Raw genomic sequence first — 57671 nt, forward strand, 5'->3', positions numbered from 1 at the left:
CTCGTAAGTGTATTGGAGTTCCTTCTTCTGAGATGTCTAACTTGTTCAGTTGTTTGTTATGGTTAACAATCCTGTTTTTCCTCAGCGTGGTTACCCAGACCCAACCATGAGAGCGAATTGATTTCAGATTATCCAGGCTAGAATACCAGGCATCCATCACTACCGCTTCTGCTATGATCCCTCTTTTTTTAGCAAGAGCGAGCATTTCGGAAAAGTGTGTGTTTTTTGTTTTTCCATCGGAATCTTTCACGAGTTTCGCACCAATAAAAAAACACTCTATTTTTAAGTTTAATTCAGCATAATATATAAATAGACAAAATCTTATAAATTAAAAGCAACTTATTGTAATTTAAACAAATTTATACGTTTTAGTAACTTGCAAATTAACCATTGCTTTTAAGCCATTTCTGGAATTTTATATGCCTGTGCGAAACTCGTGGAAATCATATTTTTCTCGCTATTTCTGCGTGGTTTCAAGATGGTCGCCTAGGGCGACGACTTGTCATTGCTTGTTAGTACTGGTATAACCCGATACCTATTGTCTCAATCTTTTGCTCCCTTTTATGTCACCGCGTTTTAGTCATGTTTTTCAATTTGGTCAACGCTGGCTCAATTGGCTTAATCGCCAACCCCCTGATAGTGTCCGCACTGTTGTGATGGAAACCATGGTAAAGATTATGGCTTGCGGCACTTCGCTTATGGGGTGGTCAATTTGGCGCTGTCCTGACCCTCAATGTAATTCTGAGAAACGGGTTAAATTTAGTCGAAGCTGCCCCCCACATTGTGGCGTCAAAGCTTGCCTACAATGGATTAACAATACGCTAGCTTGGTTACCCGAAGTTCCTTGGCAGCACATCACTTTTACCATGCCTTGTGAATATTGGCCTATTATTCGCGCCAACCGTTGGCTTCTCGGTGAAATGAATCGATTAGCCGCTGATGTGATATTAACCATCTGCCGTGACCTCAATATCACCCCGGGCGTTTTCACTGCCATCCATACCTGGGGACGAGACCAAAAATGGCATCCGCATATTCATTTTTCAACCACAGCCGGCGGGGTGACTAAAAAGAATACCTGGCGGGATATCAGCTTTTATCGCGAAAACATTATGACAATGTGGCGATATCGGATAACGGCATTATTGAGAAAACATTATTACACGCTCACCATTCCCGATGAGCTTAAAGCTGAAGGAAGAAGTAAAGCATGATGGAATCAATTACTTAACACTCACTACAAGCGCGGGTGGAATATTAATCTTTCTGATATTCTTTCCAATATTACCCATGTTACCCTTTATCTCGGATTTTATCTAAAGAAACACCCTGTCTCGCTCAGTCGCTTAAAACATTATTCCGGCGAAGATAACATCACGTTACGTTATATAGCTAGGCGACTTAATTTTGATTACAAGGTGTGTTATGAGTTATACAATTGATTTTCGACGTAAAGTAATATCTGTAAGGAAAGCCGAAGGTTTAACAATTCGAGAAACTGCGAAACAATTCCGTATTGGAAAAGCGTCTTTAGTACGTTGGCTTAAACGACCAGAGCCAAAAAATTCAACGCCACGTAAGAGGAAGCTCGATAAAAATGCTTTAGCAAAAGATGTGGAACAGTATCCAGATGCTTACCAAAAGGAACGGGCAGAGCGATTCGGTGTTTGTAAAAAGACTATTTGGCAATCCCTTAAAAAGCTGGGATTAACCTATAAAAAAAACTCTATTCCATCCAAAAACCAACGAAAGCGACAGGCTGGCACATCAGCAAAAAAGACAACAGTATGAAAAAAAAGATAAATCTGTTGTTTTTATTGATGAAAGTGGTTTTTCACATGACACTCCACGAACTCACGGCTATTCCCCAAAAGGTCACCGTTGTTTTGGCCTGAAAAACTGGGGTGCTAAGGGAAGAACAAATGTTATTGGCGCTTTATTGGGAACAACCCTTTTTGCTATCGGATTATTTGATTGCAATATTAATCGTGATGTTTTTTATGTTTGGATCACAAAAATATTGCTCCCAGAACTTCCTGAAAATTCTGTTATTTTTATGGACAACGCTAGCTTTCACAAAGGTAAGAATATTGAACAGGCAATTATAAACGCAGGACACCAGATAGAATATTTGCCTGTGTATTCACCAGATTTAAATCCTATAGAACATAAATGGTCTCAAGCTAAACGTAAAAAGATGGAAACAGGATGCACTATCGATGACCTGTTTTTAATACATATGCTGTAATCAAAATTAAGTCGCCTAGCTATAAGAGCCACCGCACGAAAAAACAGGAAGACTTGGTCATGACATCCGATGAATTTATTACCCAGTTTGCGTCTCATGCGCCAGAAAAATGGTTTCACATGATCCGCTATTACGGCTTTTTAAGTCCATCAGCACGGATGCGAAAAATGTTAACAGAGGTTGTTTATCCTTTAGCTCAGCAAGATAAAAAACCCGCTAAAAAAGTCACCTGGCGAAACATGTATCAACACGTCTTTAAAGTCGATCCACTTGCTTGTCTCTTATGTGGGAAAAAATTACTTTTCGTAGGAATGAATTTTGGATTGAATCGTAAAGAACTTATGGCACGTCACCATGATCTGGCTTGTTTGCGGTGGCGATAAAAACTCACGACAGGGTAGATCTATCCTTTTGTTCAAAATTGATTAATAATTAACCGTTTTTTAACCATCTATTCCGTTCCTTATCTCAACCTTCAACATAATTTTGGCAAAATTTAGAAGAAAATAAAAAGGATTTCATCATGGCGCAGGTTAATGAGTAACCATTTCGGGTATTAATTTCTTATACATCAAGCAGATTCCTCTTTAATTTTTAATTTCCAGCTAGGAACATTTTGCCAATATTTTTGTTCTTTTTCTAAATCTAGCAGCATTAACGCATTTTGCTGTAAATAGTGAGGAGGAAAATAGAGTGTCCAATGATTTTGATCGGTTTTCAAACGTAGTGAGTTTGGCGTGGTTGTCGATTGACGTTGATTATTAAGTAGTGTAGCTAACCGTAATAGTTGGATGATGGGTAAATATTGTTTTTTCTTAAATAGATTTAACTTAGGGAACTCATCAGCTTTGATACTTTTTTTATGATACCTGACCAATGTCGCTAGTAATAACTGTTGCTCTTGGTTAAATCCTGGCAGATTGGTGTTGTATAAAATATAGGCAGAATGACGATGTAAGCCATTATGATTGATATTTAATCCAACCTCATGCAGCATGGCGGCCCAGATAAGTAGCACTTTCAATTGTGTGTTAACCAACTTGGGATTTTGTTTTGCCCATTGTTGATAAAGGATCTCGATGGTTTTTGATACTCGCTGCGTTTGTTCTCGGTCAATATTATAGTGTTCAGCTAAACTTAATGCAGTGCGCTGACGAATGTCTTGATGACGAAAACGTCCTTCCATTTCATAGAGAACCCCTTCACGTAAAGCACCGTTAGAGAGCGTTAATTGTTTGATTTGCAGAGAATCAAATATGCCACATAAAATGGCTAATCCCGGAACAAAAATTTGAGCACGCTCTGCCGATAAGCAGGGTAGATCGAGTGACTTAAAATTTTTATACTTTAGTACTAATTTTTTTAGTTTAACTAAGCGCTCATGGGTGATGATGCCATCTGAATCACCCAACTGGCAAAGTACTTCATGAATTGCTTTTATGGTTCCTGAAGCACCAAAGGCATAGTCCCAACCTTGCATTTGATATTGGCAAGCAAGATTTTCCAGCTTTTGTCGGCTAGCAAAATAGGCGCGCGCAAAATTAGTTTCATTAATTAGATTATTAGCAAAAAATTGGCGGGCATAGCTGATGCAGCCCATTTTACGGCTTTCCATTAATAGAGGCTTAAAATCTTCACCAATAATAAGTTCCGTTGAGCCACCGCCAACATCAATTACCAACTTTCGGCCTTTTTCTGACTGGGTATGCTCAACCCCCATAAAAATCAGTCGCGCTTCTTCCTGGCCTGAAATAATTTCAATTGGGTAGGGTATAATGGCTTTAGCTCGTTGAAGAAACTCTTTGACGTTAACAGCTTCTCGTAAAGCATGAGTCCCAACTATGCAAACATTATCAGCGGTAAACCCTTGTAAACGTTCAGCAAAAAGCGCTAAGCAGGTCAAGGCACGCTGAATTGATTTTTCGCTTAATTTGTTATGCTCATCTAAACCGTCAGCCAGATGAACACGTTTTTTGATGCGGGTTAAAATCTGTAAGGCACTATTAACAATTCGCGCAACAATCATATGAAAGCTATTAGAGCCAAGATCTATGGCAGCAATTTCCATCGGCCTCGATGCTGAAGGTTTTATTAATGGCATAGTGTTAAACTCTTGTTTCTGGATGTTCTAGTGATTTTAGATAATCGTAGACAGCAAACTGTGCCTGGATCTTGCGTTTATTACCGCGTGGTACATAACGATTAGTTAACTCTTTATCGATATAACGAGCTTTAACGGTATCATTAAATTGTAATTCAAGAATGTCGAGCACGCGTTGTTTCAGTTGTTGATCAACCAATTTAACAGCCACTTCAATACGAAAATCGATATTGCGGGTCATCCAGTCAGCTGATGAGATGAAGACTTCTTCGTTGCCATTATTACTAAATACATAAACTCTATCATGCTCAAGAAAACGGTCGACAATGCTAGTAACTTGAATATTTTCACTAAAACTAGCTTGGCCGGGAACTAGCGAACACATGCCGCGGATCAGCAGACGAATTTTTACGCCAGCATTGGAGGCATCATAAAGACGATTAATTAACTCTTTGTCGTCTAAGTTATTAATCTTTAGCAAGATAGCGGCCGCTTTTCCCGCTTGAACGTTGGTAGTTTCCCGATCGATCAGTTGAGTCAGCCGAGTGCGTGAATTTTGCGGCGAAACCATTAGATTTTCAAAATTGACAGGTCGGTAAGGATTTTCAATAAAGTTAAATACCCGCCTTACTTCATTGGTAATTTCTTGATTTGCTGTTAATAAGGAATAATCGGTATAAAGGCGAGCGGTTTTTTCGTTAAAATTTCCGGTGCCAATATGAGCATAACGAATAATTTCACCTTGTTCGAGGCGAGAAATAATAAAAAGTTTAGCGTGGATCTTAAGGCCAGGTGCAGAGAAAATGACATGTACTCCGGCTTCGGTAAGATGCTTAGCCCAATGAATATTGGCTTCTTCATCAAATCTCGCTTGTAATTCAACCACCACGGTGACTTTTTTACCGTTATGCGCGGCATGGATCATCGATTCAATAATGCGCGAATCCTTGGCTACACGATAAATATTGATTTTGATTGTCAATACGTTGGGATCAAAAGAGGCTTGGCGTAATAATTCTATCGTATGCTCAAAAGTGTAATATGGATAATAGAGGAGAACATCTTTTTCTCGGATCGCATCAAAGCCATTACGGAAGTTATCAAAACGACGATGACGTAAACGCGGCAGTGGTTTATTCAGTAAATTTTTATTACCTTCGTTCGGAAATTTAATGAAATCTTTAAAGTTATGATAACGGCCGCCGGCAATGACTGAATCATCACTTGATAGTCCGAGTTTTTTTCTCAGCAGTTCTACCATTTCATCAGGCATATTGCGTTGATAAACAAAACGAACCGGTTCGGCATTAAGACGCTGTTTTAAACTGGATGACATCAACTCTAGCATGCTGGATTCCATCTCAGTAGTTAAATCATATTCCGCATCGCGCGTCATTTTCATCGCGTAGGCGTTTAATTGGTCATAGTCAAAAAAGCCTTTAAATATCTCGTCTAGACAATAACGCAAAATATTATCTAGTAGGATCATTGATTTCCTGCGTTTTGGCATTTCAGGCGGTAAATGAACAAATCGAGGTTGTTTGCCCGCTGGAATTTCTAGTAAGGCATATTGAATATTTTGTCCCTTGATAATTTCAACGGCTAAATAGGTATAATCATCTTTTAAAAATTCAACTAAATCAGTTTCCGGCGTGATCAGAATAGGCGTAATATGTTGACGAAGTTGTTGGCGAAAAAATTGTCGTAACCAAATTTGTTGGTTTGGCGAAATTTGCCGTTCGTTAATTAAGAAAATTTGGTTACGCGCCATTTCAAGTAATAACTCGTTATATAATGAGTCAAATTCTTGATCGAGTTTTGCAACTTTGTTTTCAATTCGCTTTAGTAGCTGGCGTGAACTAGATGCGGTTCCTCGTTCTTCATTAATTAATATACGTCGCTTAACATCAGCAAATCTAATTTTATAAAATTCTTCAAGGTTATTGGAATAAATACCTAAAAATCGCATGCGTTCAATCAGCGGATTACGTTTATCTGCTGCTTCTTGCAAAACTCGCTCATTGAATGATAACCAACTGATCTCTTTTTCAGTATAGAGCCGATCTTGAGACATCTTTACTCCATAACCAATATTGTTATTTAGTAATACAGGATATTGATACTTGCCAGCTTATCTGATTACTGATGATTTTTCAGGTGTTTTATTGGCCTCTAGTGGGATTTTTTTTCATTTCACTGTATTGATGTTGAAAAATACTCATCCGAATGACGGTACGATATTGACCATTAATAAAAAATTCATCAACAAAATCGCCTTCAATATGAAAGCCCAATTTTTTATAAATATGCAGCGCTTTGGTATTTTCTTTATCCACAATCAAGTAGACTTTATAGAGATTTAACACCGAAAATGCATAATCCATCGCTAGATTGGTGGCTTTAGCGGCATATCCTTTACCTTGAAAGGTCGGATCGATAATAATGCCAATTTCAGCTCGACGATGAATATAATTTATTTCTACAAATTCAATCAATCTAATTTTAGTGCCTTCATTTTCAATAATAAACCGACGCTCTAACTGATCATGAATGTGTTTGTTATACAGATCACTTAATTTCAACAAAAGCTTCATAAGGCTCTTCGAACCAATAACGCATAGCACTGGCGTTATTATCTAATTGATGGACGAATGGGAGATCTTCACGTTCTAAAGGTCGTAGTGTAATTGACTCATTTTTTTGCCAGTAGGCATAGGATACCTCGATTGGGAGTAAAACTTAGCATATTAAAATAGTTACTATGGATGTTCTATATTTTTAGTCGATTTTGTTAGTAAAGAATAGCAGAATCAAGCTGAGTGATAAATGAGAGCAATTATATTTTAGCAATAAACTCAGTTTTCGATAACTAATTAGTTAAGCATTGGTTGATTATTACTACAAAATTATCAATTAGAATTTGTATCAATATGGGTTACCATCATTATACAAAACTGTGATGCCATTGTCATCACATAGGGGAAGATACTGCTAATCTTCATTAGCATAACCGTATTCAGGTAGTTTACAGCCATCCAGGAAGGCTGAATTATTAACCATAGCTAAGCGGCCTTTAACAAACCAATTAATAACTAATGGATAAATACGATGCTCTTGTGTTTGAACGCGCGCAACAATATCTTGCGGTTGATCTTCGGCAAAAATAGGCACTTTAGCTTGTAAAATAATTGGACCTGCATCCAATTTCTCAGTGACAAAGTGAATCGAAGTACCGTGCTCTTTATCTCCGTTTGCCAGCGCTTTACGGTGGGTATCTAATCCGGGATACTTAGGCAATAAGGAAGGGTGAATATTAATTATTTTACCTAAATAATGGCTGACAAAGCGTGGCGTGAGAATGCGCATGTAACCTGCCAGCACGATCAGATCTGGCTGATATCGTGCTATTTCGGTCATGAGTGAAGCATCATAAGCATGGCTATCCGCGTAATCCGTTTTTTGCATCACGACAGTTGGGATAGCGGCTTGCTTAGCCCGTTCTAAACCATACGCAGTTGGATTATCACTGAAAACCGCACTAATTTTTGCGGCAATACTTTGTTTTTGGCAAGCATCAATAATGGCTTGTAAATTACTGCCATTGCCAGAAATTAATACTACAAAATTTTTCATTAGCTGATTGTTACCTGCGGTTCATCCGCGTTGATCTCGACAATTTTACCAATTTGCCAGGCTTTTTCACCCAGTTGATTGAGCAGTTGTAATGCATCAGAGACTTCTTCTGCGGGTAAAACAATTAACATGCCAACACCACAATTAAAGGTGCGGTACATTTCATGGGTCGATACATTACCGGTTTGTTGTAACCAACTAAATATGGCCGGCCATTGCCAGCTAGCGCTATCGATCTGCGCTTGGGTATTGGCGGGTAAAACCCGTGGAATATTTTCCCAAAAACCACCACCGGTTATATGAGCAATGGAATGAATATTCTGTTTTTCAATTAACGCTAGAATATTTTTAACATAGATGCGTGTTGGGGCTAATAAATGATCAGCCAGTGACTTATTTTCTAGTTGTATTGTGGCTGGATCTATTTGGTTTAACTGTAAAATTTCTCTAATTAATGAATAACCATTAGAATGGGGGCCACTAGCGACTAACGCAATTAGGGCATCGCCAGCTTTAACTTTGCTGCCATCAATAATTTTTGTTTTTTCGACCACACCAACACAAAAACCTGCTATATCATAATCTTCACCATGATACATACCAGGCATCTCTGCTGTTTCACCCCCGACTAGGGCACAACCTGACTGTTTGCAGCCTGCCGCAATGCTTTTGATTACGCTAGTCGCTGTATCGACTTCTAGCTTACCGGTGGCGTAATAATCGAGAAAAAAGAGTGGCTCGGCACCTTGAACAATCAAATCGTTAACGCACATAGCAACTAAATCAATGCCAATTGTATCATGGCGTTTTAAGTCCATTGCTAATCGCAGTTTTGTTCCGACACCATCTGTGCCTGAAACTAAGATTGGCTCACGATATTTTTGTGGTAAGGCACACAGTGCGCCAAATCCGCCTAATCCTCTCATTACTTCCGGGCGGCGGGTTTCTTTAACAGCACCTTTAATACGTTCGACCAGTGTATTACCTGCATCAATATTGACACCAGCATCTTTATAGCTGAGAGAAATTTTATCTGTCACAGCAAGCTCCCAAGGCGATTGCATTTAGTAAAATAGATGGAAACAGAAATAATTCTACCAGCATAAGCAAACGTTTGCGAGATACTTATTATTGGTTTTCATAATAACACGAGTTTCGCACAGGCATATAAAATTCCAGAAATGGCTTAAAAGCAATGGTTAATTTGCAAGTTACTAAAACGTATAAATTTGTTTAAATTACAATAAGTTGCTTTTAATTAATAAGATTTTGTCTATTTATATATTATGCTGAATTAAACTTAAAAATAGAGCGTTTTTTTGTTGGTTCGAAACCAGGAATAAAACTCAAAAGCCAGCAAAAGTGAATTCCCTGCAAGAAAAACCTTAATCTATCAGTGGAACAGGTCTGAAAAAGCGCTATAATCTGATAATTTTTTATTTGTAGATGGTTTGTACTGAAGGAGAGTAGCGTGAAAATCGTTGAGGTAAAACACCCGTTAGTTAAACATAAATTGGGCTTATTGCGGGATAAAGATATTAGCACTAAACGTTTTCGTGAATTGGCCTCAGAAGTGGGCAGTCTGTTAACTTATGAAGCAACAGCAAATTTAGAAACAGAAGCAATTGCAATAGAAGGATGGTGTGGTCAGGTAAACATCGAGCAAATAAAAGGAAAAAAAATTACCGTCGTGCCAATTTTACGTGCCGGATTGGGAATGATGGATGGGGTGTTGGAAAATATCCCCAGTGCCCGTATAAGTGTTGTGGGTGTTTATCGTGATGAAAAGACGCTGGAGCCTATCCCATATTTTCAAAAGCTGGCTTCAAATATTAATGAACGCATGGCATTGGTTGTTGATCCGATGTTGGCAACAGGCGGTTCAGTGATTACCACGATTGATTTACTTAAAAAAGAGGGTTGTCATGCTATCAAAATATTGGTACTAGTTGCCGCACCGGAAGGTATTAAGGCACTGGAAGCTGCTCATCCCGATGTTGAACTTTATACCGCATCTATTGATGATCATTTGGATGAACATGGTTATATTGTTCCTGGTTTGGGTGATGCGGGCGATAAGATATTTGGTACCAAGTGACATTTATTGTTTATGCTATTTTTTATTAATTATAGTTATTGAGAGCTAATAAAGATTGGATAGAGATACCAATCTTATTAAGTTTGAATATTATTTTAACCTGAGTTGGGGATAAGAAATAAAGTGAAAGTCTTGCTATTCAAATAGTTGAATGCGCATATTTCGTTAAAATACTCTAACAATCTGGTTAAAGAGTAGAGCATTGTTAAACAATTATGGAAAATCTTACTGAACTTTAATTTGTGTTAGTCTTAACTTAATCTGACAATTCTGATTTAAAAAAGAACGTTACCGGTTTTAATTAACATCATTAGATAATTAAATAAAAGGTAATTCTATGTATCAAACAAATAATCCTATCACAAACATAAAGTCGGGTTACTTAACCTCGCTGAAGAGCTTAATAACGTCTCAAAAGCCTGTAAGATTATGAGGGATCCCGAGATACGTTTTATCGCCACCAGGAACTTGTTAACGATGGTGGGATAGATGCTTTAATTAATCAAAATCGACGGGTGCCTAACGTAAAAAATAGAGTAGATGAACAGATTGAAAGCGCTGTAGTTGAGTATGCGATTGAATACCCTGCACACGGTCAACACCGCAGTAGTAATGAACTAAGAAAAAAAGGCATTTTTGTTTCGGGGAGTGGCGTTCGCTCTATTTGGCTGCGCCATAATCTCGAAAATTTTACAAAACGCCTAAAAGCGCTTGAAGATAAAATCGCAACAGAAGGAATTATCCTGTCAGAATCACAAATCAGTGCTCTAGAAAAGAAAGCGCAAGATGATGAAGCCTGTGGTGAGATTGAAACAGCGCATCCAGGTTATCTGGGTTCACAAGATACTTTTTATGTCGGTCATTTAAAAGGCGTTGGTCGTGTTTATCAACAAACTTACATTGATACTTACAGTAAAGTCGTTCATTGTAAGCTTTACACAACAAAAAGCGCGATAACGGCGGCAGATTTATTAAATGACAAGGTTCTCCCTTTTTATTCCCAGCATGGGTTACCGGTATTACGTATACTGACGGACAGAGGCAGTGAGTATTGTGGTAAAGTTGAACATCACGATTATCAACTTTATCTCACTATCAATGATATTGATCATACAAAAACTAAAGCTCGTTCACCTCAAACTAATGGGATTTGTGAACGCTTTCATAAAACTGTATTACAAGAGTTCTATCAGGTGGCTTTTCGTAAGAAAATCTATAGGGCTTTAGATGAATTACAAGCTGATTTAGATAAATGGTTAGCGGAATATAATAACCAACGCACTCATCAAGGAAAAATGTGTTGCAGTCGAACTCCTATGGCAACTTTACACGATGGAAAACAACTTTGGAGAGAGAAAGATTTAAATCAAATTTAACCTGACAGGTACTGTATAAATAACCGGTAACTGTCAGATCAAGTCTGAACTACTACAAATTTTATCTATTCAAAAATTCCCAGACACGAGTTTCGCACAGGCATATAAAATTCCAGAAATGGCTTAAAAGCAATGGTTAATTTGCAAGTTACTAAAACGTATAAATTTGTTTAAATTACAATAAGTTGCTTTTAATTTATAAGATTTTGTCTATTTATATATTATGCTGAATTAAACTTAAAAATAGAGCGTTTTTTTATTGGTGCGAAACTCGTGCCAGATACATATTTCCCTGTAAGGCTGAATGAGGCGGTAGGGGTAATGTCAAAGAAAGAAGTTTTTTACGCTATTTCTTTCTGTAGGGGTACAAGAGAAATTACTCCCGCTTGGTGGTTAAATAATCAAGAATACCCTATCTAACACCTTCCATCGGAAAAACACCCAGTAAAAAGCAAATCTCCTGTCATCAGAGTGATTTCTGAGGAATATGAAAAATGGAACTATAAAACACCCAAACAGTTGGTTTTGGGGTGTATAAAACAACCAAAATACAGTCACTAAGTTAAAACCAACATCAGGGTACTACCAATATGGCTGTCAATATAAACCGGATACCTCCGGCACACACCACCAAAACTCATTACATTAGTTTTACAGGAACAAATAAAGCCTGGATGAAAACATGATAATCGAACTCCCTTTCCCGCCAAGTGTTAATCATTACTGGAAACGAAATCATCTTCGCGTTTACCTCAGCAAGGAAGCGAAAATATTTAAACATTTGACCCATCTCGCTGTAGCAAAATCATGCCTGAAACAGGGTTGTCATAAATTTCACGGTGAAGTGTCTGTGTCAATCGATCTTTATCTGCCTGATAAAATCAAACGTGACGTGGATAATTATTCCAAACACGAGTTTCGCACCAATAAAAAACGCTCTATTTTTAAGTTTAATTCAGCATAATATATAAATAGACAAAATCTTATAAATTAAAAGCAACTTATTGTAATTTAAACAAATTTATACGTTTTAGTAACTTGCAAATTAACCATTGCTTTTAAGCCATTTCTGGAATTTTATATGCCTGTGCGAAACTCGTGCCAAAGTTATTCTTGATGCGCTTAGCAATGCTGGCATTTGGGATGATGATAGTCAGGTACGCGTGATGACTGTTAAAAAAATTGATAACAATAGCGGCATGAAAGGTGGAAAGTGTGTCGTCGTCATTGATGAATATTGTTAACCGTAGCTGACTAAAAAATCATCAACACCCAACAAGGTCAATCCCATTTTAAATCCAAGGTAAAACGATGACTTTTTCAAATCAGCCGATATTGGTTAACGGCGATGCTTTGCCATACGTCAAAACACTTTCTGATGATTCTATAGCTAGGCGACTTAATTTTGATTACAAGGTGTGTTATGAGTTATACAATTGATTTTCGACGTAAAGTAATATCTGTAAGGAAAGCCGAAGGTTTAACAATTCGAGAAACTGCGAAACAATTCCGTATTGGAAAAGCGTCTTTAGTACGTTGGCTTAAACGACCAGAGCCAAAAAATTCAACGCCACGTAAGAGGAAGCTCGATAAAAATGCTTTAGCAAAAGATGTGGAACAGTATCCAGATGCTTACCAAAAGGAACGGGCAGAGCGATTCGGTGTTTGTAAAAAGACTATTTGGCAATCCCTTAAAAAGCTGGGATTAACCTATAAAAAAAACTCTATTCCATCCAAAAACCAACGAAAGCGACAGGCTGGCACATCAGCAAAAAAGACAACAGTATGAAAAAAAAGATAAATCTGTTGTTTTTATTGATGAAAGTGGTTTTTCACATGACACTCCACGAACTCACGGCTATTCCCCAAAAGGTCACCGTTGTTTTGGCCTGAAAAACTGGGGTGCTAAGGGAAGAACAAATGTTATTGGCGCTTTATTGGGAACAACCCTTTTTGCTATCGGATTATTTGATTGCAATATTAATCATGATGTTTTTTATGTTTGGATCACAAAAATATTGCTCCCAGAACTTCCTGAAAATTCTGTTATTTTTATGGACAACGCTAGCTTTCACAAAGGTAAGAATATTGAACAGGCAATTATAAACGCAGGACACCAGATAGAATATTTGCCTGTGTATTCACCAGATTTAAATCCTATAGAACATAAATGGTCTCAAGCTAAACGTAAAAAGATGGAAACAGGATGCACTATCGATGACCTGTTTTTAATACATATGCTGTAATCAAAATTAAGTCGCCTAGCTATATCGACCTGATATTGACTGACACGCCATACTACCGTGTTAAATCCTGTGCATGGGACAGGCAATGGAAAACAACCAATCAGTATCTAACGTGGCTAGATGATTACCTTGTTGAATTCCAGCGGATATTAAAGCCAAACGGCAGTCGAGAGAGACTATTTATCGATATTTGCGAACGGGCTAGATTTGAGGATCAATAATATCAACTAGTTTCATTAATTCACTTTATTTCTAAGCTTTTGATAGCTAGAATTAACTTCATCATGAGCATACAATCTACTCACAATGGAACCTACCTGTGATGAAGAAAAACGTAGCTTTTAAAATTCGAGTAAATGAACAATTAAAAAAGAGTTTATTTATATCTGCTCTGAAATGGATATCCCTGCAGCTCAAGTTTTCAGAGAGTTAATGAAAAAGCACGTAGAGAAATATAAAAATTTAAGGCAACAAGATTTATTTGACACAACTCCGTCGTCAAATAGGGTGTAAAATGACAGACTCAATCCGAAGAATAAAAAAAAGTTTTCCTAATGCGTTTCTTAATAAAGTAGTGAAGGATGATTCACTGCATGCAATGAAAGATATGCCAGATCAATGTGTTGATTTGATCGTTACATCTCCTCCCTATAACTTAAAAAACTCTTCCGGTAATGGAATGAAGGATGGTAGAGGTGGCAAGTGGTCTAATGCCGCTTTGCTAAATGGGTATGCGGAACATCATGACTGTATGCCTCATGAAAAATATGTAGAATGGCAAAGAAATTGTTTAACAGAAATGTTGAGAGTTACAAAAAACTCAGGTGCAATTTTTTATAACCATAAATGGAGAGTACAAAAAGGACTTCTACAAAATAGGCATGATATTGTTCAGGGTTTTCCCGTACGACAAATTATCATTTGGCGTAGGAAGGGTGGGATAAATTTTAATGCCGGATATTTCTTACCGACCTTTGAGGTTATTTACTTAATAGCGAAGAAAGACTTTAAGCTAGCTCCCAAAGCTAATGCATTAGGTGATGTTTGGGAAATCCCTCAAGAGTTTAAAAATGAGCATCCAGCTCCCTTCCCTGTAGAGTTAACCGATAGAATTATTGGCTCTTGTCTTGGTGAAGTAGTACTTGATCCTTTCATGGGATCCGGCACTACAGCAATTTCAGCTATTAATCATGGTTGGAATTATATAGGTATTGAACTTTCAGAAAATTATTGTCGTATGGCAACAACACGAATAAAAAATCATAAACAAGAGTTAAAAAATCTTAATGGACAAACAAAACCAAAAGAGCTCAGAGCCGCCCTCTAGCCAAGAAGACTTTACCACACTAACAAAAGGCCTTATTAATAATCCTTGGAGTAAGGTTTATTGGTTTGCGCGAATGTTACTGAATAGTGACCAATATTCGGGTATTGGAAAAGATTCGGCACGTTTACTTAAAGTGGGAACGGAAATCACAACCCTTCTTGACTACAATCAAACAGAAAATGATTTTGCTTTGATTCCCATCATACATACCTGTATTAAAAAAAGTTTTTTAGATGGAAAAAAAGAAGGAACAAAACTAAGAGTTTGCATAGAGAACTTCGTTTCAGATATTGAAAAATATATTACAACAAAAATTGACGCATTTGTATTTGCTTATACTTGTACAAAAGTAGTTTCAATGTCGAATATCGCGCTCGACATGGTTCCGTCTGACGATAAGGAATTTACTGAGGAAATCGGTAAATCCATCTTAGAATCGCAAGGAGCCAATGGATTAAAAATATTAATTAATACCTGGGATGACTTGGGTGTTCGCGGATGTTTGGAGGTGGAAAGAACTCAAGTCGTAAATGTTTATAAGCTACTAAAAAAGGATCTTTCGGCGATAGAGTATATCGACGAAGATGGAGTTGCGCTAACCCTTACAGCTTGTGTCCAAGAAATGGAGAGAAGACTTGGACAAAAAAGGAAAGGAAGAGGTGGAAGAAGTCTTGAAGATGTAACTTCAATGATTCTCGATCATTTCCAATTTCATTCCTGCGCAGCACCATCTCATTTTCAGGCTGATATAGAAGTAGATAAATGGATAATGACTAAACGAAAATTCTATATTGGAATTTCGTGTAAACGAACTCTAAGGGAGCGATGGAAGCAAGTAAGTAGTGCGGACATGGCAAGTATGGGGCGCTATAAAATAGCAAGTTTCTTGCACGTCATAACTTATTCAAAAGATTTATCTGATGATAAGTTGGCATTGCTTGGTGGAAATGGCCATTTATTCTATTTGCCTGATGATGATCCTACCTTAGCACGGCATACCAATCATACTCAATTATCTAAATTCGTTCGTCCTATGTCAGGATTTGTTAACCACCTGCGAGCACTTATTGAGAATAACTAGATCGGGGGTTGGGGAGCAACGGAACAGCAAACGCTATTAATCGGTCAATTTAAATAGCCATTAATTGTATTAGTCTTAACTTAATCTAACAATTCTGATTTAAAAAAGAGCGTTACCGGTTTTAATTAACATCATTAGATAATTAAATAAAAGGTAATTCTATGTATCAAACAAATAATCCTATCATCAAACATAAAGTCGGGTTAACTGTAGTAGTTCAGACTTGATCTGACAGTTAACGGTTATTTATACAGTACCTGTCAGGTTAAATTTGATTTAAATCTTTCTCTCTCCAAAGTTGTTTTCCATCGTGTAAAGTTGCCATAGGAGTTCGACCGCAACACATTTTTCCTTGATGAGTGCGTTGATTATTATATTCCGCTAACCATTTATCTAAATCAGCTTGTAATTCATCTAAAGCCCTATAGATTTTTTACGAAAAGCCACCTGATAGAACTCTTGTAATACAGTTTTATGAAAGCGTTCACAAATCCCATTAGTTTGAGGTGAACGAGCTTTAGTTTTTGTGTGATCAATATCATTGATAGCGAGATAAAGTTGATAATCGTGATGTTCAACTTTACCACAATACTCACTGCCTCTGTCCGTCAGTATACGTAACACTGGTAACCCATGCTGGGAATAAAAAGGGAGAACCTTGTCATTTAATAAATCTGCCGCCGTTATCGCGCTTTTTGTTGTGTAAAGCTTACAATGAACGACTTTACTGTAAGTATCAATGTAAGTTTGTTGATAAACACGACCAACGCTTTTTAAATGACCGACATAAAAAGTATCTTGTGAACCCAGATAACCTGGATGCGCTGTTTCAATCTCACCACAGGCTTCATCATCTTGCGCTTTCTTTTCTAGAGCACTGATTTGTGATTCTGACAGGATAATTCCTTCTGTTGCGATTTTATCTTCAAGCGCTTTTAGGCGTTTTGTAAAATTATCGAGATTATGGCGCAGCCAAATAGAGCGAACGCCACTCCCCGAAACAAAAATGCCTTTTTTTCTTAGTTCATTACTACTGCGGTGTTGACCCTGTGCAGGGTATTCAATCGCATACTCGACTACAGCGCTTTCAATCTGTTCATTGTAGTGGCATACTAAATTTGGCCGCCTAAGTTGAGGTGATATGCTTACCTCATAATTTTTATAGGTGCCGAAATGAGTAAAATAATTACTGCTGAATTTAAATGTGAAACCGCCAATTAGTCCTTGACCAAAATTACACCTACCAGGAAGCCGCGAAAGGCATGAACGTCAGTCTTTCAGCGATTAGCCGGTGGGTAAGAGCCCTTCGTTTAGAACGTCAAGGGAAAACATCGCCTGGTCTGCCATTAACACCTGAACAAATTGAGTTCAGAGAAATGAAGAAAAAAATCCACCGGCTGAAAATGGAGAATGACATCTTAAAAAAGGCTACTGCGCTCTTAATGTCCGACTCACTGAAAAATTTTCGGTAGTTGAAAAGCTAAGAGTGCTTTATCCGGTGAAAACTTTGTGTCGTATTTTTAATGTTCACCGAAGCAGTTATCGCTATTAGTGTCGGCCTAAGGAGCCAGATATTGAGCGGACGATAAAACGTAGCCTAGTCAGCGAAGCGTGGAACGTTAGTGGCGGCTCTGCTGGCGCAAGGACTATCGCCACGATGGTTACCAATACACACAACGTGAAACTTGGGCGGTGGTTAGCGGGTAAGTTGATGAAAGAATTAATCATCGTCAGTTGCCAAGAGCGAAAACATAAATACAACCGCGGTGGAAATGAACGTATTGATATTCCAAATCTGCTCAATAGGCAGTTCGCTGTTACAAAGCCTGACCAGGTTTGGTGCGGCGATGTTACCTATATTTGGACAGGCTCACGATGGGCCTATCTGGCTGTGGTATTGGATTTGTTTGCCCGAAAACCGGTGGGCTGGGCAATGTCATTTGCACCAGACTCAGAATTAACCGCCAAAGCACTACAAATGGCTTGGGAACTACGTGGGCATCCCAAACAGGTGATGTTCCATAGTGATCAGGGAAGTCATTATACCAGTCGTCAGTATAGGCAGGCATTGTGGCGTTATCAGATGACCCAAAGTATCAGTCGCAGAGGGAATTGTTGGGATAATAGTCCGATGGAACGATTCTTCCGTAGTCTGAAGACCGAATGGGTGCCAACGACTGGCTACCAAAGCTTTAGTACTGCTCAGTCAGCCATTATTCGCTACATAACCCACTACTATAGCGATATAAGACCTCACTGGTATAACGGTGGATTAACGCCAAACGAATCAGAGCGACTGTTCCGTGAACAGTCAGGTAGGGTGGCCAATTTTAGTTGACCACTACACATCTACTCTATTTTTTTACGTTAGGCACCCGTCGATTTTGATTAATTAAAGCGTCTATCCCACCATCGTTAACAAGTTCCTGGTAGCGATAAAACGTATCTCGGGATACCCCCATAATCTTACAGGCTTTTGAGACGTTATTAAGCTCTTCAGCGAGGTTAAGTAACCCGACTTTATGTTTGAGATAGGATTATTTGTTTGATACATAGAATTACCTTTTATTTAATTATCTAATGATGTTAATTAAAACCGGTAACGCTCTTTTTTAAATCAGAATCGTCAGATTAAGTTAAGACTAATACAATATACCCTCCCGCTGAGGGTTCCATTGCTTTAAGTGATTAGTTGGATGACTTAAAAAGTTTAATTAATCCATGAGTTTTCCTGCCAATGCTCTACACTGTATTTCCGTTAGTGGAAACTCAATAATGTTATCGCCACTATGCGATATTCTTATTACTTTTCCTGACTGTTTATCGTCTATAATGCTCAGTCCATAGATTGAGGGTTTGCATATGGTTAAACCCTCTTCGATTAAAATTGTCTTATTAATGAGGTCATTCATGGGAATACTCTCCGAATTAGATAATCTGCTTGAAAAAATACCATTGTGGAAAAAGCTAAAATCCGTTCCCTCTGAGGTCGAAGATTTGAAAAGGCGAGTCATTGAACTCGAAAAAATAATTAACAGTAAACCAGGCGATAAATGTCCCAAATGTGGAGATATGACCTACCGACTTGATAGAACAGAACCTGATCCAACATTTAGTGATGTAGGGGTTAATCGGAATTTCTATAAATGTTCATCGTGTGGATATGCAACATTTAACCAGCAATAATGTTTAAGCGTTAAATCCTTTGGTATGGAATTAAATTTAACTTTTCCATATTTTTGATGAATTAACTTATATTTTTAGAATATACGCATATACCCTCATTGTGAGGGTTCCGTTGCTATAAGTTGAATACGGAGCCAGCCGCTTACTCGCTTTCATGATTGAGATTATGAGTACTGCCGTTGCTTAAAACGAAATGGTTGCAGTAATAAAATTCAAAACTTAATATCATCCGCTACTCAATTAATTTTAATAAAGGTGAAGCAAGGATGATAAAAATCTTATTGGCGATTTTTGGATTAATCGTATTATCTGGATGTTCAAGTTTAGAAGTTGGAATATTTGACCAGAAGACCTCTCACTGTAAAGGGTATGCGTGTAAACCTGAATCAAAGCATAATAAACCTATAACGCCAGAGACAGAAAGGACGACAACTTCTGCGACCATATTAAAGTGGTAAAATATTACATTTAGAAGAAAGCCCCACACTTTCACATGGGGCGATACACTACTGCCTTAATTACCTTATATGTACCATACGAGCTTATAAAAAGTAGTGCGTGAAATAAGATATAATTATTTGGTTAATAAAACAATAAAAACACCCATAAAAAGCTGGTTAGCAAAAATTTGATTAGTTAATAGCATCTTGAATAGTTGGTGACTCTTTCCCTTCTTTCATATTGTTTTATCGACAATATATTACAATTTAAAGAAGGTGGATAATATATATTAGTCTTAACTTAATCCGACAATTCTGATTTAAAAAAGAGCGTTACCGGTTTTAATTAACATCATTAGATAATTAAATAAAAGGTAATTCTATGTATCAAACAAATAATCCTATCATCAAACATAAAGTCGGGTTACTTAACCTCGCTGAAGAGCTTAATAACGTCTCAAAAGCCTGTAAGATTATGGGGGTATCCCGAGATACGTTTTATCGCTACCAGGAACTTGTTAACGATGGTGGGATAGACGCTTTAATTAATCAAAATCGACGGGTGCCTAACGTAAAAAATAGAGTAGATGAACAGATTGAAAGCGCTGTAGTCGAGTATGCGATTGAATACCCTGCACACGGTCAACACCGCAGTAGTAATGAACTAAGAAAAAAAGGCATTTTTGTTTCGGGGAGTGGCGTTCGCTCTATTTGGCTGCGCCATAATCTCGAAAATTTTACAAAACGCCTAAAAGCGCTTGAAGATAAAATCGCAACAGAAGGAATTATCCTGTCAGAATCACAAATCAGTGCTCTAGAAAAGAAAGCGCAAGATGATGAAGCCTGTGGTGAGATTGAAACAGCGCAGGTTATCTGGGTTCACAAGATACTTTTTATGTCGGTCATTTAAAAGGCGTTGGTCGTGTTTATCAACAAACTTACATTGATACTTACAGTAAAGTCGTTCATTGTAAGCTTTACACAACAAAAAGCGCGATAACGGCGGCAGATTTATTAAATGACAAGGTTCTCCCTTTTATTCCCAGCATGGGTTACCGGTGTTACGTATACTGACGGACAGAGGCAGTGAGTATTGTGGTAAAGTTGAACATCACGATTATCAACTTTATCTCGCTATCAATGATATTGATCATACAAAAACTAAAGCTCGTTCACCTCAAACTAATGGGATTTGTGAACGCTTTCATAAAACTGTATTACAAGAGTTCTATCAGGTGGCTTTTCGTAAGAAAATCTATAGGGCTTTAGATGAATTACAAGCTGATTTAGATAAATGGTTAGCGGAATATAATAACCAACGCACTCATCAAGGAAAAATGTGTTGCGGTCGAACTCCTATGGCAACTTTACACGATGGAAAACAACTTTGGAGAGAGAAAGATTTAAATCAAATTTAACCTGACAGGTACTGTATAAATAACCGGTAGCTGTCAGATTAAGTCTGAGCTACTACATGGCGTAAAATCTCAAGCACAACTGTCAGTAAAATCCAAACTGGGACAGTCAACCATCAACCGTATCGTTAAAAATGAAGCGAGTGCAACCATAGATAGCCTTGAAGCCATAGCAAAAGCTTTAGGGCGTAAACCGTATGAGTTAATGTTGCCCCTGATGATAATAACGTCCTGAAATATGACCATAAAAAATTTGCTGAATTACCCTGGTCAGCAAAAGAAGAAATTCAGGATTTTATCGAGTTTGTCATTCATAAATATCACGGGAAATAACACTAATACTGAATGGATTTGATAATATGTTTAGTCTCCCAGTCAATAAAATTAAGCGTATTACTAACTATAATAAGGTAAATAAAAATAAAAAAATTATTTATCAATTACTTATAAAAATATAGCTCATTTATTATACGCATTTACACGTAAAAACAAGCGATTTCACTCACTATAAATCAATTACTTACGGCTTATAGTGAGTGACAATTACTGGTTTTTTTGATATTTTTATGGATAATTTTTATACACCTTTTAACATCAAAAAATATTTAACCAATCTTGCTGGTTTTTTATTTTCATCTTATTAAACTGTAATTATTCACAGTAAATATCAACTTTGCTATATGATAAACTTCTTAATCAAATTTAATCATAGATAAATTTTGTGACACATTTCACTAAATACTTTTCAATCGGTATTATCAACACACTCATCCACTGGATTATATTTGCTATTATTATTTCTATAACAAATATTACACAGCCTTATGCTAATCTTACAGTGAGGTCTTATATCGCTATAGTAGTGGGTTATGTAGCGAATAATGGCTGACTGAGCAGTACTAAAGCTTTGGTAGCCAGTCGTTGGCACCCATTCGGTCTTCAGACTACGGAAGAATCGTTCCATCGGACTATTATCCCAACAATTCCCTCTGCGACTGATACTTTGGGTCATCTGATAACGCCACAATGCCTGCCTATACTGACGACTGGTATAATGACTTCCCTGATCACTATGGAACATCACCTGTTTGGGATGCCCACGTAGTTCCCAAGCCATTTGTAGTGCTTTGGCGGTTAATTCTGAGTCTGGTGCAAATGACATTGCCCAGCCCACCGGTTTTCGGGCAAACAAATCCAATACCACAGCCAGATAGGCCCATCGTGAGCCTGTCCAAATATAGGTTACATCGCCGCACCAAACCTGGTCAGGCTTTGTAACAGCGAACTGCCTATTGAGCAGATTTGGAATATCAATACGTTCATTTCCACCGCGGTTGTATTTATGTTTTCGCTCTTGGCAACTGACGATGATTAATTCTTTCATCAACTTACCCGCTAACCACCGCCCAAGTTTCACGTTGTGTGTATTGGTAACCATCGTGGCGATAGTCCTTGCGCCAGCAGAGCCGCCACTAACGTTCCACGCTTCGCTGACTAGGCTACGTTTTATCGTCCGCTCAATATCTGGCTCCTTAGGCCGACACCAATAGCGATAACTGCTTCGGTGAACATTAAAAATACGACACAAAGTTTTCACCGGATAAAGCACTCTTAGCTTTTCAACTACCGAAAATTTTTCAGTGAGTCGGACATTAAGAGCGCAGTAGCCTTTTTTAAGATGTTATTCTCCATTTCCAGCCGGTGGATTTTTTTCTTCATTTCTCTGAACTCAATTTGTTCAGGTGTTAATGGCAGACCAGGCGATGTTTTCCCTTGACGTTCTAAACGAAGGGCTCTTACCCACCGGCTAATCGCTGAAAGACTAACGTTCATGCCTTTCGCGGCTTCCTGGTAGGTGTAATTTTGGTCAAGGACTAATTTGGCGGTTTCACATTTAAATTCAGCAGTAATTATTTTACTCATTTCGGCACCTATAAAAATTATGAGGTAAGCATATCACCTCAACTTAGGTGGCCAAATTTAGTATGCCACTACAGATGGTCACTATATCAATAAGGCAATCTACACAGTACTTGGACTAACCACCGATGGGCATAAGGAATTGTTAGGACTCTATATGTCTGAAACAGAAGGAGCACATCATTGGTTGAGCGTTCTGACTGACTTACATAACCGTGGTATACAAGATATTTTAATCGCTTGTGTTGACGGATTAAAAGGGTTTCCAGAAGCGATAGCCAGTATTTTCCCGCAGACAGTCAGCTATGCGTAGTTCATCAAATTCGCAATAGCTTACGTTATATTGCCAGTAAAGACCAAAAAGCCTTTATGGCTGATTTTAAGCCGGTTTATCGTGCAGATACTAAAGCGGCTGCTGAGCTTGCCTTGACGAACTGGAAACGAAATGGTGTGAAAAATACCCGATAGTGCTAGAATCCTGGCGAAGTAAATGGGAGTTGCTCAGTGCTTATTTTCGATACCCTAAAGCCATTAGAAAACCCATTGATACGACCAATGCAGTAGAGGCGGTTCATCGGCAGTTTAGGACATTAACCAAAACCAAAGGTGCTTTTCCTAATGAAAACAGCTTATTAAAATTACTCTATATTGGCATCAATCAGGTATCCAACAAATGGACTATGCCGATTAGTAATTGGGCGTTAACCATTGCTCAATTGTCCATCTATTTTAAAGGGCGCCTAGATGGTATAATCAAAATATAAAATCCCCTGACACAGAATTATGAACACCCTCCTGAATAACGGTAGTAAGCGTCGTAGACGGCCTACTCAGCTTTCATTGGCTGAAATGATGACACTGGTTGTTTTGTTTCATCAACTCCGATTCAGCCAATTCAAGGTATTTTATCTCTATCATGTCCGTTTATATCTCAGGAAGGAATTTCCTAACTTGCCATCATATTCACGCTGCGTAGAGTTACTTCCGCTCAGTGCCTTAGCTTTAACGGCACTGTTTGAGTCAATTAAGGGAAAGTGCACGGGTCTGTCGGTTGCCGATTCTACTCCGATAGCTGTGTGTGATAACTTACGGATCCGCCGGCATAAAGTCTTCGATGGGATAGCTGAACGAGGAAAAACCTCAACAGGTTGGTTCTTTGGTTTCAAACTTCATGTAATTATCAATCATTTGGGGGAAATACTCAGTTTTCGACTTACATCAGGAAACACAGATGATCGGAAACCATTACCTGAGCTGATAAAAGATCTTTCTGGTTGTTTGTATGCGGATAAAGGGTATTTATCGGCTTCACTGAAACAGCAACTGAAAACAATGGGAATTAACCTTATAACGAATATCGAGCACGAGTTTCGCACCAATAAAAAAACGCTCTATTTTTAAGTTTAATTCAGCATAATATATAAATAGACAAAATCTTATAAATTAAAAGCAACTTATTGTAATTTAAACAAATTTATACGTTTTAGTAACTTGCAAATTAACCATTGCTTTTAAGCCATTTCTGGAATTTTATATGCCTGTGCGAAACTCGTGCCAAGAAGAAAATGAAGCCTGTTTGTTGAACAGACTTGTTTCGACAAAGCCATCTTGCGCCATCGTTCTGTCATTGAAACGGTATTTGATGAGTTAAAAAATCTTTGTCAGATAGCGCATATGCGGCACCGCTCTCCTGCTAACTTTGTAGTGAATTTGTTAGCAGGGCTGGTTGCATATTGTTTAATTCCATCTAAACCAAAGATACCTGTGGCAAGAACATATCTTCAAGCATAATTGATAATGCTTATCCCGAACTCAGGTTAAATTAATGCTCACGCGTTTTGCAAAACCGAATTTCAGGGTAGCGTTCGCGGGTTAGATTAAGATTTACCATCGTTGGTGCAATATAACTGAGGTTATCACCACCATCTAAAGCCAGGTTTTGTTCATTTTTACGTTTGAACTCTTCTAATTTTTTTACGTCATCACATTCGATCCAACGTGCGGTTGACACATTTACTGGCTCATAAATAGCTTCAACATTGTATTCACTCTTCAAGCGCGCTACCACCACATCAAACTGAAGCACACCAACAGCACCAACAATAAGATCATTATTGGCTAAAGGGCGAAATACCTGAACCGCACCCTCTTCGGATAACTGAACCAATCCTTTAAGTAACTGTTTCTGCTTTAACGGATCACGTAAACGGATGCGTTTGAATAGTTCAGGTGCAAAATTGGGAATACCGGTAAATTTTAACGCTTCTCCCTGGGTAAAAGTATCACCAATCTGAATAGTACCATGATTATGCAAGCCAATGATATCACCTGGAAACGCTTCTTCAACATGGGAACGATCACCCGCCATAAAAGTAAGCGCATCTGAAATAACCACCTCTTTTTTATTTCGTACCTGATAAAGTTTCATACCCTTTTGATAACAACCAGACACAATCCGCAAAAAAGCCACCCGATCACGATGTTTTGGATCCATATTGGCTTGTATTTTGAACACAAAACCATAAAATTTTTCTTCCTGGGCATTAACAATACGCCTATCAGCCTGCCGAGGCATGGGGCTTGGTGCCCAATTGACCAAACCATTTAACATATGATCAACCCCAAAATTACCCAAAGCGGTGCCAAAAAAGACGGGTGTTAACTTGCCTTGTAAAAATGAGTCTAAATTGAATTCATGAGAAGCACCCTTTACCAGTTCAAGCTCTTCTCGTAGCTGAGCAGCAAAATCGTCTCCAATAACTTTGTCCAATTCGGTATTATTTAATCCTTTAATAATAACAACGTCTTGAATAGCATGCCCTTGCCCACTCTGATATAAAATAGTTTCATCACGATAAAGATGATAAACCCCTTTAAATAACTTGCCACAACCAATTGGCCAGGTAATCGGGCTACAAGCGATACTCAATTCACTTTCAACCTCATCCATTAATTCCATTGGATCGCGAATATCGCGATCCAATTTATTCATAAAGGTTAAAATAGGTGTATCACGTAGCCGTGTTACTTCCATCAATTTACGCGTACGATCTTCAACACCTTTAGCTGCATCAATCACCATCAAACAACAATCGACCGCCGTTAAAGTCCGATAAGTATCTTCCGAAAAATCCTCATGCCCTGGGGTATCTAGCAAATTAATCAAGCAATTTAGGTAAGGAAATTGCATTACCGAAGTGGTAATCGAGATCCCGCGCTGTTTTTCCATTTCCATCCAGTCAGATTTTGCATGTTGATTCGAACCACGCCCCTTCACTGTGCCAGCTTTTTGAATAGCTTGGCCAAACAATAGTACTTTTTCTGTGATCGTGGTTTTCCCTGCATCAGGGTGAGAAATGATAGCAAAGGTTCTACGCCGTGCTATTTTCTGACAAAAATTATTCTCTTTCATTATAACAACCCAACATACACAACATGATGTATAAAAAATTGGCAAGAATTCTACACCGACAAAGCCATTTTGAAAACAATTACTAACTCATTAAAAAATATTTTTCAGTTAGCCGATAAAATTAAATAGAAAAAAAGTAAAGAAAATTGTTTTTAGCTAAATATAGATTATTTAATTAAATCAGAAAACCTATTACTGATTATATTAAAGTCACTAATTAAAATATTTATTAGAATAAAGTAAGACTATTAAATGAAAAATTTTTACATAATACGTCAGATATTAACATATTACTCTTATAATACATATCATTAATAGCTATTAAGAATAATTTTAATAAATAATCGATTAATATTATTACCTAATGGTGTTCTCTACTATTTTATAAGCCTTTCTTTGCTAATATCTGTGCATGATTGCCAAAAATTTCGGGGACATCATATTTATTTGAAACAAATCCAGCAATTTGATTAACGATATCAAAATGATCCATATTATAATCATCACGGATTAATTAACCTAACCGCATACTATAACGTCCTACAAGCCCATCATTCTCTTTTTCTTTTACAAAAAGTTTATTCAACTGTCGCAATGGAAGATGAGAAACATCAAACATATTTATTCCTATATCAAGGAATGAATTTTTAATAAAACTACCGTATGAATAACCTGAGTTCGGGATAAGCATTATCAATTATGCTTGAAGATATCACGAGTTTCGCACCGACAAATAAACAAGTTATTTTTAAGTTCAATTCAATATAATATATAATTCGCAAAAATTGCTAATTCAAATATAACTTATTGAAATAAATATATATTTTATATTATTTAGTATCTTGCGGATAAAACATTATTTTAGCTATTTTTAGAACTTTATATGTCTGTGCGAAACTCGTGGATATGTTCCTACCACCGGTATCTTTGGTTTAGATGGAATTAAACAATATGCAACCCGCCCTGCTAATAAATTCACTACAAAGTTAGCAGGAGAGCGGTGCCGCGTATGCGCTATCTGACAAAGATTTTTTAATCTCCACGAGTTTCGCACAGGCATATAAAATTCCAGAAATGGCTTAAAAGCAATGGTTAATTTGCAAGTTACTAAAACGTATAAATTTTTAAATTACAATAAGTTACCTTTAATTTATAAGATTTTGTCTATTTATATATTATGCTGAATTAAATTTAAAAATAGAGCGTTTTTTTATTGGTGCGAAACTCGTGAACTCATCAAATACCGTTTCAATGACAGAACGATGACGCAAGATGACTTTGTCGAAACAAGCCTGTTCAACAGGCTTCATTTTCTTCTTGATATTCGTTATAGCTAGGCGACTTAATTTTGATTACAGCATATGTATTAAAAACAGGTCATCGATAGTGCATCCTGTTTCCATCTTTTTACGTTTAGCTTGAGACCATTTATGTTCTATAGGATTTAAATCTGGTGAATACACAGGCAAATATTCTATCTGGTGTCCTGCGTTTATAATTGCCTGTTCAATATTCTTACCTTTGTGAAAGCTAGCGTTGTCCATAAAAATAACAGAATTTTCAGGAAGTTCTGGGAGCAATATTTTTGTGATCCAAACATAAAAAACATCACGGTTAATATTGCAATCAAATAATCCGATAGCAAAAAGGGTTGTTCCCAATAAAGCGCCAATAACATTTGTTCTTCCCTTAGCACCCCAGTTTTTCAGGCCAAAACAACGGTGACCTTTTGGGGAATAGCCGTGAGTTCGTGGAGTGTCATGTGAAAAACCACTTTCATCAATAAAAACAACAGATTTATCTTTTTTTTCATACTGTTGTCTTTTTTGCTGATGTGCCAGCCTGTCGCTTTCGTTGGTTTTTGGATGGAATAGAGTTTTTTTTATAGGTTAATCCCAGCTTTTTAAGGGATTGCCAAATAGTCTTTTTACAAACACCGAATCGCTCTGCCCGTTCCTTTTGGTAAGCATCTGGATACTGTTCCACATCTTTTGCTAAAGCATTTTTATCGAGCTTCCTCTTACGTGGCGTTGAATTTTTTGGCTCTGGTCGTTTAAGCCAACGTACTAAAGACGCTTTTCCAATACGGAATTGTTTCGCAGTTTCTCGAATTGTTAAACCTTCGGCTTTCCTTACAGATATTACTTTACGTCGAAAATCAATTGTATAACTCATAACACACCTTGTAATCAAAATTAAGTCGCCTAGCTATATAAGGTTAATTCCCATTGTTTTCAGTTGCTGTTTCAGTGAAGCCGATAAATACCCTTTATCCGCATACAAACAACCAGAAAGATCTTTTATCAGCTCAGGTAATGGTTTCCGATCATCTGTGTTTCCTGGTGTAAGTCGAAAACTGAGTATTTCCCCCAAGTGATTGATAATTACATGAAGTTTGAAACCAAAGAACCAACCTGTTGAGGTTTTTCCTCGTTCAGCTATCCCATCGAAGACTTTATGCCGGCGGATCCGTAAGTTATCACACAGCTATCGGAGTAGAATCGGCAACCGACAGATCCGTGCACTTTCCCTTAATTGACTCAAACAGTGCCGTTAAAGCTAAGGCACTGCGCGGAAGTAACTCTACGCAGCGTGAATATGATGGCAAGTTAGGAAATTCCTTCCGGAGATATAAACGGACATGATAGAGATAAAATACCTTGAATTGGCTGAATCGGAGTTGATGAAACAAAACAACCAGTGTCATCATTTCAGCCAATGAAAGCTGAGTAGACCGTCTACGACGTTTACTACCGTTATTCAGCAAAATTTCATGTATTTTTGGCTCGAAGTCTTTACAAAAATCATCCATCAGGCAATAAAGTTCAGTAAGATTTTCCATCATTGTTTAACAATGCTCTACTCTTTAACCATATTGTTACACGAGTTTCGCACAAAACTAATTTGGGTACGCTAATAAAACACGGATGTGCTCAGTAATAGCATTTTTGATTACGTCCCAATTTTGTTGATAAAGGGTTATTTTTTCAGATATACGACGTTTATGTTGTTCAAACCACGCAGAAATAGCGAGAAAAATATGATTTCTTTGCGCTCGGCTCGTGCGAGCCTGACAGCGTTCAATACCACAATTTTGTTTAACTTCTCGATGATAAACTTCAACAGACCAACGGGCATCCATGATAGATTTGACGTATTCACGGGTGGGATTGTCTTTGTTTGTTACTCTGTAATCAATACGGCCGTTTTCGGCTGTAAATTTGAAAACAATCACCCAACCGTAGCCTCGTAAGTGTATTGGAGTTTCTTCTTCTGAGATGTCTAACTTGTTCAGTTGTTTGTTATGGTTAACAATCCTGTTTTTCCTCCGCGTGGTTACCCGAACCCAACCATGAGAGCGAATTGATTTCAGATTATCCAGGCTAGAATACCAGGCATCCATCACTACCGCTTCTGGTATGATCCCTCTTTTTTTAGCAAGAGCGAGCATTTCGGAAAAGTGCGTGTTTTTTGTGGTTGAATTAATCGCCATAGGTTTTTAGGTCGAAAATAGCCACGACTAATAGTGTCATGAGATAAAGGCGATGGGCTTACTTCTGATAACGCCAAACCAGAGTATCTTACACTGCTTACTTGTAGGAATGTTTTATAGATATTTTTAATGCATGGATAACCGGACAAAATATGAACACCCTAATTTTTTCTTGTTTTGAGCTTTATACTTCTTTTTTGGAGATTGCGAAACTCGTGTAATTCTAACTTTTTCAATCACGGTGTTCTCTTTATATTTCATCGAATCTGGCTGAAATAACACTAAACGAACTACCTCTGGGCAAGAAAAACTCAACGAATGTTGCGTATAACCATCAAATTGAGTTTTTAATCTTGGGTAAGTCTGGCAAATGCAGCTTAATGCGCTGGGTCCTAACGTTTTGTAAATCCGACACAATTTGTTACGATAAAAAAATGGACATTTGTCATCTTTATCAAGTGCAATAAAAGAGTATTTGTTAGTACCACTACCTTTAGGATATTTAATCAGATGTTTATCAGTGATCTCTTTGATCTCAATTTGATGTGCAGTTTTATATTTTTTATAAGTCTTCTTATCAATGTTAATCGTCCAACCACGACAACAATGAGACAAACACTGATCGCCTATACATTTAAATTTTTTATAAAAAAGCGGGATAATTTCTCTATATTGTTTCATTACAAATAGGCCTATTAAGCGAATATTGATACACAAATTACCACTTAATAGCGCCTATCAATGGTACTACTATCGAATCTAAACTATTTTTTTATCTTAATTAAGGTATTTAAATTTATAAGGCAGGCATACTATCAGGCAAAATAGTTAACGCCATAACCACTGCATCTTCACGTTTTTTTGCCGCCGGATAATAATTTTTTCTTATTGTGACAATATGAAAACCCAGTTTTTCATATAGCTGAATTGCCGCATGATTTGATTGCCGGACTTCCAACCATAAAGTTTTGATATCTTTGGTTGCCAAATGTTCGATCAAATAGCGTAGTAAACACTCACCATAACTTTGTCCTTGATAATCAGGATGAATAGCAATATTAAACAGGGTTGCCTCACCAAGCAGATATTGTGTGATAACGAAACCAACCAATTGATTTTCAAGACTGATTTTTAAATTAATATATTGCTTTCCTTTATTACTGTAGAATACCTTTTCACTCCAGGGAAAAGCATGACTCATGTTTTCAATAGCAAAAGCAGAGACTAAATCAGTTTGTTCTAAATTCGAAATTATTTTCATGCTGGCATATTTGCGCCCACAAAGCGCGTTTTGACTGAGGATCAGAATAAATTTCTTGCAATGGTAAAGTATGGATAACCCATGTTTTTGAACTAACAGGTAATTGCTTACCTATGATCCAACAAGGCCAAAGAATTTCTTTTGGTAACAACAGCGATACCTCTTTAGTTAATAAACAGCATACCTGACGACTGTCTATCATCATCGCTCGTAAAATATCTTTGACAAAAAGGTTACCTAAATCAATGCGTTCATCAGCGATGATAATTAATTGGGTAGCGTCAGGAATACACACTGCATGTTCACCACGTAGTAGCGCAGGATCGCGTAATGCCCATTGCACAATTCCCATCTGCTTTAGTAATTGATCTCTAATCGTCATCAAACTACTCCATCACAATATATACCGTGCCACCTTATCAAACCAAGCTATATAAATCAAAATAATAACATTGCAAAACCTAGCAATATAAACACAATTACTCTTTCTCTCTAACTATATTTATTTGCTGAATCTAAACTGCAAATAAATAGGGTAAATATACAAATTATTAAGTTATCAAGAAACAATATGATCACTAAATAATAGATAACAAGTAACCATTGGATTGAAATCTAATAATAGTGATACAATTGCGATAATAAGTTCATATCTCACAAATTTATCAAAATTTACGATTCTATGAGCGATATTTTTTACGCTTACGGTGAATATTTTCCTTTTATAGTTGGTAAAAGGAAACCTAATCTAATACAGGAGCCAGCATTTATGTCTTCACTGACGCCCGCTAGTGAAGTGATTTTACGCCATGATGAATACTTTATCGGCCGTCGTGTTTTAATCGCTGGTAACTTACAAGATAATACTAGCACAGAAATGAGCGCTGAAATTTTACATATTTTAACTAATCAATATCACTACTGGCTATCATTTAACAAAGCGCTAGGCGAAAGAGCCCATTATGACTTAATGCTTGAAAAAGCAGTGGCAATACAATTTAATACACTGATCTATTTTTGGTCTAAAAACAAGCAAGAAGCCCATTTTCAACTACACAATATTTGCTCAGTTTTACCAGTAGGTAGTGATATTTTTATTGTTGGTGAAAATCGTAGTGGTGTAAACAGCGCCGATAAAATTCTAGAAGAAATAGGCAGTGTACGCAAAATTGATGCAGCTCGGCGCTGTAGCCTCTATTATTGCCAGCTAGAAAAACAACCACACTTTCATTTAAATGATTGGTGGAATATCTATAAGGTCGCTGATATAACTATCAAAACCCTACCTGGCGTATTTAGTCAACAAGCGCTGGATGCCGGTAGTCAACTACTTCTTTCTACATTTGATAAACCCATTAAGGGTAAATTATTAGATATCGCATCCGGCTCCGGTGTGCTTGCAACGGTTATTGGCAAGAGAAACCCTGGCATAAAATTGACTCTCTGCGATACTCATGCTGCAGCGGTCACATCCTCTATTGAAACTATAAAAATAAATGGCTTAACTGGCGATGTTATACCAAGTGATATCTACTCTGCGATTGAAGATAGTTACGACTGGATAATTTGCAACCCACCGTTTCATGATGGATTAAAAACGGATTATTCAGCCGCTGAAGCAATCATCAAACAAGCATCAAATCATCTAAAACCAGGTGGAAAATTTAAAATGGTTGCCAATGCCTTCTTACCTTATCCAGATTGGTTAGATAAAGCTTTTGGTCGCCATGAAATACTTGCCCAAACAGGTAAATTCAAGGTTTATCAAGCCAGCAAATTTCGTTAAATCTGATACGATAAGTTTTTAGCAAAATAATTAATTATTTGAACAACATTGTTACCACTTTCGTTTTAAGTAACCTGAGTTCGGGATAAGAAATAAAGTGAAAGTCTTGCTATCAAATAGTTGAATGCGCATATTTCGTTAAAATACTCTAACAATCTGGTTAAAGAGTAGAGCATTGTTAAACAATGATGGAAAATCTTACTGAACTTTATTGCCTGATGGATGATTTTTGTAAAGACTTCGAGCCAAAAATGCATGAAATTTTGCTGAATAACGGTAGTAAGCGTCGTAGACGGTCTACTCAGCTTCCATTGGCTGAAATGATGACACTGGTTGTTTTGTTTCATCAACTCCGATTCAGCCAATTCAAGGTATTTTATCTCTATTATGTCCGTTTATATCTCAGGAAGGAATTTCCTAACTTGCCATCATATTCACGCTGCGTAGAGTTACTTCCGCGCAGTGCCTTAGCTTTAACGGCACTGTTTGAGTCAAATAAGGGAAAGTGCACAGGTCTGTCGGTTGCCGATTCTACTCCGATAGCTGTGTGTGATAACTTACGGATCCGCCGGCATAAAGTCTCCGATGGGATAGCTGAACGAGGAAAAACCTCAACAGGTTGGTTCTTTGGTTTCAAACTTCATGTAATTATCAATCATTTGGGGGAAATACTCAGTTTTCGATTTACACCAGGAAACACAGATGATCGGAAACCATTACCTGAGCTGATAAAAGATCTTTCTGGTTGTTTGTATGCGGATAAAGGGTATTTATCGGCTTCACTGAAACAGCAACTGAAAACAATGGGAATTAACCTTATAACGAATATCAAGAAGAAAATGAAGCCTGTTGAACAGACTTGTTTCGACAAAGCCATCTTGCGTCATCGTTCTGTCATTGAAACGGTATTTGATTTTAATGGGTTAAAAACACGAGTTTCGCACAAAACTAATTTGGGTACGCTAATAAAACACGGATGTGCTCAGTAATAGCATTTTTGATTACGTCCCAATTTTGTTGATAAAGGGTTATTTTTTCAGATATACGACGTTTATGTTGTTCAAACCACGCAGAAATAGCGAGAAAAATATGATTTCTTTGCGCTCGGCTTGTGCAAGCCTGACAGCGTTCAATACCACAATTTTGTTTAACTTCCCGATGATAAACTTCAACAGACCAACGGGCATCCATGATAGATTTGACATATTGACGGGTGGGATTGTCTTTGTTTGTTACTCTGTAATCAATACGGCCGTTTTTGGCTGTAAATTTGAAAACTGTCACCCAACCGTAGCCTCGTAAGTGTATTGGAGTTCTTTCTTCTGAGATGTCTAACTTGTTCAGTTGTTTGTTATGGTTAACAATCCTGTTTTTCCTCAGCGTGGTTATCCAGACCCAACCATGAGAGCGAATTGATTTCAGATTATCCAGGCTAGAATACCAGGCATCCATCACTACCGCTTCTGGTATGATCCCTCTTTTTTTAGCAAGTGCGAGCATTTCGGAAAAGTGCGTGTTTTTTGTTTTTCCATCAGAATCTTTATCATAAATAACCTGAGTTCGGGATAAGCATTATCAATTATGCTTGAAGATATGTTCCTGCCACCGGTATCTTTGGTTTAGATGGAATTAAACAATATGCAACCCGCCCTGCTAATAAATTCACTACAAAGTTAGCAGGAGAGCGGTGCCGCGTATGCTCTATTTGACAAAGATTTTTTAACTCATCAAATACCGTTTCAATGACAGAACGATGACGCAAGATGGCTTTGTCGAAACAAGTCTGTTCAACAGGCTTCATTTTCTTCTTGATATTCGTTATAAGGTTAATTCCCATTGTTTTCAGTTGCTGTTTCAGTGAAGCCGATAAATACCCTTTATCCGCATACAAACAACCAGAAAGATCTTTTATCAGCTCAGGTAATGGTTTCCGATCATCTGTATTTCCTGGTGTAAGTCGAAAACTGAGTATTTCCCCCAAATGATTGATAATTACATGAAGTTTGAAACCAAAGAACCAACCTGTTGAGGTTTTTCCTCGTTCAGCTATCCCATCGAAGACTTTATGCCGGCGGATCCGTAAGTTATCACACACAGCTATCGGAGTAGAATCGGCAACCGACAGACTCGTGCACTTTCCCTTAATTGACTCAAACAGTGCCGTTAAAGCTAAGGCACTGCGCGGAAGTAACTCTACGCAGCGTGAATATGATGGCAAGTTAGGAAATTCCTTCCTGAGAAATAAACGGACATAATAGAGATAAAATACCTTGAATTGGCTGAATCGGAGTTGATGAAACAAAACAACCAGTGTCATCATTTCAGCCAATGGAAGCTGAGTAGACCGTCTACGACGCTTACTACCGTTATTCAGCAAAATTTCATGCATTTTTGGCACGAAGTCTTTACAAAAATCATCCATCAGGCAATAAAGTTCAGTAAGATTTTCCATCATTGTTTAACAATGTTATACTCTTTAACCAGATTGTTAGAGTTTTTTAACGAAATATGCGCATTCAACTATTTAAATAGCAAGACTTTCACTTTATTTCTTATCCCGAACTCAGGTTAAATACGATAATCAATAGGAATTGATTCAACACTTGTCAGATCATGGCAAAGCAAATTAACTAAACCTATGCCAGCAATAACATCATGTTCATTACCTGAATATTGATAATGGACCATCTCTATTTTTTTACTACGTCACGAGTTTCGCACAGGCATATAAAATTCCAAAAATGGCTTAAAAGCAATGGTTAATTTGCAAGTTACTAAAAAGTATAAATTTGTTTAAATTACAATAAGTTGCTTTTAATTTATAAGATTTTGTCTATTTATATATTATGCTGAATTAAACTTAAAAATAGAGCGTTTTTTTATTGGTGTGAAACTCGTGTACGTGTTTTGGCAATCAATGTATCATCGGCAATTAGTACGCAAGGGCTTTTTTTGTCTATAGAAGGTTGAACTAATCGCCATAGGTCTTTAGGTCGAAAACATCTACTTTTTAGCCATAGGCTAACCAGTGTCATGAGATAAAGGCGATGGGCTTACTTCTGATAACGCCAAACCAGAGTATCTTACACTGCTTACTTGTAAGAATGTTTTATAGATATTTTTAATGCATGGATAACCGGACAAAATATGAACACCCTAATTTTTTCTTGTTTTTAAATTTATACTTCTTTTTTGGAGATTGCGAAACTCGTGTTATTATTTAATGAATAACTAATTATATATTTTTATCACTTTCAGGATTAATTTGTTCAGCACGGTTTTCACTTAAATCTTCTAATACATGATAAGCGATCGCACAAAAAAGCGAATTTAATCTTTTCATATCCCCAAGTAAACTAACATGTAAGTTGCTGGTATAGAGACTTTGTACATTTTGCTTATGTAGGCGCTCAACATGCGCATAAGCATAACGTTGATTTAATAATCGGAATCGATGTTTAGCTCTTCGTAATCGACGCGCATTATCTATGTCTCCAGATACGAATACCGACGTAGCTAAACTCAAATTATTCTGTAATCGTTCCATCAGAGTATTCAGTTCTTTAGTACCTGAAGGGGAGAAAAAATGTTGCTTATCAAATATTTTTTTAACCACTTCTGTTGCCATACGATTAATAATGGTGGCTGATTGCTGTAAATTCAAAGCAGTATCAATAATTTCAGCCCAGCGACGAGAATCAGCTTCCCCTAATTGATTTTGCTGAATTTGAGCCAAATAGAGTTTAATACTACTATGTAGCATATCGATCTCTTCTTCCAGGTGTGCAATATAACGCCGCTGTATTTTATTGCCCTTTAGAACTTCAGCCAAACGTTGAACCATTTGCTCAACAATATCCCCCATACGTAGTGTCTCTCTTACCGCATTGGCAATCGCTAATGAAGGTGTCTCCAACGCCGCTTTATCTAAATAACGAGGTGCAAAAACCTCGACCTCTACAGGAGAAATAGGAATAAAACGTTGGCATAAACGCGACATGAATTCGACAAATGGCAGCATAACTAAGCAACGCAATAAATTATAAAACACATGAAAATAGATCACCACTTCAGAGACATTAAAATTATAATGACCAATCCAGGCAGCTAATGGTTTAATCCAGGGTAAAATCATTATCGCGCCAATAAGCTTGAATAATAAACTGCCTAAAGCCACTTGCCGTGCCGATCCGCTTTGCTGGCTACTACCTATCATAGCTAATAAACCACTACCGATATTAGAGCCAATAACAATCGAGAGGCTAATATAAAGCGGTACGAGTCCTGCTACACTTAATGTTGCTGTCAACAAAACCGCTGCCAGACTGGAATAGGTGAGCATAGCAAATACCGCACCAACTAGTAGTGCTAGAATGGTATCACCGCTTAAAGAGGTAAAAATTGCTTGGATAGCGGACGAATGAGTAATTGGTGTTGCTGAACCAACAATAAGCTTTAAAGCTAATAAAATCAGACCTAGGCCAATCGCAACTCGCCCTAATTGACCAGAACGATTTTTTTTCTGACTAAGAAAAGTAATAACACCAAATAAAATTAACAATGATGATAACCATGCCAAATCAAAAGTTAACACCCGGGCCATTATCGCAGTACCGACATCAGCACCCAACATAATAACCATAGCTGGCGTGATAGAAATTAAACCTTGTGTCACAAAAGAAATAACTAATAATGCTGTCGCATTACTACTTTGTACTAAAGCAGTGACACCAATACCCGCTAAAAATGCACGCGATTTTTTACCGATACTTTTGCCTAATATTCGGCGTAAATCGCTACCGAAAACCCGCATAATACCAGTTCGGACAATATATGTGCCCCATACCAATAAAGCCACTGATGATAATAATTCAATTAATGTTAACATTAATTATCCATGCTATTTGTCTACAACTCATTATATTCATATTGACTCTTTTATATTAGCATTTGCAACCATTTGTTCGCTTTATTTAAATTCTTTATTAAAAAATGTTATTTTTTTCTTTTACACGAGTTTCGCACAGGCATATAAAATTCCAGAAATGGCTTAAAAGCAATGGTTAATTTGCAAGTTACTAAAACGTATAAATTTGTTTAAATTACAATAAGTTACTTTTAATTTATAAGGTTTTTTCTATTTATATATTATACTGAATTAAACTTAAAAATAGAGCGTTTTTTTATTGGTGCGAAACTCGTGTTTTAATAAAAATGATATCAACTTTCTTTCTAATGCTGATACAAAAAATTGCCACTGTTTGTTTAAACAAACAGTGGCAAACATTATTCATTACTTGGGAAATTTATTTAATATCCATAGAATATTTCATTGTAAAGCAAAAAACTATTTGATCCATTAAATGCATCACATTTGTCGAGTAAGAATGCTAAACTCTGGTATAAGTTTAATATCTATATCATCGATTTATTTTAAAATAATAATGAGCATTATAATATTTTCTCATTACTAAAGCCTTTTTTACATAATACTACGTTTTGTATTTAAGTAACGATTTTAGTTTTAAATAACGTCGGCTCAGTCGCCATTTTAATTTTAGAGTTGTCGCATGTTGCCAGGTAATGTGCCAATATCCTTCGCCAAAAAAGCGCTTAACCATCTCATATTTAATTTTTGGCGATTTAATCGCTTGAATAGACAATACAACACCAAAACCTTCCTTACTAATCTGCCACCAACAAGCTGGAGTTTGATTTACCGCATTAGGATATTTTTTATATATATCCATTAACATATCAATAATTTTCAAATAAGTATTAACCTTACGTACGCGTAAAGCATCACCGCATAACGAATGAGAAACTGATTTACTATGAATAAAATAATCATAATAAGATTTATTAATAAACTGAACGCGTTTTGCATTAAGTAATATTTCTGTTGTCCAAAGGGATATCTTGATGATGAAGTTGCGGCTCAAACTGATACTGATGTTCACGAATAAAACTTAACTTATAAATATTCAGCCAAGTCACGTGTAAAAATTTACCTGAACTTAAACCTTTTTGTAACCATTCGGTCCCTGAAATTATGCCTGTCGATGGAACTTTTTTTAAGGGAAAAATTAATTTAGAAGGTGAGCCATCCATATAAACATAAGTACCATTACACATCGCAACATCTAAATTACCCAATTTTGCCAACGTTAATAAACGGTTATACATACCTAAATGAATAATATAGTCAATATCAGGAAAGGCTATATATTTACCTGTAGCAATATTCATTCCCACATTACGTGCGACAGATACGCCGAGATTTTCCTGATGTAAAATCTTAGTATTCGGAAATTGCTCTATACGTTCCTCTAATAATAAAGCGCTATTATCCGTTGAACCATCATTGACTAAAATAAGCTCCCAGTTTTCTAATTTTTGTTGTTCAAGACAATTAAAAAATTTTGGCAAGAATGGTTCGCCATTAAATACAGCAACAACAATACTTAGCATCGGTTCAGCTAACATATATTTACCTTAATCATGAGGTTATTTAATCTTATATAAAATATTCAATAGATAAATGTTTATAGGCTCAATTTTGTTGAAAAAATGGAATAATAATGTCGCTAATATCAAATAAATATATTACAAGATAATTCGCATAATTAATTATGAACAAATGAAATTATTAAAATTAATATAAATATCACTTTTATTATTGATACAAAAAATTGCATTAGTATTAAAGTTGTTATGCAAGTTTTATATTGAATATAGTTATTTTTAAGATAAAAAAAAGCCACCTTAATTAGGTGGCTGTTACCGATCATGCAAAACTGATCCACTTGGTATTATTCGTACATTTTTGTACGGGTAATTTATGTTAACCAAGGAGATATTTGTGGATATTCATGTTCGCTTTGCACAAGGACAAAGCATTCGAAAAATGGCCCGTGAACTGGGCATTTCCCGTAACGCCGTAAAACATCATTTACAACAGCAGGAGATGCCAACTTATGCTAAAAAAGTCAACAATCGAGTAACCTGGCACCCTTTAAACCTTATTTGCTTCAGCGAATTGAATTGGCTAAACCTGATTGGATCCCTGCAACAGTCCTATTTGATGAGGTAGCTGAAAGAGGCTATCAAGGCGGTATTGCTCAGTTACGTCGATTTGTTTGTCAATTTAAACCAAGCATTGTTCCCGAACCTGTCGTCCGTTTTGAAACACAGCTAGGTCAACAAATGCAAATCGACTTCACGACCATCCGGCGAGGCAAACGATCACTAAAAGCGTTTGTTGCAACGCTTGGCTACTCGCGTGCTATAGCTAGGCGACTTAATTTTGATTACAAGGTGTGTTATGAGTTATACAATTGATTTTCGACGTAAAGTAATATCTGTAAGGAAAGCCGAAGGTTTAACAATTCGAGAAACTGCGAAACAATTCCGTATTGGAAAAGCGTCTTTAGTACGTTGGCTTAAACGACCAGAGCCAAAAAATTCAACGCCACGTAAGAGGAAGCTCGATAAAAATGCTTTAGCAAAAGATGTGGAACAGTATCCAGATGCTTACCAAAAGGAACGGGCAGAGCGATTCGGTGTTTGTAAAAAGACTATTTGGCAATCCCTTAAAAAGCTGGGATTAACCTATAAAAAAAACTCTATTCCATCCAAAAACCAACGAAAGCGACAGGCTGGCACATCAGCAAAAAAGACAACAGTATGAAAAAAAAGATAAATCTGTTGTTTTTATTGATGAAAGTGGTTTTTCACATGACACTCCACGAACTCACGGCTATTCCCCAAAAGGTCACCGTTGTTTTGGCCTGAAAAACTGGGGTGCTAAGGGAAGAACAAATGTTATTGGCGCTTTATTGGGAACAACCCTTTTTGCTATCGGATTATTTGATTGCAATATTAACCGTGATGTTTTTTATGTTTGGATCACAAAAATATTGCTCCCAGAACTTCCTGAAAATTCTGTTATTTTTATGGACAACGCTAGCTTTCACAAAGGTAAGAATATTGAACAGGCAATTATAAACGCAGGACACCAGATAGAATATTTGCCTGTGTATTCACCAGATTTAAATCCTATAGAACATAAATGGTCTCAAGCTAAACGTAAAAAGATGGAAACAGGATGCACTATCGATGACCTGTTTTTAATACATATGCTGTAATCAAAATTAAGTCGCCTAGCTATAGCAATGTAAAGTTCTTTGATAATGAGCGGACAGAAGCCTGGCAACAAGGTTTATAAAGAAGCTTTCGACTATTTTGGTGGTGTGCACAACAAGTATTGTGTGATAACGCAAAAGCACTCATTTGTAGTGGCATACTAAATTTGGCCACCTAAGTTGAGGTGATATGCTTACCTCATAATTTTTATAGGTGCCAAAATGAGTAAAATAATTACTGCTGAATTTAAATGTGAAACCGCCAAATTAGTCCTTGACCAAAATTACACCTACCAGGAAGCCGCGAAAGGCATGAACGTCAGTCTTTCAGCGATTAGCCGGTGGGTAAGAGCCCTTCGTTTAGAACGTCAAGGGAAAACATCGCCTGGTCTGCCATTAACACCTGAACAAATTGAGTTCAGAGAAATGAAGAAAAAAATCCACCGGCTGGAAATGGAGAATGACATCTTAAAAAAGGCTACTGCGCTCTTAATGTCCGACTCACTGAAAAATTTTCGGTAGTTGAAAAGCTAAGAGTGCTTTATCCGGTGAAAACTTTGTGTCGTATTTTTAATGTTCACCGAAGCAGTTATCGCTATTGGTGTCGGCCTAAGGAGTGTAGTGGCCAATTTTAGTTGACCACTACAGAATAATGTTTTAAGCGACTGAGCGAGACAGGGGGTTTCTTTAGATAAAATCCGAGATAAAGGGTGACATGGGTAATATTGGAAAGAATATCAGAAAGATTAATATTCCACCCGCGCTTGTAGTGAGTGTGAAGTAATTGATTCCATCATGCTTTACTTCTTCCTTCAGCTTTAAGCTCATCGAGAATGGTGAGCGTGTAATAATGTTTTCTCAATAATGCCGTTATCCGATATTGCCACATTGTCATAATGTTTTCGCGATAAAAGCTGATATCCCGCCAGGTATTCTTTTTAGTCACCCCGCCGGCTGTGGTTGAAAAATGAATATGCGGATGCCATTTTTGGTCTCGTTCCCAGGTATGGATTGGCAGTGAAAACGCCCGGTGTGATATTGAAGTCACGGCAGATGGTTAATATCACATCAGCGGCTAATCGATTCATTTCACCGAGAAGCCAACGGTTGGCGCGAATAATAGGCCAATATTCACAAGGCATGGTAAAAGTGATGTGCTGCCAAGGAACTTCGGGTAACCAAGCTAGCGTATTGTTAATCCATTGTAGGCAAGCTTTGACGCCACAATGTGGGCAGCTTCGACTTTTGCAGGTAAATTTAACCCGTTCTTCAGAATTACATTGAGGGTCAGGACAGCGCCAAATTGACCACCCCATAAGCGAAGTGCCGCAAGCCATAATTCCATCACAACAGTGCGGACACTATCAGGGGGTTGGCGATTAAGCCAATTGAGCCAGCGTTGACTAAATTGAAAAACATAACTAAAACGCGGTGACATAAAAGGGACCAAAAGATTGAGACAACAGGTATCGGGTTATACCAGTACTAACAAGCAATGACAAGTCGTCGCCATAGGCGACCATCTTGAAGATATGTTCCAGCCACAGGTATCTTTGGTTTAGATGGAATTAAACAATATGCAACCCGCCCGGCTAATAAATTCACTACAAAGTTAGCAGGAGAGTGGTGCCGCGTATGCTCTATCTGACAAAGATTTTTTAACTCATCAAATACCGTTTCAATGACAGAACGATGACGCAAGATAGCTTTGTCGAAACAAGTCTGTTCAACAGGCTTCATTTCCTTCTTGATATTCGTTATAAGGTTAATTCCCATTGTTTTCAGTTGCTGTTTCAGTGAAGCCGATAAATACCCTTTATCCGCATACAAACAACCAGAAAGATCTTTTATCAGCTCAGGTAATGGTTTCCGATCATCTGTGTTTCCTGGTGTAAGTCGAAAACTGAGTATTTCCCCCAAATGATTGATAATTACATGAAGTTTGAAACCAAAGAACCAACCTGTTGAGGTTTTTCCTCGTTCAGCTATCCCATCGAAGGCTTTATGCCGGCGGATCCGTAAGTTATCACACACAGCTATCGGAGTAGAATCAGCAACCGACAGACCCGTGCACTTTCCCTTAATTGACTCAAACAGTGCCGTTAAAGCTAAGGCACTGCGCGGAAGTAACTCTACGCAGCGTGAATATGATGGCAAGTTAGGAAATTCCTTCCTGAGATATAAACGGACATGATAGAGATAAAATTCCTTGAATTGTCTGAATCGGAGTTGATGAAACAAAACAACCAGTGTCATCATTTCAGCCAATGAAAGCTGAGTAGACCGTCTACGACGCTTACTACCGTTATTCAGCAAAATTTCATGCATTTTTGGCTCGAAGTCTTTACAAAAATCATCCATCAGGCAATAAAGTTCAGTAAGATTTTCCATAATTGTTTAACAATGCTCTACTCTTTAACCAGATTGTTAGAGTATTTTAACGAAATATGCGCATTCAACTATTTGAATAGCAAGACTTTCACTTTATCACGAGTTTCGCACCAATAAAAAAACGCTCTATTTTTAAGTTTAATTCAGCATAATATATAAATAGACAAAATCTTATGAATTAAAAGCAACTTATTGTAATTTAAACAAATTTATACGTTTTAGTAACTTGCAAATTAACCATTGCTTTTAAGCCATTTCTGGAATTTTATATGCCTGTGCGAAACTCGTGTTTATTTCTTATCCCGAACTCAGGTTAAAAATAGAGCGTTTTTTTATTGGTGCGAAACTCGTATAGCTAGGCGACTTAATTTTGATTACAAGGTGTGTTATGAGTTATACAATTGATTTTCGACGTAAAGTAATATCTGTAAGGAAAGCCGAAGGTTTAACAATTCGAGAAACTGCGAAACAATTCCGTATTGGAAAAGCGTCTTTAGTACGTTGGCTTAAACGACCAGAGCCAAAAAATTCAACGCCACGTAAGAGGAAGCTCGATAAAAATGCTTTAGCAAAGGAACAGTATCCAGATGCTTACCAAAAGGAACGGGCAGAGCGATTCGGTGTTTGTAAAAAGACTATTTGGCAATCCCTTAAAAAGCTGGGATTAACCTATAAAAAAAACTCTATTCCATCCAAAAACCAACGAAAGCGACAGGCTGGCACATCAGCAAAAAAGACAACAGTATGAAAAAAAAAGATAAATCTGTTGTTTTTATTGATGAAAGTGGTTTTTCACATGACACTCCACGAACTCACGGCTATTCCCCAAAAGGTCACCGTTGTTTTGGCCTGAAAAACTGGGGTGCTAAGGGAAGAACAAATGTTATTGGCGCTTTATTGGGAACAACCCTTTTTGCTATCGGATTATTTGATTGCAATATTAACCGTGATGTTTTTTATGTTTGGATCACAAAAATATTGCTCCCATAACTTCCTGAAAATTCTGTTATTTTTATGGACAACGCTAGCTTTCACAAAGGTAAGAATATTGAACAGGCAATTATAAACGCAGGACACCAGATAGAATATTTGCCTGTGTATTCACCAGATTTAAATCCTATAGAACATAAATGGTCTCAAGCTAAACGTAAAAAGATGGAAACAGGATGCACTATCGATGACCTGTTTTTAATACATATGCTGTAATCAAAATTAAGTCGCCTAGCTATATAGGAATCATACCAGAAGCGGTAGTGATGGATGCCTGGTATTCTAGCCTGGATAATCTGAAATCAATTCGCTCTCATGGTTGGGTCTGGGTAACCACGCTGAGGAAAAACAGGATTGTTAACCATAACAAACAACTGAACAAGTTAGACATCTCAGAAGAAGGAACTCCAATACACTTACGAGGCTACGGTTGGGTGACTGTTTTCAAATTTACAGCCAAAAACGGCCGTATTGATTACAGAGTAACAAACAAAGACAATCCCACCCGTCAATACGTCAAATCTATCATGGATGCCCGTTGGTCTGTTGAAGTTTATCATCGAGAAGTTAAACAAAATTGTGGTATTGAACGCCGTCAGGCTTGCACGAGCCGAGCGCAAAGAAATCATATTTTTCTCGCTATTTCTGCGTGGTTTGAACAACATAAACGTCGTATATCTGAAAAAATAACCATTTATCAACAAAATTGGGACGTAATCAAAAATGCTATTGCTGAGAAGATCAGGGGTTTAATTAGTATACCCAAATTAGTTTTGTGCGAAACTCGTGAAGTTATGATAAAGTTACACGAGTTTCGCACCAATAAAAAAACGCTTTATTTTTAAGTTTAATTCAGCATAATATATAAATAGACAAAATCTTATAAATTAAAAGCAACTTATTGCAATTTAAACAAATTTATACGTTTTAGTAACTTGCAAATTAACCATTACTTTTAAGCCATTTCTGGAATTTTATATGCTTGTGCGAAACTCGTGAGTTATAAATAATTATAATTAGCGATAAATAAAATGGAGCCAAGTGGCATGAGCATTAAGAAGTATGGTGTTTTATTAGTTAATTTAGGGACGCCTGATGTACCAACGCCTACAGCAGTGAAACGTTTTTTGGCAGAATTTCTTAGTGATGTAAGAGTTATTGATATTTCGAGGATAATTTGGAAACCGCTATTACATTTAGTTATTTTACCATTACGCTCGCCAAGAGTAGCTAAATTATATCGGTCAATTTGGACCGAAGCCGGTTCCCCATTGCTAAATTATAGTTTGCAACAGCAGGCTGCGCTGGCAAAACAACTGCCCGATATTCCTGTGGAATTAGGTATGAGTTATGGTTCGCCTGCTATTGCCGAAGCAATTGATAAACTATTAATTCAGCAGGTTGAAAATATTATTGTGTTACCGCTTTATCCACAATATTCTTGTTCAACCACAGCGGCAGTTTTTGATACGATTAGCCGAGCGTTAAAAAAATATCGAACGATACCCGGGCTTAACTTTATTCGTAGTTATGCTGATCACCCTTCTTATATTGATGCATTAAAAAGGTCGGTTGAGTTAAGTTTTGAACGCTATGGTAAACCAGATCGATTATTGCTTTCTTATCATGGTATACCTAAACGGCACGCAGAAACAGGTGATATTTATCCGCAGGAATGCGAACTGACAACCCGTTTACTCAGTGAATTAATTAATTTCCCTGCTGATAAAATCATCATGACTTATCAGTCACGCTTTGGCCGTGAGCCTTGGCTTACACCTTATACAGACATTACCTTAAAAAGGTTGGCAAAGCATGGAATAAAACACGTTCATCTGTTGTGCCCAGGTTTTTCGGTGGACTGTTTGGAAACTCTAGAAGAGATTGCTGAGCAGAATAAGAAATTATTTTATGCTGCTGGTGGCGAAAAATATCATTATATACCTGCGCTTAATGCCTCTGAGAGTCATATTATGTTAATGGCTGAATTAGTCAGAGATTTAGCAATTATTTAAATGGAAATCTAGCTAAAACTAAAGGCTATTTTAGTGATTGTAATGCTATTACATATTTAAATTTACCGCTATAACTAATTGTTTTAAATACACGAGTTTCGTACCAATAAAAAACGCTCTATTTTTAAGTTTAATTCAGCATAATATATAAATAGACAAAATCTTATAAATTAAAAGCAACTTATTGTAATTTAAACAAATTTATACGTTTTAGTAACTTGCAAATTAACCATTGCTTTTAAGCCATTTCTGGAATTTTATATGCCTGTGCGAAACTCATGAACCAGTGTCATCATTTCAGCCAATGAAAGCTGAGTAGACCGTCTACGACGCTTACTACCGTATTCAGCAAAATTTCATGCATTTTTACTCGAAGTCTTTACAACACGAGTTTCGCACAGGCATATAAAATTCCAGAAATGGCTTAAAAGCAATGGTTAATTTGCAAGTTACTAAAACGTATAAATTTGTTTAAATTACAATAAGTTGCTTTTAATTTATAAGATTTTGTCTATTTATATATAGCTAGGCGACTTAATTTTGATTACAGCATATGTATTAAAAACAGGTCATCGATAGTGCATCCTGTTTCCATCTTTTTACGTTTAGCTTGAGACCATTTATGTTCTATAGGATTTAAATCTGGTGAATACACAGGCAAATATTCTATCTGGTGTCCTGCGTTTATAATTGCCTGTTCAATATTCTTACCTTTGTGAAAGCTAGCGTTGTCCATAAAAATAACAGAATTTTCAGGAAGTTCTGGGAGCAATATTTTTGTGATCCAAACATAAAAAACATCACGGTTAATATTGCAATCAAATAATCCGATAGCAAAAAGGGTTGTTCCCAATAAAGCGCCAATAACATTTGTTCTTCCCTTAGCACCCCAGTTTTTCAGGCCAAAACAACGGTGACCTTTTGGGGAATAGCCGTGAGTTCGTGGAGTGTCATGTGAAAAACCACTTTCATCAATAAAAACAACAGATTTATCTTTTTTTTCATACTGTTGTCTTTTTTGCTGATGTGCCAGCCTGTCGCTTTCGTTGGTTTTTGGATGGAATAGAGTTTTTTTTATAGGTTAATCCCAGCTTTTTAAGGGATTGCCAAATAGTCTTTTTACAAACACCGAATCGCTCTGCCCGTTCCTTTTGGTAAGCATCTGGATACTGTTCCACATCTTTTGCTAAAGCATTTTTATCGAGCTTCCTCTTACGTGGCGTTGAATTTTTTGGCTCTGGTCGTTTAAGCCAACGTACTAAAGACGCTTTTCCAATACGGAATTGTTTCGCAGTTTCTCGAATTGTTAAACCTTCGGCTTTCCTTACAGATATTACTTTACGTCGAAAATCAATTGTATAACTCATAACACACCTTGTAATCAAAATTAAGTCGCCTAGCTATATTATGCTGAATTAAACTTAAAAATAGAGCGTTTTTTATTGGTACGAAACTCGTGTAAGATAGTCTAGAGGAGTCTTACTGGGAACGGTAATTAAATAAAATCAGGAGAAGACCAATATTTCCCCTGATTAATTTTATCGGCTAGTTAGAGGCGTCACGTTTTAAGTATTTATCTAAATCTTTAGTGCCTGATAATAAATTATCGTCATTATTATTAATGGTACAGCCTACGGTTTTCTTTTTAGACAGGAAATGTGCCATGGTTTTGGCTATTTCATGTTCACCAACAACGATATGATTTGCGCCACGTTCACGAATATATCTAACTTCATCATCATAGTGGGCACGAACAATAATAGTGATATCAGGGTTTAATGACCTAGCCTTCTCAATAATTTGCCCAGCTTCATAACCATTTGGAACGGTGACTAATAGTGTTTGGGCACAATCTATGCGAGCCAGCTTCATTAGTGCTTTATTTACGGCATTGCCAATTAGTGAACGGAAGCCATTTTTAGCTAATTCTTCAAATCGAGCGCGTGTATTTTCGATAACGACAATCGGGATATCTTTTTGGCGTAATTTTTCAGCCAGAATAGTACCAACACGACCGTAACCAACAATAATTGCATGACCGCAAATATCGACAGGAATTTGTGCGACTTCTTCCTGCGTTTCATCTAATAATTCTTCCTCTGTTGTTTCGGTTTTTTTCAGATAACGGTCAAGTAAGCTAAATAGTAATGGATTAATCATAATAGAGACGATAGCACCAGCTAAAACCAGGTTTGGCGCTTGACTATCAAATACATTGAGTGTTATTCCCATTCCGGCCAGGATGAAAGAGAATTCACCGATTTGTGCCAGACTTATTGCGATAGTTAAGGCGGTTCGACGGCTATGACCAAATAGTCTCACTAACAGTAATGCGGCGAGTGATTTACCAATAGTAATAATTGCTAAAACCGCCAATACGGCGAGTGGATGTTCTATTAATGTGATAGGGTCTAGAAGCATACCAACCGATACAAAAAACAGAACCGCAAATGCATCCCGCAAAGGTAGTGTATCTTGTGCAGCTCGATGACTTAATTCAGATTCATTTAGGATCATACCGGCGAAAAATGCGCCAAGGGCAAAAGAAGCATTAAATAGAGTTACCGCGGCATAGGCAATACCGAGTGCTAATACTAAAACCGCTAGTGTGAATAATTCACGAGAACCGGTTGCCGCAGTACGGGCTAGCATCCATGGAATAAGTTTGCGACCGATGAAAAGGGTAATGATGATAAAAATAGCTACTTTACTAACGGTAATGGTTAATTTAATTGCGAGCTCACTAAAACTAGCATTATTACTATCGAGAATACCGGCAATTGCTGGCAGCAATACCAGGGTCAAGACCATGACTAAATCTTCGACAATCAGCCAGCCAATGGCAATTCGGCCTCGTTTACTATCGATCAGTTGACGTTCTTCTAATGCTCTTAATAGCACTACAGTACTGGCTGTTGAAAGACAAAGCCCAAAAACAATACCAGCAAAAATACCCCAACCAAATAGCATGGCTAAACCAAGACCTAATAAGGTGGCAGTAATTATTTGAGCGATAGCACCAGGAATAGCAATCGATTTTACGGCTAAAAGATCTTTCAAGGAAAAATGTAAGCCAACACCAAACATCAATAATATAACACCAATTTCGGCGAGTTCACTAGCTAAATTTGTATTTGCAACAAAACCTGGCGTAAATGGACCAATAAGAACACCGGCCAATAAATAGCCGACTAACGGTGATATTCTTAGCCGTTGTGCAATCATACCAAATAGATAGGCAAGAGCTAAATCACCAACAATTGTTGTGATGAGGGATGCTGCTGAATGATCCATTAAATCTCCTCTTTTTGGGATGACAAAATACGTCATGTAGAATTCAAGCTTATTTTATCTGCTATAGACTAAAAAAGCGCTAAAAAATTACGTTATAAATAATAAAAAAACGGTTGACGATAAAAAGAAAACAAATAGCTTGTTTTTTTATAAAAATGCCAAGTAAATAACCATATTAACTATTATAACTATAATTTATTATTTTTTAATATATTATAATATAAACTATTATTCTTTTTTTATTCATATTTGGTAATTATGTGGTCACAAAAAATGATAATGATAAAAAATCCAGGTTGAATTAATTCAATACACTTTATGTGTAATATAATTTTAACTGCTGAAACGATGTCAATTGTCTCCAAAGATTAATGCAAAGCGTATTTATCAATCATCTCAACAATAGAATCATTAGGTTGATACTTTTATATTTTGGATATAATCAGCAAAATGATGTATCAAATAACAAGTATAGTAGTTATTTATGCTATTAAAATAAAAAAATTTGCAAAAATCAAAATGAATTGATTGATTATTTATTTGACTGAGCATTTTTATTGCCATTTTGGCTAACAATAACATCGATTATCTAATGTTTTTTATATAATTTTATTATATTTTTTAGTGGATTAACTGAATTAAAATAATCATTATCCACTATTCCTTTAGTAATAGCGATTCAGTCTCTATTTTGTTATTTAATTGAGATTATGACTAGCAATACTTTTATCTTGCGTAATGGCCAGAACGATTTATGTTGTAATAATCAAATAAAATATTTAGTAAATAACAAAATAGAGACTTATTTTTACAGGATATAAAATAAATTATTTGATGAAATACAGAGGGTATAAATTTTTATGGTGTGGAGATAGATATGCGATTGTCACTTAAGACTTCCCAGGGTGGGATAATGTTATTTTTATGGTTGTTATTAAGTCCAACCGCAATTGCATGGCAAAAAGATAAAACTTACTCTATCACAATATTACATACCAATGATCATCGTGGTCATTTTTGGCATAACAAAAACGGAGAATATGGGTTAGCAGCGCAAAAAACATTAGTTGCAGAAATTCGCCATGAAGTTGCAAAAGAAGGGGGAATTGTTTTACTGCTTTCCGGTGGAGATATTAACACAGGTGTGCCTGAATCCGATTTGCAAGATGCTGAACCAGATATTAAAGGCATGGATATGATTGGTTATGACGCAATGGCAATTGGTAATCATGAGTTTGATAAACCTTTGACGATCTTACACAAACAACAACAATGGGCAACTTTTCCTTTTCTGTCAGCCAATATTTATCAAACCAGTACTGGCCAGAGATTATTCAAACCCTATCTTACACGAGTTTCGCACCAATAAAAAAACGCTCTATTTTTAAGTTTAATTCAGCATAATATATAAATAGACAAAATCTTATAAATTAAAAGCAACTGATTGTAATTTAAACAAATTTATACGTTTTAGTAACTTACAAATTAACTATTGCTTTTAAGCCATTTCTGGAATTTTATATGCCTGTGCGAAACTCGTGTCTTATTTTTAACACGAGTTTCGCACAAACCTAATTTGGGTATACTAATAAACCCCTGATCTGCTCAGCAATAGCATTTTTGGTTACATGCCAATTTTGTTGATAAAGGGGTATTTTTTCAGATATACGACGTTTATGTTGTTCAAACCACGCAGAAATAGCGAGAAAAATATGATTTCTTTGCGCTCGGCGCTCGTGCGAGCCTGACAGCGTTCAATACCACAATTTTGTTTAACTTCTCGATGATAAACTTCAACAGACCAACGGGCATCCATGATAGATTTGACGTATTGACGGGTGGGATTGTCTTTGTTTGTTACTCTGTAATCAATACGGCCGTTTTTGCTTGTAAATTTGAAAACAGTCACCCAACCGTAGCCTCGTAAGTGTATTAAGGTTCCTTCTTCTGAGATGTTTAACTTGTTCAGTTGTTTGTTATGGTTAACAATCCTGTTTTTCCTCAGCGTGGTTACCCAGACCCAACCATGAGAGCGAATTGATTTTAGATTATCCAGGCTAGAATACCAGGCATCCATCACTACCGCTCCCTCTTTTTTTAGCAAGAGCGAGCATTTCGGAAAAGTGCGTGTTTTTTGTTTTTCCATCAGAATATTTATCATAAATACGATAATCAATAGGAATTGATCCAACAGTTGTTAGATTATGCCAAAGTAAATTAACTAAACCTATGCCAGCAATAACATCATGTTCATTACCTGAATATTGATAATAGACCATCTCTATTTTTTTACTACGTGTTTTGGCAATCAATGTATCATCAGCAATTAGTACGCAAGGGCTTTTTTCGTCTATAGAAGGTTGAACTAATCGCCATAAGTCTTTAGGTCGAAAACATCTACTTTTTAGCCATCGGCTAACAGTGTCATGAGATAAAGGCGATGGGCTTACTTCTGATAACGCCAAAACCAGAGTATCTTACACTGCTTACTTGTAAGAATGTTTTATAGATATTTTTAATGCATGGATAACCGGACAAAATATGAACACCCTAATTTTTTCTTGTTTTGAACTTTATACTCCTTTTTTGGAGATAGCGAAACTCGTGGATAATAAAAGTTTCACTGTTCGAATGTACACCGCCAATATTGAACAACATGAACGCTCTATTTTGATTCTATGTATAATAGAAATAATCGTTGCTAATATTTAGCCATTAATTTTATTTACAAGGTGTTGCTAACTTAACATGTTAACTTCAGAAAATAGTGGAATTTATTCGGTTAGCCAACTTAATCAATCGGTTCGGCAATTACTTGAACTTCAAATTGGCAGAATTTGGCTTAATGCAGAAATCTCTAATTTTTCTCAGCCAGCTTCCGGCCACTGGTATTTCACCTTAAAAGATGAAAAAGCACAGCTACGTGCTGTGATGTTTCGCGGCCAAAATAATTCGAGTCAATTTTTTCGACCACAAAATGGTCAACAAGTGTTAGTTCGAGCGACTGTTACCATGTACGAGCCAAGAGGAGAATACCAATTAATTATCGAAAATATGCAACCTGTGGGTAACGGACGATTACAACAACAATTTGAGATATTGAAACAGAAACTTTCAGCTGAAGGACTATTCGCACAACATTACAAACAAGCGCTACCAATGCCAGCCAAACGCTTGGGTGTTATTACCTCAGCAACAGGCGCCGCACTACATGATATTTTAAATATCTTAAAACGCCGCGATCCTTCATTACCTGTCATTATTTATCCCACCGCCATGCAAGGAGAAGATGCACCACGACAAATTATTCGTGCTATTGACTTGGCCAATCATCGGCAAGAGTGTGATGTGCTCATTGTCGGCCGAGGTGGTGGTTCATTGGAAGATTTGTGGGCTTTTAACGATGAAAGGGTCGCCCGAGCAATTTTTGCTAGTCAGTTACCGATTATTGCTGCGGTTGGTCATGAAACCGATGTAACTATTGCTGATTTTGTTGCCGATTTACGAGCCCCAACACCCTCAGCTGCGGCAGAATTAGTGAGTCGCAATCAACAAGAATTACTCCGTCAGCTACTTGAACAAAAACAGCGATTAGAAATGGCGATGGACTATTTCATGGCGCGTAAACTAAGTGTCTTTAGTCAATTACAACATAAATTAAAGCAGCAACATCCTGAACTACGGATAACGCGCCAACACAATTATCTGATCCAATTACAACAAAAACTTGTTAACGCCACACAACAATATTTGCAGCAAATAAATCGTCAGCAATATAACCTTGAACAACGTTTAATACTATGTGATCCGCGGCCACAACTACAAAATTGTCGCCAACGTTATATTCAGCAGCAATTTCAATTAAAACAATTAATTACTCAAATACTAAGCCAATATCGTGAAAAATTTAGTGTCAGTTGCTCCCGCCTTGAAGCAGTAAGTCCATTAGCAACATTAGCCCGTGGTTATAGTATCAGCGAATCACCTAATGGCCAGATTTTAACCAAAACACAACAAATACATATTGGAGAAACATTAAAAACTCGCTTACAAGACGGTTGGCTTGAAAGTAAAATCTTATCGATCAATAAAATTGCTTAATCCAAACAAATTATCATCTATAAATATGATTTATTAGCCTTATATTAATTATCATAATAAGGCGACAAAAATTTATTGAACATCAAAATCAGGGAAATATTTTTTATTATCATCTAGCATCAAAATAAAAGCATATTCCAATGCTGTATCTTTTAGACGGTTAAATCGACCCGATTTACCACCATGGCCAGCTTCCATATTTATTTCCAGCAATAAGACAGCATTACCCACTTTATAGCTAGGCGACTTAATTTTGATTACAGCATATGTATTAAAAACAGGTCATCGATAGTGCATCCTGTTTCCATCTTTTTACGTTTAGCTTGAGACCATTTATGTTCTATAGGATTTAAATCTGGTAAATACACAGGCAAATATTCTATCTGGTGTCCTGCGTTTATAATTGCCTGTTCAATATTCTTACCTTTGTGAAAGCTAGCGTTGTCCATAAAAATAACAGAATTTTCAGGAAGTTCTGGGAGCAATATTTTTGTGATCCAAACATAAAAAACATCACGATTAATATTGCAATCAAATAATCCGATAGCAAAAAGGGTTGTTCCCAATAAAGCGCCAATAACATTTGTTCTTCCCTTAGCACCCCAGTTTTTCAGGCCAAAACAACGGTGACCTTTTGGGGAATAGCCGTGAGTTCGTGGAGTGTCATGTGAAAAACCACTTTCATCAATAAAAACAACAGATTTATCTTTTTTTTCATACTGTTGTCTTTTTTGCTGATGTGCCAGCCTGTCGCTTTCGTTGGTTTTTGGATGGAATAGAGTTTTTTTTATAGGTTAATCCCAGCTTTTTAAGGGATTGCCAAATAGTCTTTTTACAAACACCGAATCGCTCTGCCCGTTCCTTTTGGTAAGCATCTGGATACTGTTCCACATCTTTTGCTAAAGCATTTTTATCGAGCTTCCTCTTACGTGGCGTTGAATTTTTTGGCTCTGGTCGTTTAAGCCAACGTACTAAAGACGCTTTTCCAATACGGAATTGTTTCGCAGTTTCTCGAATTGTTAAACCTTCGGCTTTCCTTACAGATATTACTTTACGTCGAAAATCAATTGTATAACTCATAACACACCTTGTAATCAAAATTAAGTCGCCTAGCTATATACTCTCTTACACGAGTTTCGCACAGGCATATAAAATTCCAGAAATGGCTTAAAAGCAATGGTTAATTTGCAAGTTACTAAAACGTATAAATTTGTTTAAATTACAATAAGTTGCTTTTAATTTATAAGATTTTGTCTATTTATATATTATGCTGAATTAAACTTAAAAATAGAGCGTTTTTTTATCGGTGCGAAACTCGTGTCTTAGTTTAGCCACCCATTTAGCCGGCTCCCAATATTGGACTTGTGAATCATATAGCTAGGCGACTTAATTTTGATTACAAGGTGTGTTATGAGTTATACAATTGATTTTCGACGTAAAGTAATATCTGTAAGGAAAGCCGAAGGTTTAACAATTCGAGAAACTGCGAAACAATTCCGTATTGGAAAAGCGTCTTTAGTACGTTGGCTTAAACGACCAGAGCCAAAAAATTCAACGCCACGTAAGAGGAAGCTCGATAAAAATGCTTTAGCAAAAGATGTGGAACAGTATCCAGATGCTTACCAAAAGGAACGGGCAGAGCGATTCGGTGTTTGTAAAAAGACTATTTGGCAATCCCTTAAAAAGCTGGGATTAACCTATAAAAAAAACTCTATTCCATCCAAAAACCAACGAAAGCGACAGGCTGGCACATCAGCAAAAAAGACAACAGTATGAAAAAAAAGATAAATCTGTTGTTTTTATTGATGAAAGTGGTTTTTCACATGACACTCCACGAACTCACGGCTATTCCCCAAAAGGTCACCGTTGTTTTGGCCTGAAAAACTGGGGTGCTAAGGGAAGAACAAATGTTATTGGCGCTTTATTGGGAACAACCCTTTTTGCTATCGGATTATTTGATTGCAATATTAACCGTGATGTTTTTTATGTTTGGATCACAAAAATATTGCTCCCAGAACTTCCTGAAAATTCTGTTATTTTTATGGACAACGCTAGCTTTCACAAAGGTAAGAATATTGAACAGGCAATTATAAACGCAGGACACCAGATAGAATATTTGCCTGTGTATTCACCAGATTTAAATCCTATATAGCTAGGCGACTTAATTTTGATTACAAGGTGTGTTATGAGTTATACAATTGATTTTCGACGTAAAGTAATATCTGTAAGGAAAGCCGAAGGTTTAACAATTCGAGAAACTGCGAAACAATTCCGTATTGGAAAAGCGTCTTTAGTACGTTGGCTTAAACGACCAGAGCCAAAAAATTCAACGCCACGTAAGAGGAAGCTCGATAAAAATGCTTTAGCAAAAGATGTGGAACAGTATCCAGATGCTTACCAAAAGGAACGGGCAGAGCGATTCGGTGTTTGTAAAAAGACTATTTGGCAATCCCTTAAAAAGCTGGGATTAACCTATAAAAAAAACTCTATTCCATCCAAAAACCAACGAAAGCGACAGGCTGGCACATCAGCAAAAAAGACAACAGTATGAAAAAAAAGATAAATCTGTTGTTTTTATTGATGAAAGTGGTTTTTCACATGACACTCCACGAACTCACGGCTATTCCCCAAAAGGTCACCGTTGTTTTGGCCTGAAAAACTGGGGTGCTAAGGGAAGAACAAATGTTATTGGCGCTTTATTGGGAACAACCCTTTTTGCTATCGGATTATTTGATTGCAATATTAATCGTGATGTTTTTTATGTTTGGATCACAAAAATATTGCTCCCAGAACTTCCTGAAAATTCTGTTATTTTTATGGACAACGCTAGCTTTCACAAAGGTAAGAATATTGAACAGGCAATTATAAACGCAGGACACCAGATAGAATATTTGCCTGTGTATTCACCAGATTTAAATCCTATAGAACATAAATGGTCTCAAGCTAAACGTAAAAAGATGGAAACAGGATGCACTATCGATGACCTGTTTTTAATACATATGCTGTAATCAAAATTAAGTCGCCTAGCTATATAACCCCGTCGTAACCAATAAATTGGGGTAACGTTGAGATTTAATATTGTCATAGGAGCTGTAAGATTTTAGTCGAAAATAAGCGTCTTGAGCAGCAGGATTACCCCATTCATCATATTCACCAGTTGTTGATGGAATAGAAGGATCAAGCATGGTTGTCACAACATCGACAAAAGGAACCTGAGCGACAACGCCTCGATAGAGTTCCGGTGCCTGGTTAATTACCTCCGCCATCAATAAACCACCAGCACTACCACCCATTGCATATACCCGTTTGGGATCACCATACTCCTTTGCAATCAATATTTTGGTTGCATCAATAAAATCACTAAAACTATTGGCTTTATTTTCAACCTTACCTTATTGATACCAGGCTTTGCCTAAATCGCCACCACCACGAACATGCACTATTGCATAGACAAATCCCCTATCCAACACGAGTTTCGCAATCTCCAAAAAAGAAGTATAAAGTTCAAAACAACACGAGTTTTGCACCAATAAAAAACGCTCTATTTTTAAGTTTAATTCAGCATAATATATAAATAGACAAAATCTTATAAATTAAAAGCAACTTATTGTAATTTAAACAAATTTATACGTTTTAGTAACTTGCAAATTAACCATTGCTTTTAAGCCATTTCTGGAATTTTATATGCTTGTGCGAAACTCGTGAACAAGAAA

48 protein-coding genes and 25 pseudogenes (1 of these 73 cut by a window edge) are annotated in these 57671 nt (G+C 36.9%); 37 read left to right on the forward strand and 36 right to left on the reverse strand.

Annotation, left to right across the window (positions count from 1 at the left end):
• Window positions 1-247, reverse strand: a pseudogene (locus AYJ55_RS14910) (transposase); its annotated part reaches 346 nt to the left of the window's first position; the annotation flags it as partial.
• A 316-nt stretch (window positions 248-563) separates the two neighbouring features.
• On the opposite strand from AYJ55_RS14910, the pseudogene AYJ55_RS14915 reads away from it, so the two are divergent.
• From AYJ55_RS14915 to AYJ55_RS14930, 4 genes and pseudogenes are all read left to right on the forward strand, one after another.
• Window positions 564-1400 (forward strand): annotated as a pseudogene (locus tag AYJ55_RS14915) (IS91 family transposase); the annotation flags it as partial.
• A gap of 25 nt (window positions 1401-1425) precedes the next feature.
• Window positions 1426-1791, forward strand: coding sequence for an IS630 transposase-related protein (locus AYJ55_RS14920; protein ID WP_063653415.1), 366 nt, complete (start codon window positions 1426-1428; stop codon window positions 1789-1791).
• Entirely contained in the window at window positions 1760-2248 is a 489-nt protein-coding gene (locus AYJ55_RS14925; protein ID WP_063653499.1) for an IS630 family transposase, read from the forward strand. Before AYJ55_RS14920 ends, AYJ55_RS14925 begins: the two co-directional genes overlap by 32 nt.
• Window positions 2249-2253: 5 nt before the next feature.
• On the forward strand, window positions 2254-2631 hold the full coding sequence (locus AYJ55_RS14930; protein ID WP_281181171.1) for a transposase: 378 nt from the start codon (window positions 2254-2256) through the stop codon (window positions 2629-2631).
• A 188-nt stretch (window positions 2632-2819) separates the two neighbouring features.
• On the opposite strand, the gene ppx is transcribed toward AYJ55_RS14930, so the two are convergent.
• The 5 genes and pseudogenes from ppx to purM form a co-directional block, all read right to left on the reverse strand.
• A complete protein-coding gene (gene ppx, locus AYJ55_RS14935) occupies window positions 2820-4349 on the reverse strand; it encodes an exopolyphosphatase (RefSeq protein WP_063657110.1) in 1530 nt (509 codons plus the stop codon).
• Between the two features lie 4 nt (window positions 4350-4353).
• Window positions 4354-6423 carry a polyphosphate kinase 1 gene (gene ppk1, locus AYJ55_RS14940; RefSeq protein WP_063657111.1) on the reverse strand — a complete coding sequence of 690 codons (2070 nt, stop codon included), beginning with the start codon at window positions 6421-6423 and terminating at the stop codon, window positions 4354-4356.
• 88 nt (window positions 6424-6511) lie between these two features.
• Window positions 6512-7076 (reverse strand): annotated as a pseudogene (speG, locus tag AYJ55_RS14945) (spermidine N1-acetyltransferase).
• Between the two features lie 264 nt (window positions 7077-7340).
• Window positions 7341-7982 (reverse strand): phosphoribosylglycinamide formyltransferase, encoded by a 642-nt coding sequence (gene purN, locus AYJ55_RS14950; RefSeq protein WP_063657112.1) that lies wholly within the window; start codon window positions 7980-7982, stop codon window positions 7341-7343.
• Window positions 7982-9022: a phosphoribosylformylglycinamidine cyclo-ligase gene (gene purM, locus AYJ55_RS14955; protein ID WP_063657425.1), complete on the reverse strand. Its 1041-nt coding sequence runs from the start codon at window positions 9020-9022 to the stop codon at window positions 7982-7984. Before purM ends, purN begins: the two co-directional genes overlap by 1 nt.
• A gap of 431 nt (window positions 9023-9453) precedes the next feature.
• On the opposite strand from purM, the gene upp reads away from it, so the two are divergent.
• The 10 genes and pseudogenes from upp to AYJ55_RS14990 all read left to right on the forward strand — a co-directional run bounded on the left by upp (window position 9454) and on the right by AYJ55_RS14990 (window position 16110).
• Entirely contained in the window at window positions 9454-10080 is a 627-nt protein-coding gene (upp, locus tag AYJ55_RS14960) for a uracil phosphoribosyltransferase (RefSeq protein WP_063657113.1), read from the forward strand.
• Between the two features lie 337 nt (window positions 10081-10417).
• Window positions 10418-11456 (forward strand): annotated as a pseudogene (locus tag AYJ55_RS14965) (IS481 family transposase).
• A 682-nt stretch (window positions 11457-12138) separates the two neighbouring features.
• Window positions 12139-12420, forward strand: a complete 282-nt coding sequence (locus tag AYJ55_RS14970; protein WP_063657115.1) for a RusA family crossover junction endodeoxyribonuclease — start codon at window positions 12139-12141, stop codon at window positions 12418-12420.
• A gap of 88 nt (window positions 12421-12508) precedes the next feature.
• Window positions 12509-12700 (forward strand): RusA family crossover junction endodeoxyribonuclease, encoded by a 192-nt coding sequence (locus tag AYJ55_RS36145; RefSeq protein ID WP_074168080.1) that lies wholly within the window; start codon window positions 12509-12511, stop codon window positions 12698-12700.
• 67 nt (window positions 12701-12767) lie between these two features.
• Window positions 12768-12896, forward strand: a complete 129-nt coding sequence (locus AYJ55_RS34690; RefSeq protein WP_281181154.1) for a hypothetical protein — start codon at window positions 12768-12770, stop codon at window positions 12894-12896.
• Window positions 12880-13245, forward strand: coding sequence for an IS630 transposase-related protein (locus AYJ55_RS14975; protein WP_063653415.1), 366 nt, complete (start codon window positions 12880-12882; stop codon window positions 13243-13245). Before AYJ55_RS34690 ends, AYJ55_RS14975 begins: the two co-directional genes overlap by 17 nt.
• A complete protein-coding gene (locus tag AYJ55_RS14980) occupies window positions 13214-13702 on the forward strand; it encodes an IS630 family transposase (protein ID WP_222703517.1) in 489 nt (162 codons plus the stop codon). The genes AYJ55_RS14975 and AYJ55_RS14980 overlap by 32 nt, the downstream gene beginning before the upstream one ends.
• A 35-nt stretch (window positions 13703-13737) precedes the next feature.
• Entirely contained in the window at window positions 13738-13923 is a 186-nt protein-coding gene (locus tag AYJ55_RS33320; RefSeq protein ID WP_425393808.1) for a hypothetical protein, read from the forward strand.
• Between the two features lie 293 nt (window positions 13924-14216).
• On the forward strand, window positions 14217-15029 hold the full coding sequence (locus AYJ55_RS14985) for a DNA-methyltransferase (RefSeq protein WP_063657117.1): 813 nt from the start codon (window positions 14217-14219) through the stop codon (window positions 15027-15029).
• A complete protein-coding gene (locus AYJ55_RS14990) occupies window positions 14989-16110 on the forward strand; it encodes a PDDEXK family nuclease (protein ID WP_162505610.1) in 1122 nt (373 codons plus the stop codon). The genes AYJ55_RS14985 and AYJ55_RS14990 overlap by 41 nt, the downstream gene beginning before the upstream one ends.
• Before the next feature lie 265 nt (window positions 16111-16375).
• Here AYJ55_RS14990 and AYJ55_RS14995 read toward each other — a convergent pair.
• Window positions 16376-17238, reverse strand: a pseudogene (locus AYJ55_RS14995) (IS481 family transposase); the annotation flags it as partial.
• Between the two features lie 45 nt (window positions 17239-17283).
• Here AYJ55_RS14995 and AYJ55_RS15005 point away from each other — a divergent pair.
• Window positions 17284-18448 (forward strand): annotated as a pseudogene (locus AYJ55_RS15005) (IS3 family transposase).
• A 22-nt stretch (window positions 18449-18470) separates the two neighbouring features.
• Here AYJ55_RS15005 and AYJ55_RS26380 read toward each other — a convergent pair.
• Window positions 18471-18664, reverse strand: a pseudogene (locus AYJ55_RS26380) (helix-turn-helix domain-containing protein); the annotation flags it as partial.
• Between the two features lie 356 nt (window positions 18665-19020).
• Here AYJ55_RS26380 and AYJ55_RS15015 point away from each other — a divergent pair.
• The 3 genes and pseudogenes from AYJ55_RS15015 (at window position 19021) to AYJ55_RS33325 (ending at window position 21386) form a co-directional block, all read left to right on the forward strand.
• Window positions 19021-19296, forward strand: coding sequence for a hypothetical protein (locus AYJ55_RS15015; RefSeq protein ID WP_063657120.1), 276 nt, complete (start codon window positions 19021-19023; stop codon window positions 19294-19296).
• Between the two features lie 822 nt (window positions 19297-20118).
• Window positions 20119-21154 (forward strand): annotated as a pseudogene (locus tag AYJ55_RS15025) (IS481 family transposase).
• 112 nt (window positions 21155-21266) lie between these two features.
• Window positions 21267-21386, forward strand: coding sequence for a hypothetical protein (locus tag AYJ55_RS33325; RefSeq protein ID WP_245677412.1), 120 nt, complete (start codon window positions 21267-21269; stop codon window positions 21384-21386).
• Between the two features lie 510 nt (window positions 21387-21896).
• Here AYJ55_RS33325 and AYJ55_RS15030 read toward each other — a convergent pair.
• Window positions 21897-23074, reverse strand: a protein-coding gene (locus AYJ55_RS15030; protein WP_425393809.1) for an IS3 family transposase whose coding sequence is annotated in 2 segments (ribosomal slippage) — window positions 21897-22819 and window positions 22819-23074 — 1179 coding nt in all. Because the reading frame shifts where the segments join, the coding sequence is not laid out codon by codon here.
• Between the two features lie 73 nt (window positions 23075-23147).
• Between AYJ55_RS15030 and AYJ55_RS26390 the strand changes: the two are divergent.
• The 3 genes and pseudogenes from AYJ55_RS26390 to AYJ55_RS26400 all read left to right on the forward strand — a co-directional run.
• Window positions 23148-23835: pseudogene (locus AYJ55_RS26390) on the forward strand (IS256 family transposase); the annotation flags it as partial.
• A 28-nt stretch (window positions 23836-23863) separates the two neighbouring features.
• A pseudogene (locus AYJ55_RS29255) lies at window positions 23864-24466 on the forward strand (IS982 family transposase); the annotation flags it as partial.
• Window positions 24467-24643: 177 nt separating this feature from the next.
• Window positions 24644-24862 (forward strand): transposase, encoded by a 219-nt coding sequence (locus tag AYJ55_RS26400; protein ID WP_425393815.1) that lies wholly within the window; start codon window positions 24644-24646, stop codon window positions 24860-24862.
• Between the two features lie 31 nt (window positions 24863-24893).
• On the opposite strand, the gene prfC is transcribed toward AYJ55_RS26400, so the two are convergent.
• The 10 genes and pseudogenes from prfC to AYJ55_RS15085 all read right to left on the reverse strand — a co-directional run bounded on the left by prfC (window position 24894) and on the right by AYJ55_RS15085 (window position 31619).
• The gene (gene prfC, locus AYJ55_RS15050; protein ID WP_063657125.1) at window positions 24894-26483 is read right to left on the reverse strand and encodes a peptide chain release factor 3; all 1590 of its coding nucleotides are present in this window, start codon (window positions 26481-26483) and stop codon (window positions 24894-24896) included.
• A gap of 871 nt (window positions 26484-27354) precedes the next feature.
• Window positions 27355-27543 (reverse strand): hypothetical protein, encoded by a 189-nt coding sequence (locus AYJ55_RS29260; RefSeq protein ID WP_162505611.1) that lies wholly within the window; start codon window positions 27541-27543, stop codon window positions 27355-27357.
• Window positions 27544-27658: 115 nt separating this feature from the next.
• Window positions 27659-27814 (reverse strand): transposase, encoded by a 156-nt coding sequence (locus AYJ55_RS34695; protein ID WP_425393816.1) that lies wholly within the window; start codon window positions 27812-27814, stop codon window positions 27659-27661.
• A gap of 21 nt (window positions 27815-27835) precedes the next feature.
• On the reverse strand, window positions 27836-28369 hold the full coding sequence (locus tag AYJ55_RS15055) for an IS630 family transposase (RefSeq protein WP_162505291.1): 534 nt from the start codon (window positions 28367-28369) through the stop codon (window positions 27836-27838).
• Window positions 28293-28658: an IS630 transposase-related protein gene (locus AYJ55_RS15060; RefSeq protein WP_063653415.1), complete on the reverse strand. Its 366-nt coding sequence runs from the start codon at window positions 28656-28658 to the stop codon at window positions 28293-28295. Before AYJ55_RS15060 ends, AYJ55_RS15055 begins: the two co-directional genes overlap by 77 nt.
• Before the next feature lie 36 nt (window positions 28659-28694).
• A pseudogene (locus tag AYJ55_RS33335) lies at window positions 28695-29325 on the reverse strand (IS982 family transposase); the annotation flags it as partial.
• A 57-nt stretch (window positions 29326-29382) separates the two neighbouring features.
• A pseudogene (locus AYJ55_RS15070) lies at window positions 29383-30125 on the reverse strand (transposase).
• Complete coding sequence (fliB, locus tag AYJ55_RS15075; RefSeq protein WP_162505614.1) at window positions 30103-30657, reverse strand: flagellin lysine-N-methylase; 555 nt, start codon at window positions 30655-30657, stop codon at window positions 30103-30105. Before fliB ends, AYJ55_RS15070 begins: the two are co-directional and overlap by 23 nt.
• 115 nt (window positions 30658-30772) lie before the next feature.
• Window positions 30773-31237: a ribosomal protein S18-alanine N-acetyltransferase gene (rimI, locus tag AYJ55_RS15080; protein ID WP_063657129.1), complete on the reverse strand. Its 465-nt coding sequence runs from the start codon at window positions 31235-31237 to the stop codon at window positions 30773-30775.
• A complete protein-coding gene (locus tag AYJ55_RS15085; RefSeq protein ID WP_063657130.1) occupies window positions 31206-31619 on the reverse strand; it encodes a DNA polymerase III subunit psi in 414 nt (137 codons plus the stop codon). The genes rimI and AYJ55_RS15085 overlap by 32 nt, the downstream gene beginning before the upstream one ends.
• A 387-nt stretch (window positions 31620-32006) precedes the next feature.
• On the opposite strand from AYJ55_RS15085, the gene rsmC reads away from it, so the two are divergent.
• Complete coding sequence (rsmC, locus tag AYJ55_RS15090; RefSeq protein ID WP_063657131.1) at window positions 32007-33023, forward strand: 16S rRNA (guanine(1207)-N(2))-methyltransferase RsmC; 1017 nt, start codon at window positions 32007-32009, stop codon at window positions 33021-33023.
• A gap of 188 nt (window positions 33024-33211) precedes the next feature.
• Window positions 33212-33940: pseudogene (locus AYJ55_RS15095) on the forward strand (IS982 family transposase); the annotation flags it as partial.
• A gap of 31 nt (window positions 33941-33971) precedes the next feature.
• On the opposite strand, the pseudogene AYJ55_RS15100 reads toward AYJ55_RS15095, so the two are convergent.
• From AYJ55_RS15100 to AYJ55_RS15115, 5 genes and pseudogenes are all read right to left on the reverse strand, one after another.
• Window positions 33972-34574, reverse strand: a pseudogene (locus AYJ55_RS15100) (transposase); the annotation flags it as partial.
• Window positions 34575-34602: 28 nt separating this feature from the next.
• The gene (locus AYJ55_RS15105) at window positions 34603-35475 is read right to left on the reverse strand and encodes an IS982 family transposase (RefSeq protein ID WP_063657426.1); all 873 of its coding nucleotides are present in this window, start codon (window positions 35473-35475) and stop codon (window positions 34603-34605) included.
• Between the two features lie 442 nt (window positions 35476-35917).
• A pseudogene (locus tag AYJ55_RS36150) lies at window positions 35918-36167 on the reverse strand (IS701 family transposase); the annotation flags it as partial.
• A 91-nt stretch (window positions 36168-36258) separates the two neighbouring features.
• Entirely contained in the window at window positions 36259-37911 is a 1653-nt protein-coding gene (locus tag AYJ55_RS15110; RefSeq protein WP_063657134.1) for a Na/Pi cotransporter family protein, read from the reverse strand.
• Window positions 37912-38515: 604 nt separating this feature from the next.
• Window positions 38516-39509: pseudogene (locus AYJ55_RS15115) on the reverse strand (glycosyltransferase).
• Between the two features lie 540 nt (window positions 39510-40049).
• Between AYJ55_RS15115 and AYJ55_RS15120 the strand changes: the two are divergent.
• The 4 genes and pseudogenes from AYJ55_RS15120 to AYJ55_RS15135 form a co-directional block, all read left to right on the forward strand.
• Window positions 40050-40364 carry an IS21 family transposase gene (locus AYJ55_RS15120; RefSeq protein ID WP_063657135.1) on the forward strand — a complete coding sequence of 105 codons (315 nt, stop codon included), beginning with the start codon at window positions 40050-40052 and terminating at the stop codon, window positions 40362-40364.
• Window positions 40348-40713 (forward strand): IS630 transposase-related protein, encoded by a 366-nt coding sequence (locus tag AYJ55_RS15125; protein ID WP_063653415.1) that lies wholly within the window; start codon window positions 40348-40350, stop codon window positions 40711-40713. Before AYJ55_RS15120 ends, AYJ55_RS15125 begins: the two co-directional genes overlap by 17 nt.
• The gene (locus tag AYJ55_RS15130; RefSeq protein ID WP_063653499.1) at window positions 40682-41170 is read left to right on the forward strand and encodes an IS630 family transposase; all 489 of its coding nucleotides are present in this window, start codon (window positions 40682-40684) and stop codon (window positions 41168-41170) included. Before AYJ55_RS15125 ends, AYJ55_RS15130 begins: the two co-directional genes overlap by 32 nt.
• Before the next feature lie 219 nt (window positions 41171-41389).
• A pseudogene (locus tag AYJ55_RS15135) lies at window positions 41390-41796 on the forward strand (transposase); the annotation flags it as partial.
• A gap of 2 nt (window positions 41797-41798) precedes the next feature.
• Here AYJ55_RS15135 and AYJ55_RS33345 read toward each other — a convergent pair.
• The 3 genes and pseudogenes from AYJ55_RS33345 to AYJ55_RS15150 form a co-directional block, all read right to left on the reverse strand.
• A pseudogene (locus AYJ55_RS33345) lies at window positions 41799-42215 on the reverse strand (transposase).
• Complete coding sequence (locus AYJ55_RS36155) at window positions 42106-42504, reverse strand: transposase zinc-binding domain-containing protein (protein WP_162505616.1); 399 nt, start codon at window positions 42502-42504, stop codon at window positions 42106-42108. The pseudogene AYJ55_RS33345 and the gene AYJ55_RS36155 overlap by 110 nt, the downstream one beginning before the upstream one ends.
• A gap of 148 nt (window positions 42505-42652) precedes the next feature.
• Window positions 42653-43558, reverse strand: coding sequence for an IS982 family transposase (locus AYJ55_RS15150; RefSeq protein ID WP_063657138.1), 906 nt, complete (start codon window positions 43556-43558; stop codon window positions 42653-42655).
• A 388-nt stretch (window positions 43559-43946) separates the two neighbouring features.
• Here AYJ55_RS15150 and AYJ55_RS15155 point away from each other — a divergent pair, with 388 nt between their 5' ends.
• The 4 genes and pseudogenes from AYJ55_RS15155 to hemH all read left to right on the forward strand — a co-directional run bounded on the left by AYJ55_RS15155 (window position 43947) and on the right by hemH (window position 46563).
• Window positions 43947-44306 (forward strand): IS630 transposase-related protein, encoded by a 360-nt coding sequence (locus AYJ55_RS15155; RefSeq protein ID WP_063653651.1) that lies wholly within the window; start codon window positions 43947-43949, stop codon window positions 44304-44306.
• Window positions 44303-44764 (forward strand): annotated as a pseudogene (locus AYJ55_RS26420) (IS630 family transposase). The gene AYJ55_RS15155 and the pseudogene AYJ55_RS26420 overlap by 4 nt, the downstream one beginning before the upstream one ends.
• Window positions 44765-44790: 26 nt before the next feature.
• Window positions 44791-45312 (forward strand): annotated as a pseudogene (locus AYJ55_RS15165) (transposase); the annotation flags it as partial.
• A gap of 282 nt (window positions 45313-45594) precedes the next feature.
• Entirely contained in the window at window positions 45595-46563 is a 969-nt protein-coding gene (gene hemH, locus AYJ55_RS15170; protein ID WP_063657140.1) for a ferrochelatase, read from the forward strand.
• 544 nt (window positions 46564-47107) lie between these two features.
• Here the strand turns inward: hemH and AYJ55_RS15175 are convergent.
• The 3 genes from AYJ55_RS15175 to ybaL all read right to left on the reverse strand — a co-directional run bounded on the left by AYJ55_RS15175 (window position 47108) and on the right by ybaL (window position 49857).
• Window positions 47108-47641, reverse strand: coding sequence for an IS630 family transposase (locus AYJ55_RS15175; protein ID WP_162505291.1), 534 nt, complete (start codon window positions 47639-47641; stop codon window positions 47108-47110).
• Window positions 47565-47930 carry an IS630 transposase-related protein gene (locus AYJ55_RS15180; RefSeq protein ID WP_063653415.1) on the reverse strand — a complete coding sequence of 122 codons (366 nt, stop codon included), beginning with the start codon at window positions 47928-47930 and terminating at the stop codon, window positions 47565-47567. The genes AYJ55_RS15175 and AYJ55_RS15180 overlap by 77 nt, the downstream gene beginning before the upstream one ends.
• A 178-nt stretch (window positions 47931-48108) precedes the next feature.
• The gene (gene ybaL / locus AYJ55_RS15185; RefSeq protein ID WP_063657141.1) at window positions 48109-49857 is read right to left on the reverse strand and encodes a YbaL family putative K(+) efflux transporter; all 1749 of its coding nucleotides are present in this window, start codon (window positions 49855-49857) and stop codon (window positions 48109-48111) included.
• A gap of 877 nt (window positions 49858-50734) precedes the next feature.
• On the opposite strand from ybaL, the pseudogene ushA reads away from it, so the two are divergent.
• A pseudogene (gene ushA, locus AYJ55_RS15190) lies at window positions 50735-51202 on the forward strand (bifunctional UDP-sugar hydrolase/5'-nucleotidase); the annotation flags it as partial.
• A 226-nt stretch (window positions 51203-51428) separates the two neighbouring features.
• On the opposite strand, the pseudogene AYJ55_RS36160 reads toward ushA, so the two are convergent.
• A pseudogene (locus AYJ55_RS36160) lies at window positions 51429-52395 on the reverse strand (IS701 family transposase).
• A 210-nt stretch (window positions 52396-52605) separates the two neighbouring features.
• Between AYJ55_RS36160 and xseA the strand changes: the two are divergent.
• Entirely contained in the window at window positions 52606-53958 is a 1353-nt protein-coding gene (xseA, locus tag AYJ55_RS15205) for an exodeoxyribonuclease VII large subunit (protein WP_063657144.1), read from the forward strand.
• A 72-nt stretch (window positions 53959-54030) separates the two neighbouring features.
• On the opposite strand, the pseudogene AYJ55_RS29290 reads toward xseA, so the two are convergent.
• From AYJ55_RS29290 to AYJ55_RS36165, 4 genes and pseudogenes are all read right to left on the reverse strand, one after another.
• Window positions 54031-54192 (reverse strand): annotated as a pseudogene (locus AYJ55_RS29290) (prolyl oligopeptidase family serine peptidase); the annotation flags it as partial.
• A gap of 23 nt (window positions 54193-54215) precedes the next feature.
• Window positions 54216-54749, reverse strand: a complete 534-nt coding sequence (locus AYJ55_RS15210) for an IS630 family transposase (protein WP_342668179.1) — start codon at window positions 54747-54749, stop codon at window positions 54216-54218.
• Window positions 54673-55038, reverse strand: a complete 366-nt coding sequence (locus AYJ55_RS15215; RefSeq protein WP_063653415.1) for an IS630 transposase-related protein — start codon at window positions 55036-55038, stop codon at window positions 54673-54675. Before AYJ55_RS15215 ends, AYJ55_RS15210 begins: the two co-directional genes overlap by 77 nt.
• Before the next feature lie 210 nt (window positions 55039-55248).
• Window positions 55249-55335, reverse strand: a pseudogene (locus AYJ55_RS36165) (hypothetical protein); the annotation flags it as partial.
• A 33-nt stretch (window positions 55336-55368) separates the two neighbouring features.
• Here AYJ55_RS36165 and AYJ55_RS15220 point away from each other — a divergent pair.
• The 4 genes from AYJ55_RS15220 to AYJ55_RS15235 are packed head-to-tail and all read left to right on the forward strand — an operon-like array spanning window position 55369 to window position 56966.
• On the forward strand, window positions 55369-55734 hold the full coding sequence (locus tag AYJ55_RS15220; protein WP_063653415.1) for an IS630 transposase-related protein: 366 nt from the start codon (window positions 55369-55371) through the stop codon (window positions 55732-55734).
• 25 nt (window positions 55735-55759) lie between these two features.
• Window positions 55760-56110 (forward strand): transposase, encoded by a 351-nt coding sequence (locus AYJ55_RS29295; protein ID WP_245677297.1) that lies wholly within the window; start codon window positions 55760-55762, stop codon window positions 56108-56110.
• A 33-nt stretch (window positions 56111-56143) separates the two neighbouring features.
• On the forward strand, window positions 56144-56509 hold the full coding sequence (locus tag AYJ55_RS15230) for an IS630 transposase-related protein (protein ID WP_063653415.1): 366 nt from the start codon (window positions 56144-56146) through the stop codon (window positions 56507-56509).
• A complete protein-coding gene (locus tag AYJ55_RS15235; RefSeq protein ID WP_063653499.1) occupies window positions 56478-56966 on the forward strand; it encodes an IS630 family transposase in 489 nt (162 codons plus the stop codon). The genes AYJ55_RS15230 and AYJ55_RS15235 overlap by 32 nt, the downstream gene beginning before the upstream one ends.
• Window positions 56967-56987: 21 nt before the next feature.
• Here AYJ55_RS15235 and AYJ55_RS26425 read toward each other — a convergent pair.
• A pseudogene (locus AYJ55_RS26425) lies at window positions 56988-57428 on the reverse strand (prolyl oligopeptidase family serine peptidase); the annotation flags it as partial.
• Window positions 57429-57671: the final 243 nt, after the last annotated feature.

Source organism: Candidatus Arsenophonus triatominarum, from assembly GCF_001640365.1.
In the GTDB taxonomy this organism is placed as follows: domain Bacteria; phylum Pseudomonadota; class Gammaproteobacteria; order Enterobacterales; family Enterobacteriaceae; genus Arsenophonus; species Arsenophonus triatominarum.

Bases quoted from the DNA above. Each gene is read 5' to 3' on its own strand.
- AYJ55_RS14920 (WP_063653415.1), top strand. From the start codon at position 1,426: ATGAGTTATACAATTGATTTTCGACGTAAAGTAATATCTGTAAGGAAA.
- ppx (WP_063657110.1), bottom strand. From the start codon at position 4,349: ATGCCATTAATAAAACCTTCAGCATCGAGGCCGATGGAAATTGCTGCC.
- ppk1 (WP_063657111.1), bottom strand. From the start codon at position 6,423: ATGTCTCAAGATCGGCTCTATACTGAAAAAGAGATCAGTTGGTTATCA.
- purN (WP_063657112.1), bottom strand. From the start codon at position 7,982: ATGAAAAATTTTGTAGTATTAATTTCTGGCAATGGCAGTAATTTACAA.
- AYJ55_RS14970 (WP_063657115.1), top strand. From the start codon at position 12,139: ATGATAATCGAACTCCCTTTCCCGCCAAGTGTTAATCATTACTGGAAA.
- AYJ55_RS34690 (WP_281181154.1), top strand. From the start codon at position 12,768: ATGACTTTTTCAAATCAGCCGATATTGGTTAACGGCGATGCTTTGCCA.
- AYJ55_RS14975 (WP_063653415.1), top strand. From the start codon at position 12,880: ATGAGTTATACAATTGATTTTCGACGTAAAGTAATATCTGTAAGGAAA.
- AYJ55_RS14985 (WP_063657117.1), top strand. From the start codon at position 14,217: ATGACAGACTCAATCCGAAGAATAAAAAAAAGTTTTCCTAATGCGTTT.
- AYJ55_RS14990 (WP_162505610.1), top strand. From the start codon at position 14,989: ATGGACAAACAAAACCAAAAGAGCTCAGAGCCGCCCTCTAGCCAAGAA.
- AYJ55_RS15015 (WP_063657120.1), top strand. From the start codon at position 19,021: ATGGGAATACTCTCCGAATTAGATAATCTGCTTGAAAAAATACCATTG.
- prfC (WP_063657125.1), bottom strand. From the start codon at position 26,483: ATGAAAGAGAATAATTTTTGTCAGAAAATAGCACGGCGTAGAACCTTT.
- AYJ55_RS29260 (WP_162505611.1), bottom strand. From the start codon at position 27,543: ATGCCTGTGCGAAACTCGTGGAGATTAAAAAATCTTTGTCAGATAGCG.
- AYJ55_RS15060 (WP_063653415.1), bottom strand. From the start codon at position 28,658: ATGAGTTATACAATTGATTTTCGACGTAAAGTAATATCTGTAAGGAAA.
- fliB (WP_162505614.1), bottom strand. From the start codon at position 30,657: ATGAAACAATATAGAGAAATTATCCCGCTTTTTTATAAAAAATTTAAA.
- rimI (WP_063657129.1), bottom strand. From the start codon at position 31,237: ATGAAAATAATTTCGAATTTAGAACAAACTGATTTAGTCTCTGCTTTT.
- AYJ55_RS15085 (WP_063657130.1), bottom strand. From the start codon at position 31,619: ATGACGATTAGAGATCAATTACTAAAGCAGATGGGAATTGTGCAATGG.
- rsmC (WP_063657131.1), top strand. From the start codon at position 32,007: ATGTCTTCACTGACGCCCGCTAGTGAAGTGATTTTACGCCATGATGAA.
- AYJ55_RS15105 (WP_063657426.1), bottom strand. From the start codon at position 35,475: ATGGAAAATCTTACTGAACTTTATTGCCTGATGGATGATTTTTGTAAA.
- AYJ55_RS15110 (WP_063657134.1), bottom strand. From the start codon at position 37,911: ATGTTAACATTAATTGAATTATTATCATCAGTGGCTTTATTGGTATGG.
- AYJ55_RS15125 (WP_063653415.1), top strand. From the start codon at position 40,348: ATGAGTTATACAATTGATTTTCGACGTAAAGTAATATCTGTAAGGAAA.
- AYJ55_RS36155 (WP_162505616.1), bottom strand. From the start codon at position 42,504: ATGGCTTGCGGCACTTCGCTTATGGGGTGGTCAATTTGGCGCTGTCCT.
- AYJ55_RS15150 (WP_063657138.1), bottom strand. From the start codon at position 43,558: ATGGAAAATCTTACTGAACTTTATTGCCTGATGGATGATTTTTGTAAA.
- AYJ55_RS15155 (WP_063653651.1), top strand. From the start codon at position 43,947: ATGAGTTATACAATTGATTTTCGACGTAAAGTAATATCTGTAAGGAAA.
- hemH (WP_063657140.1), top strand. From the start codon at position 45,595: ATGAGCATTAAGAAGTATGGTGTTTTATTAGTTAATTTAGGGACGCCT.
- AYJ55_RS15180 (WP_063653415.1), bottom strand. From the start codon at position 47,930: ATGAGTTATACAATTGATTTTCGACGTAAAGTAATATCTGTAAGGAAA.
- ybaL (WP_063657141.1), bottom strand. From the start codon at position 49,857: ATGGATCATTCAGCAGCATCCCTCATCACAACAATTGTTGGTGATTTA.
- xseA (WP_063657144.1), top strand. From the start codon at position 52,606: ATGTTAACTTCAGAAAATAGTGGAATTTATTCGGTTAGCCAACTTAAT.
- AYJ55_RS15215 (WP_063653415.1), bottom strand. From the start codon at position 55,038: ATGAGTTATACAATTGATTTTCGACGTAAAGTAATATCTGTAAGGAAA.
- AYJ55_RS15220 (WP_063653415.1), top strand. From the start codon at position 55,369: ATGAGTTATACAATTGATTTTCGACGTAAAGTAATATCTGTAAGGAAA.
- AYJ55_RS15230 (WP_063653415.1), top strand. From the start codon at position 56,144: ATGAGTTATACAATTGATTTTCGACGTAAAGTAATATCTGTAAGGAAA.